The sequence below is a fragment of the Mesorhizobium sp. M0968 genome, from assembly GCF_040319065.1.
Lineage (GTDB): Bacteria > Pseudomonadota > Alphaproteobacteria > Rhizobiales > Rhizobiaceae > Mesorhizobium.
The window spans coordinates 57,672-115,342 of the sequence record NZ_JAMYNL010000013.1; the positions used below are offsets into that span (position 1 = coordinate 57,672).

Annotated in this window: 48 protein-coding genes, 5 pseudogenes and 1 other annotated feature (2 of these 54 cut by a window edge); of the genes and pseudogenes, 20 read left to right on the forward strand and 33 right to left on the reverse strand. The window is 60.2% G+C overall.

Features of this window, described 5'->3' with window-relative positions; translation table 11 throughout:
* Together NKH67_RS21395 and NKH67_RS21400 are read right to left on the reverse strand one after the other, a co-directional pair.
* On the reverse strand, positions 1-1,203 hold the 5' portion of the coding sequence (locus NKH67_RS21395) for a class II fumarate hydratase (protein WP_352502359.1). 195 nt of this gene lie to the left of the window's left edge; only the first 1,203 of its 1,398 coding nucleotides appear in the window; its start codon is at positions 1,201-1,203; its stop codon lies beyond the left edge, outside the window.
* Positions 1,204-1,267: 64 nt separating this feature from the next.
* Positions 1,268-2,230 carry an enoyl-CoA hydratase/isomerase family protein gene (locus tag NKH67_RS21400; RefSeq protein ID WP_352502313.1) on the reverse strand — a complete coding sequence of 321 codons (963 nt, stop codon included), beginning with the start codon at positions 2,228-2,230 and terminating at the stop codon, positions 1,268-1,270.
* A 270-nt stretch (positions 2,231-2,500) separates the two neighbouring features.
* On the opposite strand from NKH67_RS21400, the pseudogene NKH67_RS21405 reads away from it, so the two are divergent.
* A pseudogene (locus NKH67_RS21405) lies at positions 2,501-2,861 on the forward strand (hypothetical protein); the annotation flags it as partial.
* Positions 2,770-2,884 (forward strand) — a sequence feature (AL1L pseudoknot). It overlaps the preceding pseudogene by 92 nt.
* 69 nt (positions 2,885-2,953) lie before the next feature.
* On the opposite strand, the gene NKH67_RS21410 reads toward NKH67_RS21405, so the two are convergent.
* The 3 genes from NKH67_RS21410 to NKH67_RS21420 all read right to left on the reverse strand — a co-directional run bounded on the left by NKH67_RS21410 (position 2,954) and on the right by NKH67_RS21420 (position 6,461).
* Positions 2,954-3,568 carry a response regulator transcription factor gene (locus NKH67_RS21410; protein WP_352502312.1) on the reverse strand — a complete coding sequence of 205 codons (615 nt, stop codon included), beginning with the start codon at positions 3,566-3,568 and terminating at the stop codon, positions 2,954-2,956.
* A 92-nt stretch (positions 3,569-3,660) separates the two neighbouring features.
* Positions 3,661-4,035, reverse strand: a complete 375-nt coding sequence (locus NKH67_RS21415; protein WP_352502311.1) for a response regulator — start codon at positions 4,033-4,035, stop codon at positions 3,661-3,663.
* Positions 4,032-6,461: a PAS domain-containing protein gene (locus tag NKH67_RS21420; protein ID WP_352502310.1), complete on the reverse strand. Its 2,430-nt coding sequence runs from the start codon at positions 6,459-6,461 to the stop codon at positions 4,032-4,034. The genes NKH67_RS21415 and NKH67_RS21420 overlap by 4 nt, the downstream gene beginning before the upstream one ends.
* A gap of 851 nt (positions 6,462-7,312) precedes the next feature.
* Between NKH67_RS21420 and NKH67_RS21425 the strand changes: the two genes are divergently transcribed.
* From NKH67_RS21425 to NKH67_RS21435, 3 genes and pseudogenes are all read left to right on the forward strand, one after another.
* A complete protein-coding gene (locus tag NKH67_RS21425) occupies positions 7,313-7,909 on the forward strand; it encodes a redoxin domain-containing protein (RefSeq protein ID WP_352502309.1) in 597 nt (198 codons plus the stop codon).
* 94 nt (positions 7,910-8,003) lie between these two features.
* Positions 8,004-8,385: pseudogene (locus NKH67_RS21430) on the forward strand (nuclear transport factor 2 family protein).
* 18 nt (positions 8,386-8,403) lie between these two features.
* Positions 8,404-9,018, forward strand: a complete 615-nt coding sequence (locus NKH67_RS21435; protein WP_352502308.1) for a DNA-3-methyladenine glycosylase — start codon at positions 8,404-8,406, stop codon at positions 9,016-9,018.
* Between the two features lie 298 nt (positions 9,019-9,316).
* Here NKH67_RS21435 and NKH67_RS21440 read toward each other — a convergent pair whose 3' ends face one another.
* The 3 genes from NKH67_RS21440 to NKH67_RS21450 form a co-directional block, all read right to left on the reverse strand.
* The gene (locus NKH67_RS21440) at positions 9,317-9,682 is read right to left on the reverse strand and encodes a response regulator transcription factor (protein WP_352502307.1); all 366 of its coding nucleotides are present in this window, start codon (positions 9,680-9,682) and stop codon (positions 9,317-9,319) included.
* Positions 9,679-12,498 carry a PAS domain-containing protein gene (locus NKH67_RS21445; RefSeq protein WP_352502306.1) on the reverse strand — a complete coding sequence of 940 codons (2,820 nt, stop codon included), beginning with the start codon at positions 12,496-12,498 and terminating at the stop codon, positions 9,679-9,681. Before NKH67_RS21445 ends, NKH67_RS21440 begins: the two co-directional genes overlap by 4 nt.
* A gap of 1,360 nt (positions 12,499-13,858) precedes the next feature.
* A complete protein-coding gene (locus NKH67_RS21450; RefSeq protein ID WP_352502305.1) occupies positions 13,859-15,157 on the reverse strand; it encodes an epoxide hydrolase family protein in 1,299 nt (432 codons plus the stop codon).
* Between the two features lie 246 nt (positions 15,158-15,403).
* Here NKH67_RS21450 and NKH67_RS21455 point away from each other — a divergent pair, with 246 nt between their 5' ends.
* Together NKH67_RS21455 and NKH67_RS21460 are read left to right on the forward strand one after the other, a co-directional pair.
* Positions 15,404-16,426: an alpha/beta fold hydrolase gene (locus NKH67_RS21455; RefSeq protein ID WP_352502304.1), complete on the forward strand. Its 1,023-nt coding sequence runs from the start codon at positions 15,404-15,406 to the stop codon at positions 16,424-16,426.
* A gap of 429 nt (positions 16,427-16,855) precedes the next feature.
* Entirely contained in the window at positions 16,856-17,098 is a 243-nt protein-coding gene (locus NKH67_RS21460; protein ID WP_352502303.1) for a DUF982 domain-containing protein, read from the forward strand.
* Positions 17,099-17,169: 71 nt separating this feature from the next.
* Here NKH67_RS21460 and NKH67_RS21465 read toward each other — a convergent pair whose 3' ends face one another.
* Positions 17,170-17,310 carry a hypothetical protein gene (locus NKH67_RS21465; RefSeq protein ID WP_502893789.1) on the reverse strand — a complete coding sequence of 47 codons (141 nt, stop codon included), beginning with the start codon at positions 17,308-17,310 and terminating at the stop codon, positions 17,170-17,172.
* A gap of 93 nt (positions 17,311-17,403) precedes the next feature.
* On the opposite strand from NKH67_RS21465, the pseudogene NKH67_RS21470 reads away from it, so the two are divergent.
* Positions 17,404-17,935 (forward strand): annotated as a pseudogene (locus NKH67_RS21470) (SOS response-associated peptidase family protein).
* Between the two features lie 26 nt (positions 17,936-17,961).
* Here the strand turns inward: NKH67_RS21470 and ligD are convergent.
* The 7 genes from ligD to NKH67_RS21505 form a co-directional block, all read right to left on the reverse strand.
* Entirely contained in the window at positions 17,962-18,969 is a 1,008-nt protein-coding gene (gene ligD / locus NKH67_RS21475; protein ID WP_352502302.1) for a non-homologous end-joining DNA ligase, read from the reverse strand.
* Positions 18,970-19,024: 55 nt separating this feature from the next.
* A complete protein-coding gene (locus NKH67_RS21480; protein WP_352502301.1) occupies positions 19,025-22,285 on the reverse strand; it encodes an error-prone DNA polymerase in 3,261 nt (1,086 codons plus the stop codon).
* Positions 22,282-23,805, reverse strand: a complete 1,524-nt coding sequence (locus NKH67_RS21485) for a Y-family DNA polymerase (RefSeq protein ID WP_352502300.1) — start codon at positions 23,803-23,805, stop codon at positions 22,282-22,284. Before NKH67_RS21485 ends, NKH67_RS21480 begins: the two co-directional genes overlap by 4 nt.
* On the reverse strand, positions 23,720-24,478 hold the full coding sequence (locus NKH67_RS21490; RefSeq protein ID WP_352502299.1) for an ImuA family protein: 759 nt from the start codon (positions 24,476-24,478) through the stop codon (positions 23,720-23,722). Before NKH67_RS21490 ends, NKH67_RS21485 begins: the two co-directional genes overlap by 86 nt.
* Positions 24,479-24,863: 385 nt before the next feature.
* Positions 24,864-26,597, reverse strand: a complete 1,734-nt coding sequence (gene poxB, locus NKH67_RS21495; RefSeq protein ID WP_352502298.1) for a ubiquinone-dependent pyruvate dehydrogenase — start codon at positions 26,595-26,597, stop codon at positions 24,864-24,866.
* Positions 26,598-26,700: 103 nt separating this feature from the next.
* The gene (locus tag NKH67_RS21500) at positions 26,701-27,198 is read right to left on the reverse strand and encodes a Dps family protein (protein ID WP_352502297.1); all 498 of its coding nucleotides are present in this window, start codon (positions 27,196-27,198) and stop codon (positions 26,701-26,703) included.
* 46 nt (positions 27,199-27,244) lie between these two features.
* Entirely contained in the window at positions 27,245-28,294 is a 1,050-nt protein-coding gene (locus tag NKH67_RS21505; RefSeq protein WP_352502296.1) for a cupin domain-containing protein, read from the reverse strand.
* Positions 28,295-28,476: 182 nt separating this feature from the next.
* On the opposite strand from NKH67_RS21505, the gene NKH67_RS21510 reads away from it, so the two are divergent.
* The 4 genes from NKH67_RS21510 (at position 28,477) to NKH67_RS21525 (ending at position 31,820) form a co-directional block, all read left to right on the forward strand.
* Positions 28,477-29,181 carry a YoaK family protein gene (locus tag NKH67_RS21510; RefSeq protein WP_352502295.1) on the forward strand — a complete coding sequence of 235 codons (705 nt, stop codon included), beginning with the start codon at positions 28,477-28,479 and terminating at the stop codon, positions 29,179-29,181.
* On the forward strand, positions 29,090-30,730 hold the full coding sequence (locus NKH67_RS21515; RefSeq protein WP_353031795.1) for a sensor histidine kinase: 1,641 nt from the start codon (positions 29,090-29,092) through the stop codon (positions 30,728-30,730). The genes NKH67_RS21510 and NKH67_RS21515 overlap by 92 nt, the downstream gene beginning before the upstream one ends.
* Positions 30,727-31,344 (forward strand): response regulator transcription factor, encoded by a 618-nt coding sequence (locus NKH67_RS21520; RefSeq protein ID WP_352502293.1) that lies wholly within the window; start codon positions 30,727-30,729, stop codon positions 31,342-31,344. Before NKH67_RS21515 ends, NKH67_RS21520 begins: the two co-directional genes overlap by 4 nt.
* Before the next feature lie 107 nt (positions 31,345-31,451).
* A complete protein-coding gene (locus NKH67_RS21525; RefSeq protein ID WP_352502292.1) occupies positions 31,452-31,820 on the forward strand; it encodes a response regulator transcription factor in 369 nt (122 codons plus the stop codon).
* Positions 31,821-31,906: 86 nt separating this feature from the next.
* Here NKH67_RS21525 and NKH67_RS21530 read toward each other — a convergent pair whose 3' ends face one another.
* From NKH67_RS21530 to NKH67_RS21555, 6 genes and pseudogenes are all read right to left on the reverse strand, one after another.
* Entirely contained in the window at positions 31,907-32,470 is a 564-nt protein-coding gene (locus tag NKH67_RS21530) for an HdeD family acid-resistance protein (RefSeq protein ID WP_352502291.1), read from the reverse strand.
* A gap of 281 nt (positions 32,471-32,751) precedes the next feature.
* Positions 32,752-34,425, reverse strand: a complete 1,674-nt coding sequence (locus tag NKH67_RS21535) for an FAD-dependent oxidoreductase (protein WP_352502290.1) — start codon at positions 34,423-34,425, stop codon at positions 32,752-32,754.
* A gap of 24 nt (positions 34,426-34,449) precedes the next feature.
* Positions 34,450-34,755 carry a UBP-type zinc finger domain-containing protein gene (locus tag NKH67_RS21540; RefSeq protein ID WP_352502289.1) on the reverse strand — a complete coding sequence of 102 codons (306 nt, stop codon included), beginning with the start codon at positions 34,753-34,755 and terminating at the stop codon, positions 34,450-34,452.
* A gap of 64 nt (positions 34,756-34,819) precedes the next feature.
* Positions 34,820-35,641 (reverse strand): alpha/beta fold hydrolase, encoded by an 822-nt coding sequence (locus tag NKH67_RS21545; RefSeq protein WP_352502288.1) that lies wholly within the window; start codon positions 35,639-35,641, stop codon positions 34,820-34,822.
* Positions 35,642-35,788: 147 nt separating this feature from the next.
* Positions 35,789-36,565, reverse strand: a complete 777-nt coding sequence (istB, locus tag NKH67_RS21550; RefSeq protein ID WP_352502358.1) for an IS21-like element helper ATPase IstB — start codon at positions 36,563-36,565, stop codon at positions 35,789-35,791.
* Between the two features lie 25 nt (positions 36,566-36,590).
* Positions 36,591-36,767, reverse strand: a pseudogene (locus NKH67_RS21555) (IS21 family transposase); the annotation flags it as partial.
* Between NKH67_RS21555 and NKH67_RS21560 the strand changes: the two are divergent.
* The 5 genes and pseudogenes from NKH67_RS21560 to NKH67_RS21580 form a co-directional block, all read left to right on the forward strand.
* Positions 36,758-36,898 (forward strand): annotated as a pseudogene (locus NKH67_RS21560) (aminoglycoside phosphotransferase); the annotation flags it as partial. The pseudogenes NKH67_RS21555 and NKH67_RS21560 sit on opposite strands and share 10 nt — an antisense overlap.
* Positions 36,899-37,025: 127 nt before the next feature.
* The gene (locus tag NKH67_RS21565; protein WP_352502363.1) at positions 37,026-37,346 is read left to right on the forward strand and encodes a hypothetical protein; all 321 of its coding nucleotides are present in this window, start codon (positions 37,026-37,028) and stop codon (positions 37,344-37,346) included.
* 254 nt (positions 37,347-37,600) lie between these two features.
* On the forward strand, positions 37,601-38,413 hold the full coding sequence (locus NKH67_RS21570; protein ID WP_352502287.1) for a helix-turn-helix domain-containing protein: 813 nt from the start codon (positions 37,601-37,603) through the stop codon (positions 38,411-38,413).
* Between the two features lie 147 nt (positions 38,414-38,560).
* A complete protein-coding gene (locus tag NKH67_RS21575) occupies positions 38,561-39,460 on the forward strand; it encodes a sugar phosphate isomerase/epimerase family protein (RefSeq protein ID WP_352502286.1) in 900 nt (299 codons plus the stop codon).
* 170 nt (positions 39,461-39,630) lie between these two features.
* A complete protein-coding gene (locus tag NKH67_RS21580) occupies positions 39,631-40,563 on the forward strand; it encodes a Gfo/Idh/MocA family protein (RefSeq protein ID WP_353031799.1) in 933 nt (310 codons plus the stop codon).
* Positions 40,564-40,805: 242 nt separating this feature from the next.
* Here NKH67_RS21580 and NKH67_RS21585 read toward each other — a convergent pair whose 3' ends face one another.
* From NKH67_RS21585 to NKH67_RS21620, 8 genes are all read right to left on the reverse strand, one after another.
* Complete coding sequence (locus NKH67_RS21585) at positions 40,806-41,351, reverse strand: VOC family protein (protein WP_352502284.1); 546 nt, start codon at positions 41,349-41,351, stop codon at positions 40,806-40,808.
* Between the two features lie 89 nt (positions 41,352-41,440).
* Positions 41,441-43,027, reverse strand: a complete 1,587-nt coding sequence (locus tag NKH67_RS21590) for a GMC family oxidoreductase (protein ID WP_352502283.1) — start codon at positions 43,025-43,027, stop codon at positions 41,441-41,443.
* Positions 43,028-43,080: 53 nt separating this feature from the next.
* A complete protein-coding gene (hisD, locus tag NKH67_RS21595) occupies positions 43,081-44,397 on the reverse strand; it encodes a histidinol dehydrogenase (RefSeq protein ID WP_352502282.1) in 1,317 nt (438 codons plus the stop codon).
* A gap of 70 nt (positions 44,398-44,467) precedes the next feature.
* The gene (locus tag NKH67_RS21600) at positions 44,468-45,748 is read right to left on the reverse strand and encodes an ABC transporter substrate-binding protein (RefSeq protein ID WP_353031801.1); all 1,281 of its coding nucleotides are present in this window, start codon (positions 45,746-45,748) and stop codon (positions 44,468-44,470) included.
* A gap of 115 nt (positions 45,749-45,863) precedes the next feature.
* Positions 45,864-47,027 carry an ABC transporter ATP-binding protein gene (locus NKH67_RS21605; RefSeq protein WP_352502280.1) on the reverse strand — a complete coding sequence of 388 codons (1,164 nt, stop codon included), beginning with the start codon at positions 47,025-47,027 and terminating at the stop codon, positions 45,864-45,866.
* 4 nt (positions 47,028-47,031) lie between these two features.
* Positions 47,032-47,937, reverse strand: a complete 906-nt coding sequence (locus NKH67_RS21610; RefSeq protein WP_352502279.1) for a carbohydrate ABC transporter permease — start codon at positions 47,935-47,937, stop codon at positions 47,032-47,034.
* A complete protein-coding gene (locus NKH67_RS21615) occupies positions 47,915-48,790 on the reverse strand; it encodes a carbohydrate ABC transporter permease (RefSeq protein ID WP_352502278.1) in 876 nt (291 codons plus the stop codon). The genes NKH67_RS21610 and NKH67_RS21615 overlap by 23 nt, the downstream gene beginning before the upstream one ends.
* Before the next feature lie 99 nt (positions 48,791-48,889).
* A complete protein-coding gene (locus NKH67_RS21620) occupies positions 48,890-50,686 on the reverse strand; it encodes a thiamine pyrophosphate-binding protein (protein ID WP_352502277.1) in 1,797 nt (598 codons plus the stop codon).
* Between the two features lie 530 nt (positions 50,687-51,216).
* Here NKH67_RS21620 and NKH67_RS21625 point away from each other — a divergent pair.
* Together NKH67_RS21625 and NKH67_RS21630 are read left to right on the forward strand one after the other, a co-directional pair.
* The gene (locus tag NKH67_RS21625) at positions 51,217-51,825 is read left to right on the forward strand and encodes a hypothetical protein (RefSeq protein ID WP_352502276.1); all 609 of its coding nucleotides are present in this window, start codon (positions 51,217-51,219) and stop codon (positions 51,823-51,825) included.
* The gene (locus NKH67_RS21630; RefSeq protein ID WP_352502275.1) at positions 51,803-51,934 is read left to right on the forward strand and encodes a hypothetical protein; all 132 of its coding nucleotides are present in this window, start codon (positions 51,803-51,805) and stop codon (positions 51,932-51,934) included. The genes NKH67_RS21625 and NKH67_RS21630 overlap by 23 nt, the downstream gene beginning before the upstream one ends.
* A gap of 453 nt (positions 51,935-52,387) precedes the next feature.
* On the opposite strand, the gene NKH67_RS21635 is transcribed toward NKH67_RS21630, so the two are convergent.
* The 3 genes from NKH67_RS21635 to NKH67_RS21645 all read right to left on the reverse strand — a co-directional run bounded on the left by NKH67_RS21635 (position 52,388) and on the right by NKH67_RS21645 (position 55,977).
* Entirely contained in the window at positions 52,388-53,386 is a 999-nt protein-coding gene (locus NKH67_RS21635) for an ABC transporter permease (protein WP_352502357.1), read from the reverse strand.
* 49 nt (positions 53,387-53,435) lie between these two features.
* Positions 53,436-54,974: a sugar ABC transporter ATP-binding protein gene (locus NKH67_RS21640; protein WP_352502274.1), complete on the reverse strand. Its 1,539-nt coding sequence runs from the start codon at positions 54,972-54,974 to the stop codon at positions 53,436-53,438.
* Between the two features lie 73 nt (positions 54,975-55,047).
* Positions 55,048-55,977, reverse strand: coding sequence for a sugar ABC transporter substrate-binding protein (locus NKH67_RS21645; RefSeq protein ID WP_352502273.1), 930 nt, complete (start codon positions 55,975-55,977; stop codon positions 55,048-55,050).
* A gap of 465 nt (positions 55,978-56,442) precedes the next feature.
* On the opposite strand from NKH67_RS21645, the gene NKH67_RS21650 reads away from it, so the two are divergent.
* Entirely contained in the window at positions 56,443-57,558 is a 1,116-nt protein-coding gene (locus NKH67_RS21650) for a LacI family DNA-binding transcriptional regulator (RefSeq protein WP_352502356.1), read from the forward strand.
* An 83-nt stretch (positions 57,559-57,641) separates the two neighbouring features.
* On the forward strand, positions 57,642-57,671 hold the 5' portion of the coding sequence (locus NKH67_RS21655) for a hydantoinase/oxoprolinase family protein (protein ID WP_352718720.1). Its footprint extends 2,073 nt past the window's final position; the window shows 30 of its 2,103 coding nt (coding positions 1-30); its start codon is at positions 57,642-57,644; its stop codon lies beyond the right edge, outside the window.

Consider the following 57,671-nt stretch of genomic DNA (forward strand, 5'->3'; position numbering starts at 1 on the left):
TTCGCTCACATACTGGGCAATCTTCTTCTTATTGGGCTGCGTACCCTCGACCAAGAACCTACGGAAATTCGTGCAGCTGTCCATCGTAATCGTGATCGAATGGGCGATGTTATGGATGATCAGCGGCTTGTAGACGTTCATCTCAAGATAACCGCTAGCCCCTCCGAACCCGACCGCGACGTCATTGGCCATTACTTGTACGGCCACCATGGTGAGCGCTTCGGCCTGGGTGGGATTCACCTTGCCGGGCATGATGGAGGAGCCCGGCTCATTCGCAGGTATTACGAGTTCGGCAAAGCCAGCTCGTGGTCCGCACGACATGAGACGGACGTCGTTGCCGATCTTATACAAAGAGGTTGCCAGCGTGCGCATCGTACCAGAAAACTGCACGAGCGCATCGTGCGAACCCTGAACGGTGAACTTGTTGGGCGCGGTTACAAACGGAAGCTCGGTTAGCTTGGCGATTTCAGCCGCCGCAGCTTCTGCGAAACCTGGTGTGGAGTTGATTCCCGTGCCTACTGCCGTCCCGCCAAGAGCAAGGCGATAGACCCCGCCAAGGGAAGCCTCAAGCCGATCAAGGTCGTCGGCCAGCATTCCGGCATATCCCGACCATTCCTGACCGAGAGTCAGCGGCGTCGCATCCTGCATGTGGGTGCGGCCGATCTTGACAATATCCTTCCATTCCTCCGACTTGGAAAGAATGGCTTCATAAAGATGCCTGACCGCCGGGATCAGGCGCCGCTTTGCATTGGTCGATGTCGCGATGTACATCGCGGAGGGAAATGAATCATTCGACGACTGCGCCATATTGACATGGTCATTCGGATGGACTGGCGTCTTGCTCCCAAGGGCCGTCCCGACGAGCTGGCAGCATCGATTGGAAATGACCTCATTGACGTTCATATTGAATTGGGTACCGCTGCCAGTCATCCAGACATGAAGCGGAAACATGTCTTGATGCTGTCCGCCAAGAATCTCGTCACATGCCTGCACGATCAGTCGATGGATCTGATCATTGAGCCGCCCGCCCGCGCGGTTTGCATTGGCAGCACCTTTCTTCAATACGGCATAAGCTGCGATCATTTCGCGCGGGATCAAATCCTTCCCTATGGAAAAATGATCGAGAGACCTTTGCGTCTGGGCTCCCCAGAGTTTGTCGGCTGGGACATCTATCTCGCCCAGGCTATCGATCTCCTTACGCATTTGGGTCACGGTCGGCTCTCCTCATAACGCATGAGGTTGCTCCATCGAATTCCGGCTTCGAACACTATTCTCGATATCTGGCTGTGTATCGCTCCAGGTTCTTCTCGACGTCGCCGGGCTGCTGCAAACCTTCATCGACAAGGTCCTTCACACGCGCCTGCGCTGCAGGTCGTTGCACAGAAGTGATGAATGCGTCCCAACCCGGCTGCATTTCCGAATCCGGGGGCAAACTAGCCTGATTGATGAGCCTCTTGGCGTCAGCGATCGCCTGCCCATCGAACGAAGCGATGCGCTTCGCCAAGGCGTCGACAAATCCGTCCAATTCTGAGTCGGGCAGCGCTCGGTTTACATAACCGTAGCGTTCGGCAAGTTCGCCATCAAAACCCTCGGCACCTATCAACATTTCAATAGCGCGGCCGCGACCAATTAAACGGGGCAGCCGAGCCATTGGGCCGCCGCCTGGGACGAAACCGGCGCCGACTTCAAATTGCGACAGAACCGCCTTCTCCCGACTTGCAAAACGCATGTCCGCCGCGAGCGCAAGCTCGCTGCCGATGCCACTCGCCCGTCCACGAATTGAAACAATCGTCGCTGCCCTCAGGCGGCTGAGTCGCACCATGACGTCAGGTACGGGATGCATGCCCGTTGGCCCCGGCTTCATCCCGGTGGAATCATTAAGGGGACTCAGCAAGTCGTAGTGAGCGATGAAATAGCCTGGCACCGCGCTGTCGAACACTACAACCTTGACCCTCGCATCCGCTTCAATCTGGCCAACAATGTTTGCAAGCTCGCGAACTTCGGACGGACCAACGATATTGAGCGGCGGATTGTTGAAAGTGACTTCCCAGTAGGCCTCACTCTTGCGTGTCAGACGGATCTTCTCCGTCGTTGTACTCCCTTTCGCTGCAACTGCTGCGTTAGCAACACTGGGCACCTTTGATTCCTCTCCGAAGACGTGCGCAGACCCTTGCAGGACCGCAACAACGGAAGAGAGCAACGCCCACTTTTGAAGTTTGTAATGTTTCATAACCACCTTAACCTCGTTAAACGTTTAAACCCGCATTATCCCCCATGGTTAAATCGCAGTACACGCGCCGAAAAACCGCCAATCACCACATTTTTCTCACCATCCTCTAATTGGAATCGTTGTTTGCCTCGTAGACAGCAGTAAGTGGTCGAAGATTGCGAGCAGGGCGATAGTACGATGGTGTCGTCAATACCTTGGGATTGATGGGGCTTCCCACCGCGCGATGGCGTTTGAATTGAACCGCCCCCGCTTGATCGGAGGCTCCAACTCCTGAGAAGGTGGGGCCATGACAAGCAATACGACCAACAGTTCTCTGCCGAGGATCACGAAGGCGAGCATGCCTCGCAGTGGCGGCGGTCTCGTCGATCGCCGCCAAGATCGGCTGCACGGCGCAGACGCTGCATGAGTTGGTGAAGAAGGCCGAGCCCGATAGTGGCGTGCGAGCCGGTGTGCCTACGGATGTGGCGACGAAACTCAAGGCTTTGGAACGCGAGAACCGCGAGCGTCGCCAAGGGCAACGAGATCCTTCGCAAGGCTTCCGCGTATTTTGCCCAGGCGGAGCTCGACCGCCGGTTCAAGCCATGATCACGTTCATCCACGATCACCGCGAGGCGCTGGCGTCGAGCCGATCTGAAATGTGCTGCCGATCGCCCTCATGCGAAACGGCCTCCGGAAAACCCGGGGCGGTTCAATTCGATACGCCGGGCGCGGGAAGGGCCACTACTAGGCGATGCCGAGCCGGGCCGCCATGTTCACCAGCTCGGCCAGCGATCGGGCCTGCATCTTGCGCATAGCCTGGCCACGATGTGCCTTGACTGTGATTTCGCTGATGCCAAGCTCAAAGCCGACCTGCTTATTCAAAAGACCACGCACGACCAGTGTCATAACCTCTTGCTCGCGTCGGCTGAGCGATGAATAGCGATCCCTAAGGGTGTGCAAATCAGAGTCCAGAGCAAGCGCGGTCTTGCTTTTTTCTAATGCCAGCTTGATCGCACCCAAAAGTTCCTCGTCGTCGAATGGTTTGGTTAGAAACTCGACAGCCCCAGCCTTCATCGCTTTAACCGTCATCGGTACGTCCCCGTAGCCGGTTATGAAGATGATGGGCATGTCGGTACGATCAACGGAAATGAGGCTCTGCAGGTCAAGCCCACTCAGATCAGGAAGGTTCACGTCGAGGATCAGACAGTTCGCAACCAGCGAACGTGACCGATCGAGGAACGCCTTTGCTGAGGCGAACGTCTCTGGTCGCCAGCCGACAGAGCAGATGAGTAGTTCCAACGATTCGCGTACCGAAACGTCGTCGTCTACGATGAATACGACAGGTGTTTCGTCCGACATGGATGATGATCTCGCCGCACCGTCTCGTTGAACCGCTAGATAAGAGTACATCGCAATTATCCTCCTGAGATGGCATTAACAATCCACCAGGTTCAAGGATCACGGAGCGCCAAACCGAGGGCGTCCTGAAGGACCTGATCGCTGAACGGCTTGAACAAACACTCCACTGCACCCCGGTCGATGAGACCCTGCCGAATCGTGCTATCCCTTTGCGCGGTGATATAGACGATCGGAATCATCTTTCTGCGACGCGCCAGCTCGACTTGCAGCTCTGGTCCCGTCATGCCAGGCATGGCAACATCGAGAATGAGGCACTTGGTCTTATCGACGGCATCAGACGCGAGGAACTCCTTCCCTGAAGAGAATGTCTTCACGCTAAAGCCGAACTCCTGCAGCAAATCTGGCAAGGACTCGCGTACCGATTTATCGTCATCGACCACCGACACGAGTGCATGCGTAAGTTTCATCTAACCCCCACTGGTGTTTGGCATCGCCGATCTCGGAGACCCGTGCTTAGATTCGCATCCTCTGCCGAGCGATACTTGGAGTACTCGGGTACGGAAAACCTAAACGTAGCACCCGGGCCGTCATTCGCTGTCGCCCACAGGCGCCCGCAATGGTTGTCGATAATGGAGCGGCTGACGGACAAGCCTATCCCCATGCCTTCGTTCTTGGTTGTGTAGAAAGCCTCGAAGAGCCGCTCCGGACCATCGGCGCCGAACCCCGTGCCTGCATCTTCCACCGAGAGACGCACACCATCATCTTCGTCGTGTTCAGTTTTGATGACCAACCGCCTGGGCCGATCATCGACCCCACTCATCGCATCCGCCGCATTTCGCACCAGGTTCATAATCACTTGTTGAAGTTGGACGCGGTCGCCGGCGACGAGCGGAAGCCCCTCAGAAAGTTGAGGGTGTAGAACCACGCGACCTCTCTGAAGGTCACCCGCCGACAATGCTATTACCTCGCGTGCAGCCTCGTTCAGATCTACCGCCTCGATCGTAGGGGCTCGTTTGCTGAAGAGCCCACGTAATCGCGCGATCACATCGGCGGCAAGGTTGCCGTCGCGTATGGTGCGATGTGCCGTCTCGCGTGCGCCGTCAACATTTGGCGGGTCGGCGGCCAACATCCGAAGGCAGGTACTGGCGTTCGTGATGATGCCCGACAGCGGCTGATTGACTTCATGAGCTATGGAGGCGGTCAGCGCTCCGAGGCTCGAAACCCTGGTGACATGTGCGAGTTCAGTTCGAGCCTTGCCAAGCGCTTCCTCCGCCTGCCGGCGCTCTGTGACGTCCTGAACTGCGGTAAGGCATTCCACCCGGCCATCCTGATGACGGATAACCCGGCCGAATGTGCGTAGATACTTGACCCTGTTATCCAACATTCGTAGCCGAATCTCATAGCCCAGATAACCCTCACCTGAGCGAACCCGGGCCATTTGCGCAGTTAGGGATGGAATATCGTCGGCGTGGATTCGCTCACGGATCTGCTCAAGCGTCACTGGGGAATTCGGGTCGAATTCAAAGATACGATAAAGTTCTTCGGAAAATGCGATATCGTCTGTGTCCACGCGCCATGAGAAGGCCCCGGTGGAACTCAGACGTTGAGCTTCCGAGAGCAAAGTTTTGGTCTGCCTAAGCGCGGCTTCGACCAGGGAACGCTCGATAGCGATGCTGGCGATCTGTGTGGCGTGCGCGATGAGATCCTGGTGGTGCGGCGATGGGGTCGCTGGCTTTCGTTGAACGATGCAAAAGGTGGCTAGCACCCGCCCTTCGCTGGAACAGACCGGCGTGCTCCAAACCGACCTATATCCGTGCTGCAGAACATGGGCCCGAACAGGCGAGGTATACCAGCGTGGATCTGATTCGATGTCCACCGCGACCACCTGTATGTTTTGAAAAGCCGCTATGCCGCACGGCAACAACTCGCCGCTGACAGGCATCCCCGCTATCGGGTCGCTGTAGGCAGACGGCAGAGAAGGAGCCACGGCATATTCAAATGTGGAGCTGATCCAATCGATCATGTGAACGTCACAAAAGCAATCAGGCGCAGCCCTTTCAATAAATTCGCACAACGCGCTTAGAACGTCGCGGAGCAAACTGCCTGATACGATCATCTCCAGCAGCTGTTTTTCGCCCGCGAGGAAAGCTTCCGCCCGTTTCCGACCCTCAATGTCGTGGTTCATACCGTACCAGCGGATCACTTTACCGGCTTGGTCATGGAGTGGCACGCGACGGGCAATCTGCCAGCGATACGTACCATCGACCGCTCGCACTCGGTACTCAAGTTCGAACGGTTCTCCAGTCGCGAGACATGTGCGCCATTTGCTCTCTTCGAGTTCAATGTCATCCGGGTGGATTGCGCCCCTCCAACCACCATTCGCCACATCCTCAGCAGAGAGCCCCGTGTACTCGCGCCCCCGCTTGTTGATAGAAATTCCTGCTCCATCGGCGCCATACGCGGCAACCAGCGCCGGTATTCCGTCGATAGTCCGTTGTAGCTCGCCCTCAGCTTCGACGGCCTTGTCCCCAGCCCGCTTCCGCTCATCGATGTCAGTGTTCACCCCATACCATTTGACGATGTTTCCAGACTCGTCTCGCAATGGATTAGCGCGCACAAGAAACCACCGATAACTTCCATCAAATCGGCGCAATCTCGCTTCGGTCTCCCCGGCATTACCCGAGGCTATGATTGTCTGCCATGTGGCGATCAGGCCATCCAGGTCGTCAGCATGGACCGCAACCGTCCACCCCCAGCCCCTCGCCTGCTCGCTGGAAAGACCGGTGTAGTCTAGATAGTGCTGACTCACAAACTCAGTCGGGCCGTCAGGCCGAGCTGACCACGCCATCGCAGGAATGCTATCGATGATGAGTTTGAAATTGTGGCTTGTCACGAGGGCTTCCTCGCTTTTGCACAATGCTTCTTCTGTTCTGCGACGGTCACGTGAAAGGCCCCATCGTCGTCGTTGACGAAAGCACACGCATGACGCTCTTCCCCGAGTTCAGATCCCAACGAAGGAAACGGGTGCGGTTTTCTTCATGACCGTTGTCGCCTACTACCCCCACCGGCACACCATGGCCCCGGACAACACAAACGTCTATTATCCCTTGGTGTTGATTTTTGTTGGCGGTGATCGAAATGCCCGATGGAAAAACCAAACGCCCTCAAGGCAATGAAAGCCATTGTCTGCGATCGACGATCGCCCGATAAGGGCGACTTTCTGGTCCTCCACCGCTTGTGGCCAAATATTGAAGCTACCTTCAGCCTACAACCTTCTTGATCCAACTCGACAGATGCTGCATCGGCCAAGACGGATGTGTGGGGAGACCCTCCGAGCTGGTGGCTCGAGAATGGCCACTCCTCTTCGACAGTGCCACCGGTTACCTGCCAATAACCTGACCCTCGCTGGTGAGCGGAGCACCCCTCCCACCGCATAAACTCTACCTTGGGACATTAGTGGAAGAGCGGCTGTCCAAGCTGCACCAATGGAAGGAGGTCACCCGTCCACATTGACACCAACGCAAGGCTTTGGGCCGACTGCGGGCAGCCGGTATTGGATGATAATATCGCCGAGACCATGGTATCGAGCCGGGATTGAGAGGCTTGCCTAGTTGCGACCGCCGTTACCATCCAATGGTATTGGAACACTATCGTATAAATAGATTTAAGGCCCCTCCTGCGTTTGTATCGCTTTCCTGGTCAGATTGCCGGCTTGAATTTATGACCTAATCAATGAGGGATAAAATGCGGTCCGATATCGTTCCCGGGTCTGTTTTTCCGAACTATGAACTCTCGGATCATGCTGCCACACGGCAAACACTTTCCGAGTTGCAGGGACGAGACCCCCTGGTCCTCGTTCTCGGTAGGGGTGGGTATTGTCCCAGGGACCGCCGGCAGGCTGAAGGGCTTGTCCAGCTACACCGTGAGATGGAAGTTGGTTATTGCCGGCTTGTCACCATTACGACGGACAATCTTCTGGAGACGAACGAGTATCGTTCTGGCGTAGGCGCCCATTGGCCTTTTCTCTCGGACCCGCGGCGCGTTGTGCAGCAGGACCTCGATATCGCCGAGTACACGGATCCCTCCCACAACCCCATGATCCCTCACGTTATCGTCATGGAGCCGGGCCTTATCGTCTACAAGGTATACAATGGTTATTGGTTTTTCGGGCGACCCACCGTGGAGGAACTGCGGCAGGACATGCGAGCGGTGACCATGAAATGCCGGCCGGACTGGGACATCACGGCGCCGGAACTCAGGGCTGCGTGGCAGATGGGTCGTAAGGAGCTTTTTTATCCCTATGGAGAGACGCTTGCTCGAACACTCCGGGAACAGGAATGAAGAAGATTGTCGGTGCGCGAAAACGGGCTGGCGATGTGACAAGCTTTGGCTGCTATGCGAGGTTTTTGCCTCAGGGGGGCTAAGGAGATTTACAGTGGAAGATCGGGAGATACGAGCGGCTGTGGATCGCCATTGGGGCGTGTCTCCGATGCGAATGATTTCGAGGGGGAGCACCAGATTTATCGGGAGGACGCGGTGCTCGACTATCCGCGATCGGGCGAGCGCGTGCGTGGGCTGCGCAACACTCAGCCATCTCGTGCCGGGCAGCCAAACCGGAAGCGCTTCACGGTGCGACGGATTATGGGCGCAGGCGACCTCTGGGTCACTGAGTATGCCCTGGCCTATAACGGGCGGCCGTCCTACCCAGTGAGCATCATGGAGTTTCTCGATGAGGAAGTGGCCCGAGAGGCGCAGTATTCGGCGATCCATTTGAGCCGAGGCGGTCGCGCGCGCAATGGGTCAAGCGTACACCCTGAAACCTGGCCGCGATAAGGATGGTCCGCCCGCTCGCTCGCGCGGAACTGCCGAATGATACGCCCGCCCTCGCGCGTTATCTCGTTGGGAAGGTGGTGGTGCGTGAATTGCCGGAAGGCGTCGCCAGCGGTCGCATTGTCGAGACCGAGGCCTATGTCGTCGGCGACGCCGCCGGGCATGGCTACCGGGGGATGACCCCGCGCAATCGTTCGCTGTTTCTCGAGCGCGGACACGCGTATGTCTATCTCGCCTACGGTGTCTCGTACATGCTGAATGTCTCGAGCGAGCTGCAAGGGATCGGAACCGGCGTGCTGATCAGGGCTTTTGAGCCGCTCGAAGGCGTGGGGATCATGCGGCTCAATCGCGGCATCGAGCGCCTGCGCGACCTGGCGCGAGGACCGGGAAGGCTCTCTGCTGCGCTGCGGATTGATCGTTCGCTCGACGGACTCGATCTTTGCCGGAAGGGCCCTCTATGGCTCGGACGCGATGACCACGGCCTGGCATGCGATGACCCCGACGCCGGTGAAATCGGGGAGAGCATCAGGATCGGCATTTCGAAGGATGCGAACCGCCTGCAGCGCTTTTATGTCAGGGAGAGTCCGTTCGTCAGCGGCCCACGAGCGCTCAGGGGATAAGAGCCAGCCGCCCCTCCTGCTTCCTGAAAGAAAAGCCGGGTCCGAAACTCCGATGGCCCGAAGGCGATCCCTCTCACTGCATGAAATCCTCGGCGGCATACAATGCTTCAGTGTTACCCCGCCGCGTAGGATCAGTCATCGCGAAGCTCAGGAATGAAGCGCAGAGCGAAATGTCCGCGGCCATTCTCCGCGTCAAAGATCGTGACCGAACCGCGAAGACTCGCGAGGGTTTCGGGAGGTGCTGTGGGCAGCGGGTAGAGCACGGTCCGAGGGCGACGTGCGCACCATCCTGAACCCGCTAGTGGAGAACAGCGTTGAGCGCATCAAGCAGCGCAGTATCAGTAAACGGTTTTAGAAGACATTCGGTTGTTCCGCTCTGACGCAGACGGTGACAAATCCGATCATCGCCATGTGCTGTGATAAAAACGATCGGAATCTGCCGACCTTGGAGCGATAGCTCGCGTTGGAGCTCGATGCCGGACATACCAGGCATTGCGATGTCAAGGACCAAACAATTGGTTTGATCGACCCGTTTAGAAGCCAAGAATTCCTCTGCCGAGGAGAATGCCTCGGCTTCATGGCCAAAGACACCGATTAGATCCGGCAGAGACTCGCGAATGGACTCATCGTCGTCGACAACAGCGATATATGCTCGTCGTATCATTGTGGATTTCCAGTACTATCCGCCGAATTCGGCGGGACGTGCTTAGAATTATCGACTGATGTTCCCGCAATCAGAGAAGGAACGGAGAAGTAGAATGCGGAGCCAAGGCCGTCGTTACGCTCAGCCCAAACACGCCCCTGATGATTCTCGATTATGGTTTTGCTAACCGACAAGCCGATGCCCATTCCGTTGGTTTTGGTCGTATAGAACGAGCCGAAGAGCTTCTCGGCCACAGCGGGATCGAAACCGCTGCCGGCGTCCTTGACCGAAACCCTAACATGGCCCGTTCGTTCCAGCTCAGTTGAGACCAACAATTCTCTCGGCCGATCCATCACTTCATCCATTGCCTCGGCGCCATTCAGTATGAAGTTAAGGACTACTTGCTGTAGCTGGACGCGGTCACCTATTACGTGCGGTAGATTTTGAGCAAAGTTGACGCGAAGGCTTACATTGCGTTTGTGTAATTCGTTCGATGACAATGCAACTACCTCTTGTGCGGCGGTATTCAGGTCCACGACCTCAGAAATCGTGGTTCTTTTGGTGAAGAGGGCGCGTAGCCGAGAAATTACCTCCGATGCACGCTGAGCATCTCTGATTGTTCTCGTTGCAGTTTCACGAGCTCCGTCGACATTCGGCGGTTCGGCAGTCAGCATGCGCAGGGCCGTACCGGCGTTCGTCATGATGCCAGCCAAAGGCTGATTTAGCTCGTGGGCAATCGATGCTGTAAGCTGACTCATGGTCATCACCCGCGTCATGTGAGCGAGCGCCGCCTGGGTCTCGCGGAGTTCGTCTTGCGCCTCTTTCCAATCATGCATGTCGACACATACGCCGTGCCACTTGAGGATTCGCCCTTCTTCATCACGCAGCGGTAGACCGGTGGTTAGACACCAGCGAAACGAACGGTCGGCAGCGTGGACGAGGCGCGCTTCGACCTGATAAGGCGTGCCGGTCGCGACACTCCTGGACCACGCGCGCGTAGCTTGAGCGAGATCATCCGGATGAACGAGACTTCTCCAACCGTCGCCCGTGATTTTGCCGGCAGCCACTCCGGTATAGTCGAGCAAACGCGTGTTGCAGTAGTCAATCGCCCCGTCAGGTTTGGCGCTCCATAGCATCTGAGGAATGGTCTCCGTGAGATGACGCAGATTCCATTCGCTGGCGCGCAACTTCTGCTCTGCACGCTTCAATTCCTCGATATCTATCGTAACTCCGAACCACTTGACGGCCCCCGCTTCATCACGAAGCGGATTTGCCCGAAATAAAAACCAACGGTACTCCCCGTCGAAACGACGAAAGCGGGCTTGTACTTCACCAGCACGCCCCGAAACTAACAAGTCCTTCCAGACACCGGCGCTTGCCTCACGATCGTCCTGATGAACCACGGCTGACCAGGGCCAGTCCTGCATCTGGTCCCGCCCAATTCCGAGATATTCGAGATAGCCGCTATTGAGGAAATCGGTGCTACCATCCGCACCAGCCGACCAAACGTAGACCGGAATCGTATCGATGATTTGTGCGAGGGTCCGCTCGCTTGCTGCAATAGCCGATTCGGCCGCCTTTCGATCATGGATATCGATGCAACTGCCGTACCATCGCAGGATTTGACCGAAGTCGTCATGGAGCGGCAACGCATTGGTCAAGACCCAGCGATAGCTGCCGTCGGCAGCATGGAACGTTCGCACTTCGACCTGATAGGGCGCCCCATTCTCAATGCAAGCAAGCCAGACTTTCCTGGCCCGTTCGACATCGTCGGCGTGTAGCATTTTGATCCAACCACCGCCGATGATTTCATCGACCGAGAACCCGGTGTAATCCAACAAACGCGCATTGCAGTAGTCAATGGATCCATCCGGCGTAGCGCTCCACAGCATCTGAGGGATGGTTTCGGTTAGCTGGCGAAGGTTCCACTCACCGGCACGCAGCGCTTCCTCGACCTTTTTGCGATCTTCGATGTCGATGTTGACGCCAAACCATTTGACGACTCCGCCAGCCTCGTCGTGCAGAGGATTTGTGCGAAACAGAAACCAGCGGTACTCCCCGTCGAAGCGCTTGAGCCGAGCCTCCGCTTCACCTGCCTGACGTGAAGCCAACATCGCATGCCAACTCGCAATCAACCCCTCTAGATCCTCCGGATGAACTGCCTTCACCCAGCCCGCCCCAAGCGCCTCGTCGAGCGTAAGCCCAACGTAGTCGAGGTAGTGCTGGTTGAAGAAATCGGCCGAGCCATCGATCCGGGCCGACCACGCTAGAGCCGGAATCGTGTTTACGAATTGCGCGAGATTACGCTCGTTTGCAGCGAGCGCTTGCTCTGCATGGGCAAAGCGTTTCTGTTCGCTAAGTTGTGAAGCCGCTTGCAAGCCGATCGTCGCCTGGGCAGCCGCGACACTCAGGAGAACTGTCTCGGTCTCGCGCGGGAAATCCTCCCGCCGCGATCCTGTCACCAGCAGCCCGAACTCTCCAAGCACGCCGAGGCGCATAGGCAGGATCGTAAGAACACTGCCGCCAGCCGTAAGTCGTTGCGGCGCCCCCGCGGTCATCAAGGGTGCGAGCATCGCCCCGAAATCCTCCGCTGTGGCCACGCTTCGCGCCCATTGTGATAGCCGCGTTATCTTGAGTGGCGGGTCGTCGCTCGCATCCTTCAAGTGCAAGTGGGCGAAGTCGAGATCCAGCATGCCGAAAACCAGGTCAAGTAATTGACCGGCGATCAGGGATGGCTCGCGACCAACCCATTTGCTGGGCAGCGCCATAACGCTGCCCAGATCGCTGAGACAGCGCTGAAGCCGTTTATTCTCGGCGAGGAGAACGTCGGTATGCATGATCAGCTTGCAGTTCGTTGCGAGAGCGCTTTGTCAGTTCGGCGTTGAAACGGTCCTTGAAGAGACTCTTGCGTGGTGGCGAACAAAGGATTTTGCTAAAGGAGAGCAAACTGACCGACCTACGGGTCGGCGCCGGCAGTTGTGCGAGGGTTCAAGTCGTCAATGCGCTCCACTGATAATTGCATGAAAACGCGATACCCTTGGTCCTGACGTTGAAGAATCACAAACGCCAGGCACTCGATCCAGTTGAACGCCCCGAACCAGCATAGGCTGCGCTGACGTAGCCACCTAACTCCCCAAGCGCGGGACTTTGATGCCCCAATAGCTAACGCTGCCCCCTCCCATTCCGAAAATCCATAGCACCTTGGTATTGGTCTGGTTTTTTTCCGTCGGTGGTTGGGCAAAAGCTCGATCAAAAGGATGCGGAACATTCGCGTCCTCTCTCCCCTTCTTTAGAGATGATTTCGTTGAGACGCAGCATTTCAAGCGTCACTCGGAGTCATGCAATTGCGAAATATGGCAACCTTCGAAAACCCGACCGAGGAGGTCAAGCACCTTCAGCGATCGATGGGAGATCCTGTCAACCTCGCGGCGCTTCCTGCCATGTGGATTGGTGGCGACTGGCTGCTTGTGACGGAACCGTTGCTGGACGCATTGTTCGGCATGCTCCGTGTCAATTTCGTCTGCGTACTTCTCATGACGGCAGTGGCGGCATCAGCAACCTGGTCAGCCTCGCACATTCGCTGGGCGAGACCCTTCAGCCCGGCGAGACTGGCACGGCCTTGTCCGGGGCGCTCGGAGGGCTTGTTTTGCAACGGCCGAGCTTGCTCAAGCAAACGAAGCACTGCGGAGGGACAGCGGGCCGCAGGGGCGGTTCGCGACGCTGAGCTTGCTTGGCGGTTCGGTCATCGGCGGCATCCCGCCTCCACTGCGACATGGTCGCCCACGGGAGGGTGGAAACCGTCAACCGCCAGATTGTCGAATACACTGGCTGCGAACTGGACGAGACGGAATTCAAACGACCAATGCCACAGCCCTCGGCATCGGGCTCTCCATTAGCCGCTCAATCGCTGAGCACCACAAAAGCACATCTGGGCGAGCCCAAATACCGGCCCGGGAGCTAGCTTCTCATTTGCCATCCCTTACACCTCGAACAAATCCGCAGCAGCTGAAACCGCTGCACACGCAAAGCGCGGCTACCTAGTCACACCTTGAGGGGCGCCGATGACCAACCGTCCGCTGTGGCGATCATCGACAATGGCGTCATGAAGGACACGCGACCGCCCGCCTTTACGAGCACGGCGGGCCGCCGCGCACACCCCCTTACCTGGGCCGGGGGCCAGATCTGCACTGGAACTGGTCAGGCGCTATGGAACGACCCGAACGCGGCCCGAAGCTCGTTTGCGAAAACCTTCGGCTGTTCCCAGGCCGCGAAATGACCGCCTTTCGGGAGCCGGTTGTAGTAAATCAGCTTGGGATAGGCCTTCTCGGCCCAGCTGCGCGGCGCCGTGTAGATCTCGTCGGGGAATGCACTCACGGCGGTCGGGAGCGGCACGCCTTTCGGCGCGAAGAAGGCAAGTTTGCTTTCCCAGTAGAGGCGCGCCGACGAGACCGCAGTGTTGGTCAGCCAGTAGAGCGCGATGTTGTCGACAATATCTTCCTTGGACAGACCCTCGGATTTTCCGTCGAAGACGCGGGCGATCAGGTCGTAGCTGCGTGCATCGTGGTCGAGCATCCAGGCTGCCAGGCCGACAGGTGAATCCGCCAGCGCGTACAGCGTCTGCGGACGGTTTGCCATCTCCTGGGCGTAGGCCAGCCCATGCTTCCAAAAGAAATCGAGCTGATCCCAGGCATAGCGTTCGTCAGCCGACAGCCCGGACGGCGCGGGGCCGCCCGACGCCAGCGCACTGGACACCTCATCCGGTAAGGTGGCCGGCATGTTCGTGTGGATGGCGATCAGGCCCGGCGGCGTCTGCAAGGCCATCTGCTCGGTGACGGCATTCCCCCAATCACCGCCCTGCGCCACATACCGCGTGTATCCCAGGCGGGTCATCAGCTCGCCCCAGGCCCGCGCGATCCGGATTGGATCCCAGCCGGCCGCAGTCGGCTTCCCAGAGAAGCCGTGTCCTGGCAGTGACGGGATGACAAGATCAAAGGCCTCGGCGGCGCTCCCCCCGTGGGCCGTCGGATCGGTCAGGGGAGCGATGATCTTCAGCTGCTCGATGATCGAGCCGGGCCATCCATGGGTGACGATGGCTGGCAGCGCGTTCGCATGCTTCGAGCGAATATGGATGAAGTGAATATCCAGCCCGTCGATCTCGGTCACGAACTGCGGCAAGCCGTTCAGGTAGGCCTCGCATTTGCGCCAGTCGTATTCGGTCCGCCAATAATGCACGAGCGCCTGCATCGTCGCGAGCCGAACCCCTTGGGTGGCGTCTTTCACCGTCTCGCGTTCGGGCCAGCGCGCCGCTTTGAGACGCCGCTGGAGGTCGTCGAGATCCGCGTCCGCAACGTGGATACGGAACGGACGGATGGCGGCAGATCTGCCCCTCGTCGAAACGGTCTCGGCGAAACCTGGGGAGGTGATCATTGCAATAGCCCCCGCAGCGGATGCTGCGAGGACTTCCCGGCGGGTGGACATCGAAGATATTGGTGACATCTGTACCTCCTCTTGACTTGGTCAAAGCTGCTCGCGACGAGCCAGCATCAATCCATGAGGCCAGTAAGTTCCGGTCGGCTCTATTGGACGTTGGTATCGCCGATACCTTGGTATGCCTCCGTGAACTCATCTCCCGGCAGCGCCGAGGTCCGCCACGAGACCTCGGGGCCGTCCTCGTCGGTACAAAGGTATCGGCGATACCTCGGTCCAATGGAGCCGGACTTCAGAGCCGAGGACAATGCATGAATGAACAAGGATGGACTTTTCTCGGTTGGCGGATCCCGTCGCGATGTCTTGTTGGCCAGCCTTAGCGCAGCGGTTGCAGCCGGACTGACCGTCACTGGTGCGGCTCGGACTACCCGAAAGCAAGACCTTCCCACCTCCCAATCAAACAAAGGAACGAAAACGATGAGCACAATCACAACCAAGGACGGCACCGAACTTTATTACAAGGACTGGGGCAAGGGCCCGGTTGTGACGTTCTCGCACGGCTGGCCGCTGAATTCCGACGCCTGGGACGGCCAAATGCTGTTCCTCGCGCGAAACGGTTTCCGTGTGGTTGCGCACGACCGACGCGGCCATGGGCGGTCGAGCCAAGCCTCGTCCGGCAACGATATGAACGGCTATGCCGACGATCTCGCAGCCGTGATCGAGGCGCTGGACCTTCAGGACGCCACGTTGGTCGGACATTCGACCGGTGGAGGCGAGGTCGCTCGCTATATCGGACGGCACGGGACCGAGCGGGTCGCCAAGGCTGTTCTTATCGCCGCCGTTCCGCCGATCATGCTCAAGACCGAGGCCAATCCGGAAGGACTGCCGATCGAGGTGTTCGACGGCATTCGCGCTGGCCTCGTCAAGGACCGATCGCAATACTACAAGGATCTGGCAGTCGCATTCTACGGCGCCAACCGGGAGGGCACGAACGTCTCGCAGGGTATGCTCGACCAGTTCTGGCTCTGGAGCATGCAGGCCGGCCTGCTCAACGCCTACGAAAGCGTCAAGGCATTCTCGGAGACGGACTTCTCCCAGGATCTGAAGAAATTCGACGTGCCGACGCTGGTTCTGCACGGGGAAGACGATCAGATCGTCCCGGTCGAGGATTCGGCGCGGAAGTCGGCGAAGTTGATCAAGGGCGCGAAGAACATCTACTACCCGGGCGCGCCTCACGGCATTACAGCCACGCACCAGGATCAGATCAACGCCGACCTGCTCGCCTTCATCACAAATCAGGATCGCGCGTCGTCAGCAATTCCGTGGAGGAGCCAATGACCATCCTTGGCAACCTTTCGCGGATCTTGAACCGCGTGTCAGGCGGCGCACGCGGCCAAACGTTGTGCGCTCGCATAGCCGAGCGGTCGCCTGAATGCTGGTTCTGTCAGCTTATGTCACGGATCGTAGAGCCGAACCATTGCGCCATCGAGCTGGCGCGCTGGCGTAGGCGCGGAACATACGTTGCGGCACGGCTGCCGTACGGGTAGCCACGGCCGCCAATGACAACGTATGGGGCCTATGCGGTAACTGGGGAGGCAGTGCTTGTGCACCAGTGGTCATCGACCCAGGGAACCTGTCATCGTTTAAGGAAAGGGCTTTTCTGGGTCTTGACGTCGCTGGCCGTAGCTGAGGCCATACACTATGAATTGACCCAACGTCATGACACGCAAACAACGGTATTGAAGTCGGAACGGAGAAGGTAATTGCATGTCGAGCAGGTTCGTCCGGCCCGTGGTGGTGCAAATTGGCCGGCATGACCGTGAGCGAGTCATATTCGATGTGAACGACGCAGCCACGATCCTGCTGCGAAGTGTCCCTCATCCGACGGAGAGGCGAAAACTGGCTATGGATGCATGTCTTCAGGTTCTGCGAGGTGAAGCCCAGACGCCGGTTGCGAGACGGGCCTTCGTTGCAGCGGCGTTAGAAGCCAAAATCCTACGCAGCGACTGAGGTCCAAATGATATTAGATCATAGTGACAGCGGCGGATGGCTGGCGAGATCACGAAGGTCGGGTTTTTGCTTCAAAATGCAAGCGCCGCCTGTTGCGAAACCACGAACGTGCCGGCAGGCAACGGCCGAAGCAGCTCTTCTTCCAAGCCGGCCCTGTCGAGCCAAGCCATCCGCTGATCGCGCCGCAGCACCGCCATCTGCCGGTCGAACACGATCGCGGTGCAATGCGATCGGACGGAGGACCGATGTGCAATGACTATCGATTGACGGTGGATGTCGCTTCGATCGTGGACGACTTCGCCGACCTGAAGATCAAAATCCGCTTCGGCGAAGGAGCGCCGAACCTCGAGGCGCGAGAGGACATCAAGATCACGGACGTGGCGCCGATCATCAGGACGATCGAGGGCGTCCGAGGCGAAGACGATATGATGCAACGTCGCTGGAGCTGGCCCGGACCGAACAAGCGGCTGGTCTATAATTTCCGTTCGGAGGGCCCGAGAATTCACGTCCGGTCGCTGCCTGATCGTGGCGGACGGCTTTTACGAATTCACCGATCCGGAAGACCCCAAGAAGAAGCGCAAGGACAAGTGGCTCTTCACAAAGAGGGAGGAGCCGATCTTCTGCATCGCCGGCATCTGGCGTGAAACGCCTGAGGTCGGCGAGGCATTCACCATGCTGACGATGGAGCCACGACCCGACATCGCGCCCTACCACGACCGGGAGATCGTAATCCTCGATCGCGGCGCGTGGGCGGATTGGCTCGACCCTTCGGTGCCGGCCAAGTCGCTGATCAAGCCCCTTTCACCCGGCACGCTGCAGGTGAAGCAAGTCGGATGAATGAACCGGTCGGCGACCGATGCCGATCAGGGATGGGGCACGGAACGCACCACCTGCCGGGCTGGCTTATCCTGCCGCTCACCTTGATACGAAACCTGACGCAGGAGATTGTCTTCCGTCCAGGTGAGATAGGCGACCTCGACCACCATTTCAGGCCTGACCCAATGCACGCGCGACAGCTCAAGCGGCGAGCCGAACCGGCTCTCGCGGGGCGGTGGGGCGTCGAGGGGCATTCGAGCTGCCTGAAGTGGTTCAAGCCGGCCAGCCAATCGCTTGAGCTCTGCAACCGTGATGCCCGTGCCGGCGCGGCCCGCGTACATCAGACGACCATCATCGGTGTAGTAGCCGAGAAGCAGCGAGCCGATATGCGGGCGGCTTCCCGTCGGATCGGTCCAGCCGACGACGATGAATTCCTCTCTGTTGAGACACTTTGACTTGACCCATAGGCCGCGATTACCGGATGCATAGGCGCTGTCGATCCGCTTTGAGATAGCGCCCTCGAGTGCAAGCCGGCAGGCGTGCTTGCGGAACGCAGGCCCGTCGCCGATCACGTGACCGCTGAAGTGCAGGCCGGGCATGTCGTTCGAAAACAGGCCTTCCAGCCGCGCCTTGCGATCTATCAGCGGCAGCTTCGCAATGCTTTCTCCGTTGAGAAACAGAAGATCGAAAGCAAAGAAGGCAAGATCGCCCGTGCGGCCCTCGTCCATAGCGGCTTGCAGACGGCTGAAGGAGGTGACACCGTCGGCCCGAACGGCGCACAGCTCCCCGTCGACATATGCGTCTTTCACCGGGAGCGCGCGCAGGGCCGCTATCGTCGCTCGATATCGATGCGACCAATCGAGGCCGGTGCGGGTAAGCAAGCGGATGTCGCTGCCGTCGATCCGTGCGTGCATGCGGTATCCGTCGTACTTGATTTCGTGAAGCCAATCGGGGCCGTTGGGCGCTTCGTCGACCAGGCGCGTGAGCTGAGGCTCGATCCATTTCGGCGGATGCGTTTTATTCGGCTTTGTGGGATTCACCGTCTTGCGCGCCAATTGAGATAAAGCGTCGTCATGCGGGCGAGACTACCACATGATAACCGCTGCAGCTCTATCGGAAATCCCGCGTCTTCACCTTGATGCGGTCGATGTGCTCGTAGGGATCGACGATATCGCGCGTTTTCGGCATGCCGCGCGGATCGATGCCCGATCCGCCATGATGGGCCTCGTCACCGCGGCCGTGTGGCAATGGAAATGGCGTGTCGCGGTTTCCGACGCTGGCGAGTTCGGCCGAAAGATCGGTCAACTCGTGGGCAACGAGATGCACCACCTCCCCTTCCCGCTGGATGCGGCCGCTCACGCCGAGCATGGCCGACGAAAGAAGCACGCGCCGGAATTTCTCGAACACCTTGACCCAGACAACGACGTTGGCGGCGCCGGTCTCATCCTCCATGGTGAGGAACATGACGCCTTTGGCCGAGCCCGGCCTTTGCCGCACCAGCACCAGGCCAGCGGCCTCGAGCCATCGTTTGTCCCTCGCCTGCATGGCTTCCTGGCAAGTCACGATGCGACGCCGGCGTAGATCGGCGCGTAGAAACGACACCGGATGGCTGCGCAAGGTCAGCCCGACATGACCGTAATCCTCGACAACCTCGCGCCCGGCCGTCATCGGTCTGAGCGTGATGACAGGCTCGTGGATTTCAGGCACCGTTTTCTGTTCACGGGACGTGGCGGCCGCGAACAGCGGCAAAGGTTCATCGCGCAGCGCCTTAATCGCCCAGAGCGCATCGCGGCGGGCAAGGTTCAGATCCGGCAGAAAGGCGTCGGCCTCGGCGAGCTGGACAAGTGAAGCCGCCGGCACGCCGGCGCGGCGCCAGAGATCGTCAACCGAGACGAAGGGCTCATCGGCCCGCGCAGCAATGATCGCCGCCCCGTCATCATTGGCGAGACCCTTCACCATGCGCAGACCGAGGCGGACAGCGAAGCGATCTTCGGCATCGGTCGGCTCCAGCGTGCAATCCCAGCGGCTTGCATTGACGCAGACCGGACGCACCTCGACGCCATGATCGCGAGCATCACGCACGATCTGGGCCGGCAGATAGAAGCCCATCGGCTGCGAATTCAGCAACGCGGCACAGAAGACATCCGGATGCCAGCACTTCATCCAGGATGAGGCGTAGGCGATCAGCGCGAAGGAAGCGGCGTGGCTTTCGGGGAAGCCGTAGCTGCCGAACCCTTCGAGTTGCGAGAAGGTCTTTTCGGCAAACTCCGGGGTGTAGCCGTTGGCGATCATCCCGTTGATCAGCTTGTCGCGGAATTTCGAGACGCCGCCAGTGTGCTTGAAGGTGGCCATGGCGCGCCGCAGCTGGTCGGCCTCGCCGGCTGAAAAGCCGGCGCAGACCATCGAGACCTGCATCGCCTGCTCCTGAAACAGCGGCACGCCGAGCGTCTTGCCGAGCACGCGCTCGAGCTCCGGCGTCGGAAACGTCACCTCTTCCGTTCCGTCGCGCCGGCGAAGATAGGGATGGACCATGTCGCCCTGGATCGGCCCCGGACGGACGATAGCGACCTCAATGACCAGGTCGTAGAAAGTGCGGGGCTTCATGCGCGGCAGCATCGACATCTGCGCGCGCGACTCGATCTGAAACACGCCAAGCGTATCGGCCTTGCGGATCATCGCATAGGTGAGCGGATCCTCAGCCGGGATCGTCGCCAGGTCGAGGGCGATGCCCTTGTGCTCGGACAGGAGATCGAATGACTTCTTCATGCAGGTAAGCATGCCCAGGGCCAGGACATCCACCTTCATGAATTTGAGGGCGTCGATATCGTCCTTGTCCCATTCCACCACCTGGCGGTCCTTCATCGCCGCCGGCTCGATCGGCACGAGGTCGTCAAGCCGATCATGGGTCAGGACAAAGCCGCCAGGATGCTGCGAGAGGTGGCGAGGCGTGCCGGCAAGTTGCGCCGCGAGTTCGAGGGTCAGGCGCAGCCGCCGATCGCCGAGATTGAGATTGAGCTCGCCGGCGCGCTGCTCATCCACTGCTTCGCCATGGCCCCAGACCTGCGAGGACAGAAGTTTGGTCATGTCCTCGGGCAGGCCGAGCGCCTTGCCGACATCACGGACAGCACCCTTGGTGCGATAGCGGATGACGGTGGAGCAAAGTGCTGCGTGATCGCGCCCGTAGGTTTCATAAACCCACTGCATGACGATCTCGCGCCGTTCATGCTCGAAATCGACATCGATGTCGGGCGGCTCGCGCCGCTCCTGCGAAACGAAGCGCTCGAACAGAAGGTTGTTGCGTTCCGGATCGATGGAGGTGATGCCAAGCACATAGCAGACGGCGGAATTGGCGGCCGAGCCGCGGCCCTGGCAGAGGATGTCCCGGCTGCGGGCGAAGCGGACGATCGAGTTGACGGTCAGGAAGTACGGCGCATATTTGAGCGTCTCGATCAGCCGCAGCTCGTGCTTCAGGATCTTGATCACCTTGTCGGGCAAGCCCTCGGGGTAACGGCGGGCTGCACCTTCCCAGGTCAGTTTTTCCAGCGCCTGCTGGGCGGTGAGACCCGGCATCGTTTTTTCCTCGGGGTATTGATAGGCGAGCTCGTCGAGCGAGAACCGGCAGCGGCCGGCGATTTCGGCGGTGCACGCCAGCGCCTCGGGGTAACGGCTGAACAGCCGCGCCATTTCATCGCCCGGTTTGAGATAGCGGTCGGCATGACGTTCGCGCCGGAAGCCGGCGTCGTCGATGGTGACGTTATGGCGAATGCAGGTGACGACATCCTGCATCATGCGGCGGGCCGGCTCGTGGAAAAGCACGTCATTGGTAACGACGGTTCGCACCCCCATCGCGGCCGCCAGGTTGGCCAGCTCGTAAAGCCGGAGCTGGTCGTTCGGGCGCCTGCGCAAGGTGAGCGCCAGATAGGCGCGATCGCCGAAGATCTCGCGCAGCCGCCGCAAACGAACGGCACAAATATCATCGGCGTGGTCCGGCACCAGGATCGCGATCAGACCTTCGCCATAGGCGACGACATCATCCCATTCGAGATGACACTTGGCTTTGCCGGCCCTGCCCTTCCCGAGCGTCAGCAAGCGACAGAGCCTCGAGTAAGCCGGTCGGTCGGTCGGATAGACCAGGACCGACATGCCGTCGGCGAGATCGAGACGGCAGCCGACGATCAGCCGCACGCCTGTCGCCTTCGCCGCTTCGTGGGCGCGCACGATGCCGGCAAGCGAATTGCGATCGACGACTGCCAGCGCTTCGATGCCGAGCAGTGCCGCCTGCGCAAACAGCTCTTCGCAGGATGATGCTCCACGCAGGAACGAGAAATGCGAGGTCACCTGCAACTCGGCATATCGGGTTCCGACAGTCATCCGAAGATTCCGTGCATGAACCACTTGTGCGATCCGGTCGTGGCATCCTCTCCGTCGCCGGCACGGAAGACCCAGTAGCGTTCGCCGTTCTCATCCTCGACCTGGAAGTAGTCCCGCACCGCAGCCAGCTCCGCGTCGCGCTTCCACCATTCCCCGAAGACGCGTTCTGGGCCGTCCGCCCGTTTCACGCGCCGGCGAACGCCGCGCCAGGTGAAGGTCACGGGCGGATGGTCCGGGAGAAGCGCCACTGTTTCGATCGGCTCGGGCCGCGGCAGCAACCGCGATGGGCGCGGCCAATGGCCGGGCCAGCCCTCGCCGGTATCAGGCGCCATTGGGGCAATGCGTTGAACCGACCGTTCGGGAACGTCGCTCTGCACCGGGGCGAAGCGATAGAGCCGGTCCTCGCCGACACGGTTGGCGAGAACGTCGATCACATCCGAAACGTCTGGCTCCGGCGCCTCGGCGAGCGTGGAAATCATCTGCTTGGCCCGCAGCGGCTCGGCAACGGTCGCGGCAAGCCGCATAAGCTCGATGCCGAACCCTGAATCGATCGTTTCTATTTTATCTGTGAGAAGCCGGGTCAAGCGCTTCGTATCGCGAACCGGCATTGCCGTGCCGACGCGGATCGCCTCGATCCGATTATCGACGCGGAAGAACAGAAGGTCGAGCCGGCGCGCGCCAAGCCCTCGCGTCTCGAGTGCGGCGCAAAGCTCGGCCACCAGCTTGCCCGTATAGCGCGCGATCGTCTCTGCCGCGCCGATCGGTTCGGCAAAATTGCGGCGCACTTCGACGATTTCCTGCGGTCGGATCGGCTCTATCGGTTCACTCACCCGCCCGAACGCCTGGTCGAGGCGGCGACCGGGTTCCGGTCCGAAACGCAAGGCGAGCGACGCGCGTGGCGTAGCGGCGAGGTCCGCAATCGTCTCGAAGCCGAGCCGACGCAGACCATCGATCGTCACGGCGGGTAGGCGAAGCGCCGCGATCGGCAAAGGCAGGATCGCCTGTGCGATCTCACCGGATGGAACCACAAGGATCTGCCGCGTGCCGAAGCGCGCCAGCGCGTGGGCTGCACCCCATCTATCAGCGACCGCGGCACGCGCGGCTAGACCGGAGCCGCCAAGTCGCTCCACCATATCGGTGAGCATTGCCGCCTCGCCGCCATGCAGATGGTCGGCGCCGGTCGTGTCGATCACGAGACCGTCCGGCGGATCGGCGGCGACGATCGGCGCATAGCGACGTAGCGCCCACAGCGCCAACCGCTCGAGCGCCATGGCGTCGTCATCGGGCTCGGCATCATGGACGATCAGGCCCGGGACCAGCGCCTGCGCCTTGCTCGCCGGAATGCCGATGCGCAGGCCCGCTGCGTGGGCTGCAGCATCAGCGGCAAGCACGACACGGCGGCGCCCGTCACGGCCGATGAGGACGAGCGGCGTCTCAGGCGGAGGCGCGGCGTCGCCCGATTTCCTTCTGAAGCGGTCTGTCGGCCACATCGGAAGGAAGAGCGATACGACCCTTGGCATCGCAAGCCTCCACTATGAAATCTGCACTCTCTCCTGCACGGCATCGGATCAGTTCAACGTGCCAGCGCGCCCGTCCAATCCCCGGCACCGGCAATGGTGTCGACGGCAGGACCGACACCCGCCAGCGTGTCTCGGCGGCGGTTGGCTGCCCAAAATCCGTTGCCTCCGTCTGCCGACGCCAGCGGCGAATGGCGATGCCGATGGCGCCGGAGCTTTCGGCGGCAAGCTGAAGCCGCCGTGAGGCCGTCATCGAAAGCCGGGCAATCTCGGCAACGACAGCGCCAAAACCTCCGCGAAGACCCTCTTCGAAACAGGCGAGAATGGATTTTTCGTCGCCGGCTTCGACATAGATTACCCGCCCTGGAGGAAGACCGGCCTGTTCGATTGCCGGCGCAAAAAGATCGGGCCGGGTAACGCACCACAGCACCTTGCCGACCGTGCGCGCGGCAATACCGGCAGCGAAGAGTGCAGCGGCCGCGCCATCGACGGCGCCATTGCCACCGCCTGCGACCTCGTGCAGACCGCCAAAAGCCAGTCCCCCTCCCGGCAGAACCCTGTCGATCGCGGCCACTCCGAACGGCAAAACCGTACGCGCGCGCGCATTTCCACCTTCGAGACGCGCGATTCGTTCTCGAAGCTCGGAAATGACAGCAGGGGGCGCCGATACACTCATCTGACCCTTGAAACGCGGAAAGCCCGTGATATGTTCTACATTTGTTCTCGTCTTGGTTAAGAGTCAACCGGGATGATGTCGTGCCCCCTGCGGAAGGAGGCATTCGATGCTCTCGGATAGTCCAGAGCGCGGGCCATCGGGCCATATACTTCAATGCGAAAATGCGAGTTCCAATTTTGGAGTTTTGGGCGCCGCGGAGTGTCCGAAAATTGTAGCATATTTCGGACATGCCGATAGTTGAGTCTGATACCGATCTTCGCTCGCGCCTGCTTGCCTGTAGCTTCCAAATACCCACAGGGCGAGGCAAAAAGACCTCGGGGTGATTAAGGACGAAGCCCATGTCCGATAGGCCCGCAGCGGACTTCTCTTCAGAAGAGGTCATTTCCTAGCGGGGCAGCAGATTGGTCGCGGCGAGATCGATCACCTCATCGCCGCGACCGCTCATCACGGCGCGGATCATCCACAGGCCGAAGCCCTTCATTTCGGCGCTGGTGATCGTGGGCGGCATGGACAGCTCCTGTGTGGCGCTGACGACATCAAGCAGGGCCGGTCCGTCATGGGCCAGAATGTCGGCGACTGCACCGGGCAACTCGCCCGAATCCTCGACGCGGATGGCATGGATGCCCATGGCCCGTGCCATGGCGGCAAAGTCGGGATTATCCAGCGACACACCGGTTTCGAGAAACCCGCCCGCTTTCATTTCCATGGCGACAAAGCCCAGTACGCCATTGTTGAGGATGATGATCTTGACCGGCAGATTCTGCTGGCGCAGCGTGATCAGGTCGCCCATCAGCATCGAGAAGCCACCGTCGCCGGCGAGCGCGACCACCTGGCGGCCGGGCTGCGCCGCCTGGATGCCGATGGCTTGCGGCATGGCATTGGCCATCGAACCATGTGCCAGCGAACCTACCAGCCGGCGCCGGCCATTCATCTCGAGATAGCGGGCCACCCAGATGGTGGGCGTGCCGACATCGAAGGTGAACACGGCATCCTCGGCTGCCAGGTCACTGACCACCTTGGTCAGATATTGCGGATGGATCGGCCCGCGCCCTGCGGTGCCCGCGGCCAGATCATCGAGCCCCTTGCGTGAAGCGGCGTAGCGCTTGAGCGATTTATCCAGATGGGCCCGGTCTGTGCGCGCCGGCACATGGGGCAAGAGCGCGGCAATCGTCAGCCCCACATCGCCGACCACGCCGACGTCGAGACGTACCCGGCGCCCCAGGTTCTCGGGTCGAATATCGACCTGGGCTATTTTGCATGTAGACGGCAGGAATTGCTTGTAGGGGAAGTCGGTCCCCAGCATGACCAGCAGGTCGCAGTCGTGCATGGCCTCATAGCCCGAGGCAAAGCCGATGAACCCGGTCATTCCCACGTCATGGGGATTGTCGTATTCGACATATTCCTTGCCGCCCAGGGCATGGACGATTGGCGCTTTCAGGGCCTCGGCCAGCGCCATCAGCGGCGCATGGGCGCCGGCACAACCGCGACCGCCGAACAGTGTCACCTTGCGCGCCTCGCCGATCAGTTGCGCCAGCGCCTCGATGTCGGCATCGGCCGGGTAAACCTGGGGCAGAGACGGCAGCAGACTTTGCCGGCTGGCGACAGCGCGAGGCGGGGCGTCGCGCAGGGCGACGTCGCCGGGAATGACCACGACGGCAACGCCGCGCATGCCCACGGCAGCGCGAATGGCATTTTCGAGCACATATGGCAGCTGGCTCGGATCAGACACCAGTTCGCAATAGTGGCTGCATTCGGCGAAAAGGTTCTGCGGATGTGTTTCCTGGAAATACCCGCTACCGATTTCAGCGGTCGGAATCTGCGCCGCGATCGCGAGAACCGGCGTGCGGCTGCGATGGGCATCAAACAGACCATTGATCAGATGCAGATTGCCCGGGCCGCATGACCCCGCACACACTGCGAGTTCCCCGGTAACCTGGGACTCCCCTGCGGAGGCAAAGGCGGCAACCTCTTCATGCCGAACGTGGATCCATTCGATCTCGTCATGGGTCCGCAAGGCATCGGTAAACCCGTTCAGACTGTCGCCAACCACGCCATAGATCCGTTTCACGCCGGCGGCGGCCAGTGTCTCGACCATCAGTTCAGCAACATTCCTGCTCATGGCAAATCGTTCCGGCTCGGTGGCCGCGCATAGCGGCGGCGTGGTGAAAGGTCAGGCTCTCAAGGGGCAGTGGCGCCGGACTGGCCGGCACCACCGTGCAAACTCAGGCGCGACGGTTGGATTCGTAGAGGAACCACACGCGGCGCTCGGTTTCGTCGATCCAAACTTCGATCAGGCTGGTGGTCGCAACATCCTTGTACTCATCGGCAGCACCGTGGCAGGCCCGCAGGATCACGAGCAGCTGCTGGTTGTCGCTGGCCAGTTCGGCCAGCATGTCGCCGGGGGTAACGAAGGCGGCATCATTGTCGGCAATACGCTGTGTGCGGGCAATCTGGCCGATCGAACGCAGGGTGGTGCCACCGAGCTTGCGGGCCCGCTCAGCGATCACATCGGTCATGGCAAAGATTTGGTCGCCCTGCTCGTCGAGCATTAGGTGATAATCGCGGAAATGTGGCCCAGACATATGCCAATGGAAGTTCTTGGTCTTGAGATAGAGCGCGAACGTATCGGCCAGCAGGCCCGTCAGGGCGGCCGAAATATCATGGCTGGCGCCATTGCCCAGGTCGGTGGGGGTAAGCAGGGGTGCGGTCAGGTTGCTCATGTTGAATTCCTTCTGGTTGGGTAGGCGTTTGAAAGGGGAACGGCGGCTAGATCACGGGGTCGATGGGATTGGTGCGCGGCACGAGGAGCGGGTCGATCTCGGTGTAGGGAAAATGCGGCAACTGGTCTTCCGCAATGCCAAAGGACTGCGCCAGCACGCTGCGCGGAAACACATTGATCAGCGACCGGTAGCCGACGTCCCCGGGCGATACCTGGTCAAAGAAGATCAGGGCGTGGAACGTGCCCGCTCCGATGTTTTCGATGTGGTGGGGATAGGCCGGCGGGATGAAATACACGTCGCCCTGCGTCACCGTGTAGGTATCGATCTTTCCATCCGGATCCAGAATGGTCATGCGGGCGGTGCCCGCCGCGACATAACCCATTTCGGCGGTCTCAGGATGCCAGTGCGGCTCGCGCGCGCCCCGATCGGTTATCCGTACCGAGAACATGGCAATGTCGCGCAGCGCTGGCCAGAGGGCGGCCTTGGTCGTGTGGGCGGTGCCGGCCGGGAAATCGATCTGCGGCGGCGTGGCCTCAACGCTATACTTGTAAGCATTGACATGGCGCGCCTGGCCCTCGACCAGGGTGTGGCCCTGCACAGCAACGATCTCAAGGTCAGCCTGCTGGCGATCAAAGTCCTCGAAGGCAGCGCTGGGCAGGTCATAGGTATTGCCCAGAACCGCATTGCTCATGGCGCCGAAGGCGGCCTTTAGGCCGAAGTCTTCGGGATGTTCATGGGAAAAAGCGAGGACGAACTCGGCAGGTTCGCTGCCGATGTTTTCGATACTGTGCATCGCCCCGCTGGGCACGAAGAACATCTCGCCCTGGCCAACCACAAAACTCTCACGCTGGGCGTGGTTGGCGGCGATGGTGATGAGTGCCTCGCCGCGCAGGCAATAACCCAATTCGTGCGCATTGGCGTGCCAGTGCGGCTCGCGCACCCCGTTTGGAGCCAGGCGCAACCCACGGATCGACAGGCCTCGCATGATCGGCAAATCGCCTGCATCTACATGGGTTATCGAACCCATCGGGCCGTCGAACCGGGACTGGCCCGATAGTGTTGCAACGTGGCGGCTGGTGCTCTTGGTCATGGTCATCGTCTCATCCCCTGCTGGTTTCAAACCCGATGGCCACAAATTACGGCGGCCCCACTCAGCGCACTATCGGACGCTGGTTTGGCCGGCTCATACGTGCGTATAGGGCGACGGCTTGCGGTCGCTGCGGCTAGGTTCTGGCCAGCTATTTCCGAGCGGGGCGCTGCGCGCCCAGGAGCATGTTGATGCTGACCAACAACGACGCCAGCCCTGCGCAACGCAGCGACACGGGACTATCGGTGATGCTGGCGCTCGTCGCCGGCTATGTCGATGTCTGCACCTTTCTGGCATTCGCGGGCTTCTTCGTCGCCCAGGTGACAGGCAGCTACGTCGTGGCTGGATCAGGCCTGTTCGGCGACGGTGACGGTCTGGGCGTCAAGGTGCTCGCCATCCCCGTTTTCCTCCTCGCTGGCATGGTGACCACCGCCATCGTTCGACTATTCGGACCGTGTCAGCACCTGGCGATGGTCGGCTCGCTCGGCCTTGAGGCCGCGCTCCTGTGCGGCCTCACCATTGCGAGCCTGCACGACGGCGCGGACCCCATCACGGCCGGGCCGGCCCTGTTTGGTCTGGCGGCGATGGGCATCCAGAGCGCGACCGTGCGGCTGCTGCTCCCTAGCTCGGCCTCTACCAATGTCATGACCAGCAATACCACCCAGATGGCGATTGAGCTTGTCGACAGCTGCCGCAGCCGCCGGCCCACAGTCAGGCTGCTGCAGACCGGCAGTGTGATGCTGGGGTTTCTCGCCGGCATCATCGCAGGCGCTCTCGCCCATCGCGTCGCTGGTCTCGCCTGCCTTGGCCTTGCGGCGCTGGCGCTCTGCGCGCTGGTGGCCCGCGAAATTCTTGTGGTCACCGCAAAAACGCGTCCCCACGCCGGAAGCCTATGATATGTCTCGGCCATATGTTCCGGCTGGGGGCACCATGTCACGCTATGCCTTTCTCGCGGCTATCGTTCTGGCCACAGGCATCTTCATCTTCGATACGCTGACACCGCTCAATATCGCCGTCGCCGTGCTCTATGTGGCCGTCGTCCTGCTGTCGCTCAACTTCACCAACCGGCGCGGTACCCTGCTGGTCGGAGCCGGCTGCATGGGCCTGACCATCCTCAGCTTTGCCATTACCCACAGTGCCGATTTCGAGGCCGGCGCCACAGCACGTGGGCTGTTCAGCCTGGCGGCCATCGGCGTCACAACCTTTCTGGCGCTGCGGCTGGCCTCGACCATCACGGTGATCGCCGACAGCGAACAGCGCTATCGCTCGATCTTCCGGGCGGCCGGCGTGGCCATTCTCGAGATGGACTTTTCGCCCCTCAAGGCGCGACTGGAGGCCCTGCGGGCCGAAGGCTTCACCAGCGTCGCGGCCATCGCGCGCGAAAGGCCCGATCTAGTTGGCGAGGTCACTGGCCTGATGCGGCTGATCAATGCCAACGACCGGACGCTGACTATGTTCCGCGCCCCCACCCTGGCAGTATTTGCCCAGCGCCTGCCGTCGCTGATTCCGCCCGAGATAGCGCCATCGACCTGGCGACTTCTCGAGGCCATCTGGTCGGAACAATCCAGTTTCGAGACCGAAAGCGTGTTCGATACCGTCGACGGCAAGCGGCTCAATGTTCTGTATACCGTGGCCATGCCAACAGACCGTCCGGCGCTCGACAGGGTATTGGTCAGCTTCATGGACGTCACAGCCAGGCATCAGGCCGAGAACGATCTGCACCAGGCGCAGGCCGAGCTGGCGCACGTGTCGCGCGTGGCGACCCTGGGCGAACTGACCGTTTCGATTGCCCATGAGGTGAACCAGCCGCTGGCGGGCGTGGTGACCAATGGCGAAGCCGGACTGCGCTGGCTGCGGCGGCCCGAGCCTGATCTTGCCGAGGTTTCCGCCGCCATCGAACGCATGATCGCCGATGCGCGCCGCGCCAGCGAAGTGATCAAGCGTCTGCGCGCGCTCGCCAGCAAAGCCGTGCCACAGGCCGCGCCGGTCGATGTCAACGAGCTGGTGCACGACACGCTGGGAGTGGTGCAGCGCGAGATCGCCGGCCACCAGGTCAGCCTCAAGTTGGCCTTGGCGGACGGGTTGCCACCGGCGTTGGGCGATCGCGTGCAATTGCAGCAGGTGCTGATCAACCTGATCGTCAACGCCATCCAGGCCATGGCCGCGACAGGCACCACCCAGCGCGATCTGACCATCCGTTCGAGACCCACGGACACTGGATTGTCCGTTGAAATCACCGACACCGGCCCGGGGTTCAGCAGCGATGCCGCCGCAAAGCTCTTCACGCCCTTTTTCACCACCAAGGACGAAGGCATGGGCATGGGCTTGCCGATCTGCCGCTCGATCGTGGAGGCCCATGGCGGCAACCTGCGGGCCCACTTGCTTGCAGAGGGCGGCGCTGCGTTCGAGTTCAATCTACCTGCACATACGGAGACACAACTATGACGGCTGTCGCACCCACGGTCTTCGTCGTTGATGATGACGCCTCGCTCCGCGATGCCCTCGATAGCCTGTTCCGCTCGGTGGGCATGCGGGTAGAGCAGTTTGCCTCGCCAAACGACTTCCTGGCACGGGGCCCGGTCATCTCGGAAAGCTGCCTGGTGCTCGATATCCGCCTGCCCGGCGTCAGTGGCCTCGAGTTCCAGACCCAACTGGCCCAGATGGGCAACGCCATCCCTATCGTGTTCATGACCGGCCATGGCGACGTTCCCATGTCGGTCAAGGCAATGAAAGCGGGCGCCCTCGACTTCCTGACCAAGCCCTTCCGCGATCAGGACATGCTCGATGCAGTTTCGGCGGCCCTAGCGCTTGATCGTGAGCGCCGTGCCGGCGATGCCCAACTGGCCTCCCTCCGGGCGCGCCACGCCACCCTCACCCCGCGCGAGCGCGAGGTGATGGATCTGGTCACCACCGGCCTGATGAACAAGCAGGTCGCCGGCGAACTGGGCGTCAGCGAGATTACCGTCAAGATCCACCGGGGTCATGTCATGGAAAAGATGGCCGCGCGTTCGCTTGCCGAGCTGGTCAAGATGGGCGAGGCCCTGCGCCCGTCAGGGTAGCGCCGACGACACACACTAAACCTGTGTATGATTGAATTGGTGCCCCGGTGGGCGCATTTGGATGGCATTAGCGCAGCGCGCTCCAGTATGCTGCGCGAGGAATTTCAATGTCACACGTCAAGACCATTGCCATTGTCGACGATGACCCTTCGGTGCGTCAGGCAACATCCAGCCTGATCCGCTCGCTGGGCATGCACGCCACCACCTTTGCCTCGGCAGAGGACTATCTTGCCGCGCTCGGCACGTCCGATGTCAACTGCCTGATAACTGATGTCCAGATGGATGGGATCGGCGGCGTGGAACTATCCCAGATCCTGCGCGACCGGGGCAATGCAACGCCTGTCATCTTCATAACGGCCTTCCCCGACGAGCGTATCCGCGAACGGGTCATGGCCGCCGGCGCCATTGGCTTCCTGGGCAAGCCCTTCGAGGGCCAGATGCTGATCGACTGCATCGAAACCGCCCTTGCGGCGTGAGGTCGGCTTCCCTCTGACGCGTGTTCCACTGCAAAAATGGCCGCCCGACATGGGGCGACCCTTTCTGCGATACTGGCAGCACTTGCCTAGCGCTGGCGCAGCGCCCAGGCCATGCCCAGCGCGCTGAGCCCTTGGAAGATCAGGTCCACACTCAGGATGGCGCCCAGAAGCCACAGGCTGACCCCGGGCCATGCCAGAAGGACCGCCAGACCAGCCAAGGCGGTCACCGTTCCCATGGCAGCGAGCGACCAGGAAGGACTGCCTTTGTGTTCAAGCGCGGCCGAGCCGATGCGGGATGCGCCGCCAATCACCAGCAACACGCCGATCAGCAACGTCAACCCGGCACTGGCCAGCAGCGGGTTGGTAAATGCCAAAACGCCCGCGACGGTGTAGAGCACGCCGCCAAACGTCCAAAGGATCTTGGCCTGCCAGCCCGGGGCGGTGAAGGCAAAGCCCACCTGCGCAAGACCGGCAATGATCATCATTGCGGCAATATAGATGATCGAAAAGACGGTTGCGAGCATCAGGCTTGCGCTGGCCAGCAGACCGGCGACGAGCAGGGCCAAGCCCAGCGTAGCCAACCAGATCCGGCCGTTGCGGGGTTTGTCGGAAACAATGCTGCTGGCGGTTGAGGTGGATATGTCGTCCATTTTCATCTCCTGTCTTCAAGGGTTGAAGGGACGGTCTGGTGCAATGCGTACCCGCGATCAGCCCGCGTCGGCGGCGATGAACTCCGCCCCGACATACCGTCCTCTCGATGACTACGAGGATCGCATGGACACCATCGTGGGGTCTGTCATACGTGTAGGCGGCCCGGACGTGTCTTAGTTTGATTGCCCCATACGCAGGTATGGGTCGCCCGCCGTGGCAGGAGGGTCGCCCGGCCGCAAGGCCTGCCGAGCATCGGTTAGGCCGGACGGCTTTTGACCCATCAAGGGGCAGAAGAGCGGGCAGCCAGCGCGGCATGGATCTGGGCGATTACGGCAGCCCCTTCGCCGACCGCCGCAGCAATGCGCTTGGTGGAGCCTGCCCGCACGTCGCCTATGGCAAACACGCCCGACATGGAGGTCTCCAGCGGCAAACGACCGGCCGGCGGCGGGATGGCAGCCATACCCGCACCCGTCACAATGAACCCGTGGCTGTCCGTTTCGACACAGCCGTCCATCCAGCTAGTGTTGGGATCGGCGCCGATGAACAGGAACAGGTGTCGCAGCGCCAGCCTGCTGTCCTGCGCACTCTCCCGATGGCGCAGGACCACTGCATCGAGCCCGGCGACCTCATCGCCCTCCAGCGCCGACACCTCGGAGCTGGCATGCAGCACCACATTGGGCAGCGATGCGATGCGGTCGATCAGATAGCGCGACATGGTGGCCGTCAGATCGGGCCGGCGGATCACCAGATGCAGCTTTTTCACCCGCGGCGCCAGAAAGGCCACAGCCTGGCCAGCGGAATTGCCGCCGCCAACCAGCGCAATCTCCTCGCCCTCGCACAGCCTGGCTTCAATGGGGGACGCCCAGTAGGCGATGCCGCGCCCCTCAAAGGTCTTGAGATTGGCAAGCGGTGGATGGCGATAGCGCGCCCCGGAGGCCACCACCGTGGTCCGGGCCCGGATGACCTGCCCGTCAGACAACGTCAGGGCGGTCAGGCGCTCATCCGTCAGAGACTTCAGGGCGGTCACCGACTGCGCCAGCGCTATTTTCGTGCCAAATTTGAGCGCCTGGCTGAAGGCGCGCCCGGCCAGCGCCTGGCCGGAAATGCCACTGGGAAAGCCGAGATAGTTTTCGATTCGGGCCGATGCGCCGGCCTGCCCACCAATGGCATTGGCCTCCAGCACGACTACGCTGAGCCCTTCTGACGCGGCATAGACCGCCGCCGCCAGTCCCGAGGGACCAGCACCGATGATGGCTGTGTCATAGACGACGTCCGTGTCGATGGTCGGCGATATGCCGATGCAATGCGCCAGCGCAGCGTCGTCCGGACAGCGCAGCGTGCTGCCGTCAGCGCAGACCACCAGCGGCAGAGTGGCCCCGCCGGGCTGCATCTGCGCAACGAAGGTCCGAGCCCTCTCATCAACTGATACGTCCAGCACGACATGGGGAAAGCCGTTGCGGGCCAGAAAGCCACGCAGGCGCACCATGTCCGGACTATTGGGAACACCGATGAGGATCGGTCCCCCGCTGCCGGCGTCGATCAGCGCAGCCCGCCGAAGCATGAACGCACGCATCACCATTTCGCCAATATCGGCCGAACCGATCACCAGCGCCCGCACCTGCGCCGCCGTCAATAGCACCGCCTGACACCCCTGCGCACCGGCGCGGCCGCCGGCCAGCGTCGGCTGCCCCGTCAGCTGGTTGATTTCCCCGCTGAACTGCCCGGGGCCAAGCGTCTGGATCAGGCGCTCATCGTCGAGGCCCGCATGGGAAAAAATGTCCATCGTGCCGGCGACGATGAACCAAGCAGGCGCGTCTGTCGCGCCCACTGCATAGGCCAGGGCACCTGGCGTCAATGTTGCAGGGGCACCGCCGCTCCGCCGCTCGACCACAGCGAGTTGATCAGCCGTCAGGGTGGGAAAGCGTCGATCCTCAGTGGTCTCGCTGGTAGCCATGGCCCAAACCCTCTTGGCAATAATTCAGTAGTAGCGGGGGATTGGCCCCAGCTGCGGCGTCTGGGAAGGCAGATCGATCATCATCTCGTCGACATAGCACCAGCCCCAGCCCTCGGGCGGATCATAGCCTTCGATGATCGGGTGACCGGTATGGTGGAAATGGGCGGTGGCATGGCGTCCGGGCGACTGATCGCAGCAACCGATATGGCCGCAGGTGCGACAGATGCGCAGGTGCAGCCAGCGCTGCCCGGTCCGAAGACACTCCTCGCAGCCGCGGCTACCGGGCGTCACCTCGCGTATGGTCTGTACATGCGTGCAATGGCTGGACATGGGAGTCTCTCCTGGGGCCGAAAGAAAGTGGGCCACACAGCGGCTGCGTGGCCCCGGGCGCTGATCAGGCCCTGATGAAGGCGAGCACGTCAGCATTGAATTTTTCGGCCTCCGTTTCGGCCAGACCATGCGGCGCGCCGGGATAGATCTTGAGCTCGGCGCCCTTGACGATCTTGGCCGTCTTGAGGCCGGCCGCTGCAATCGGCACGATCTGGTCAGCATCGCCGTGCACGACCAGCGTGGGCTTGTCGATCTTCTTGAGGTCCTCGGTGTAGTCGACCTCGGAGAATTCGCGGATGCAGTCATACTCGGCCTTGATGCTGCCCTGCATGCCCAGCCGCCAGAAGGTGTCGCGCAGACCCTGGTTGACCTTGGCGTCTTCCTTGTTGAAGCCGTAGAACGGCATCGACAGGTCCTTGAAGAACTGCGACCGGTCGGTGGCCGTTCCCTTGCGGAGTCCGTCGAACGCCTCAATCGGCGTACCCTCGGGATTGGCTTCGGTCTTGAGCATCAAGGGCGGCACGGCACCAACCAGCACCATCTTGGCGACCCGTGCCGTGCCGTGCCGGCCAACGTAATGGGCGATCTCGCCGCCGCCGGTCGAGTGCCCGACCATGATCATGTCCTTGAGATCGAGCGCCTCGATCAGCTCGGCCAGATCATCGGCATACTGGTCCATGTTGTTGCCGGCCCATGGCTGGCCCGATTTGCCGTGGCCGCGGCGGTCATGGGCGATCACGCGGTAGCCCTGCGAAGCAAAGAACAGCATTTGCGGCGCCCACGCGTCGCCGGCCAGCGGCCAGCCATGCGAGAACAGGATCGGCTGACCCGTGCCCCAGTCGGTGTAGGAAATTGCCGTGCCGTCGGTGACCTGAAAAATGCTCATTTTGCTCTCCACTGTCGCGAACCCGCCGGTGCGGCCGGTTGATAGGGAGAGCATCGGCCAGACGATGATTTGGCACCATTCTACGAGTGGTTCGTGGCATCATACTTGTGTATGCCTGTTGATTTCCGCCGAGAAGTGACCCGCCTCTTAATTGTGTTCTTGGTCAAATGTGGTGGTCAAGGGTCTGGGTTTCTCCTTCGGTTTTGGCGGCGCATGGGCCGAGCTGTTCTTGAAGCGGAAGCTGTCGTTTCCGGTCTCGAGGATGTGGCAATGATGGGTGAGCCGGTCGAGCAGCGCCGTCGTCATCTTGGCATCGCTGAAGACGCTGGCCCATTCACTGAAGCTGAGATTGGTGGTGATGACCACGCTGGTATGCTCGTAAACCCTGCTGAGCAGGTGGAAGAGCAAGGCGCCGCCTGAGGCACTGAACGGCAGGTAGCCGAGCTCATCGAGGATGACCAGATCACAGTGAGCCAGGCGGCCGGCAATCTGACCAGCTCGCCCCTGCATTTTCTCCTGCTCGAGCGCATTGACCAGCTCGATGGTCGAGAAGAAGCGGACGCGTTTCTGATGATGCTCGATGGCCTGCACCCCGATGGCGGTGGCGACATGGGTCTTGCCGGTACCAGGGCCACCGACCAGAACGATGTCATTGGCTTCCTTGAGGAAGTCGCAGCGATGAAGCTGGCGCACCAGGGTCTCATTGATCTCGCTGCTGGAGAAGTCGAAGCCATTGAGGTCGCGATAGGTCGGGAAGCGGGCGGTCTTGAGCTGGTAGGCTGTCGATCGAACCTCACGCTCCGCCGTCTCGGCCTTGAGCAGTTGCGACAGGATCGGGATGGCAGCCTCGAAGGCCGGAGCACCTTGCTCGGTCAACTCGCCTACGGCCTGGGCCATGCCGTGCATCTTAAGGCTCTTGAGCATGATGATGATCGCGCCGGCGGCGGGGTTATGGCGCAAGGCGGGCCTCCGAGGCTTTGCGCAGAGCGTCATAGCGCTCGACATTGACCTTTGGCTCATTGGTCAGCATCAGGGCTTGGGGCGCATCGATGGTCGGCGGCGTGATGGCTTTGCCGTCAACCAGGCGGTGCAGCAGGTTCAACACGTGCGTCTTGGTTGGGACGCCTGGAGCGGCTCACTGGCGGAGTCGCCAATGAGGGTTGGAGCGTGCAAGTCGGTGGGTGGTTTGCAGCCGCCCGCCTTGGCACGCGGAGCGACGCTGATCTGGCTTTGGAGACCGGGCTCCTCCAGCACCTCGGAGTATTAACCCGTTGTGGTGCGCGGGATCGATCCGCGCTTGTCCACTGTCCCGGGACTGAGGACGAGACTCGAGGACTGCGGTTGCTAGCGGCATGCCGAGCCGCAGCTGTTTGTCGCGACCAAGTTGGAGGCATACCGCGGACGCGGCCAAGGCGATCTCATCGCCAGCCGCGATGCCGAGGACATTCTGCTTTTGGTCGACGGGCGGGAGGAGATCGTCGAGGAAATCGCAAACGGCGAGCCGGAGATCCGGGCCTACATCGCCGAACAGGTTACCATGCTGCTCGCTGATCCAAACTTCGACCATTTCCTGGAGGGAAACATTCGCGGACCAGTGGGCCGCACCGACATCGTCTACGACCCGGCTGGTCGCGATCAGCACGCTGGATCTGGATATGCGCTGACAATTCCAGACTGCAGATTATCCGACACTCAAAACGGGTAGATTGCCCCATCACCACCGCCGAGTCCGACGTTGTCGGCGGCGAATGGAATGGCGAGGTCACGGACGACACAGGCTGCGGGAGGCCACACGGGACGTGATACACGACCTCCACTTTTTGTCACACCAACTAACCGTGCGCTATTCAAACTGACGCGACTGCGGTGTAATCTAGCGTCAATTCGCGGCAACCAAGCTTCAAAATAGAGGGCATATCGCTGCCAACGCTCAGCGCAGAGCGCAGCAGGAGAACCGCGATGAACCAGCAGGCGAACCTAGCCGATAATCTTAAAACTCTATGCGAGCAGCACGGCACCGTATCGGAAGCATGCCGAAAGTTGGGCATCAATCGTCAGCAATTCAATAAGTATCTCGCCGGAACTCACGCGCCGTCGCAGAAGAATCTCCGCTTGATCGCGAATTTCTTCGGATTGAGCGTCGATGTCATGACATACAATCCGCATGACTTTCAATCGCTTGTCGAGGGAAACCACTTCCATCTGTTCAAGCGGATACAAAAATCGCCTAAGATGATGATGTTTATCACGGAAATACTGTCCGCGAATGCGACAGACGCGGCAGACTTTCTTGGGGCCTACGAACGCTACCACTACTCCTCGATCTACAAAGGTCAGATACTCAGGTCAATATTTTATCTCTATTCGAAAGACGGGATATTGATGCATAGCTACGTTGAACGGTTCCCGAACCTCGATGGCTCTAATAAGATTGACTATATTTTCAAATACCACGGATTCAGTTTCTATATTTCCAATCGCCTGTTCTCAATCGATTTCGAGACCATCCAACGTAACGAGATGACATTCAGCAATCTCGCCTCAATCGACCGAAATTCGAAGAAGTTCATGTTCGGGGTAACCAGCGGAATCGCGGCGAGCATGGTGCGACAGCCGGTTGCGCAAAAGGTGGCCATGCATTTTGTGGGAGACCGGAAGACTCGGAAAGGCGACCTGCGCCGTGCCACGGTGCTTTCACCGAGCGACGCTTCGATACCCAAGGAAGTGATCACCTATCTTACATCCGGAACGTCGACGATAGACTCCATTTGAGATTGACCGTCACCGCTCAAGCGAAGTGCGTCAGAGTGCTCAAGTGTCATGCCGCCTGCGAAATTGCGCTGAGCGCTGCTTGCGGGTGAAGTCAGCTGCCGTCGATGCCTGTCAGCCGCGCGCGTCCACGCCAGTTGGTGGGTGCAGATGGTAAGCACCATCGCAGACGTGCCGGAGCCGCATATGTCGAGAACCGTCAATTCCTACATGATGCCGTTCTCGAACGTAGCGCATCTGTCTTTAACGGACAAATTCCGGGCGACGCAACTTGCCGGCTTCAAGGAGCTGTCGCTCATGCCGCGTGACGTCGAGAGACTGATCGAGGGCGGCAAACCGGCATCGGACATCGTCGCGGAGGCCGCGGATCATGGTGTGCGCATCACCCGGCTCGACCCGTTGAACACCTGGCCGCGGATCTGGCGCCCGGATAATATGGACGAGGCCTACATCGCCACAGTTAACACGCCACCGGACCAGTTTTTTCGCCTGACCGACGCGCTCGGCTGCACCCATGCGAGCCTGAACGCCACCTTTCCGTTGAATGCAATGTCGACAGACGAGATCACGGAGCACTATGTGGCGATCTGCGCCCGCGCGGCTGCGCATGGCCTGAAGTGTGATCTCGAATTCATCCCGCTGTGGGGCGTTCCAACGCTGGAAATGGCATGGAATGTCGTCCGTGATTCCGGCGCGTCGAATGGCGGGCTGGTGTTCGACGTGTGGCATTTCGTGCGCGGAGGCTCCGACATTGGGCTCCTCAAGACGATCCCCGGCGACATGATCCATTGCGTGCAGGTCAACGATGGCCCTCTGGCGCTGCCGAAGGGGGTGACGATCAAAGACAATTGCTACGACCGCCAGTTTCCTGGCGACGGTGAATTCCCGAATGCCGAAATCCTGCGAATCCTGGCGGACACAGGCGGCCTCAACCAGGTCGGACCCGAGGTGTTTTCGCCTACGCTCACGTCAATGAGCGTCGAGGACGTGGCGCGCAAGTCTGCGGAATCGACACGAAACGTGCTTCTGGCCGCAGGTCTGGCGGTCTGAGCTTGAGAAAAGGCTCGACGGGTTCGACCCGACGCCACGCCCCACTCACTGACTGGACGAGGTGTTTCGTTGAAACGGCAAGAGCGAGCCAATCAGCCTCCAATCTGGCATTCCTTAACAGCGGTGCAAACGATGGCGACGAAAAACTCGGCCATTTGGAAGGAGGATTTGTGACAATTCAAATTTGCGTTGTAGGCCTGGGCAAGATCGCACAGGATCAGCATCTGCCGGTAGCTGCCAAGAACGCTGACTTCAACCTCGCAGCGGTAGTCAGTTCGCGCGGCTCTTACGGAAATGTGAAAACCTTCAAGACTTTTTCGGAACTCGTCGCAAGCGGGATCAAACTCGATGCCGTCACGCTGTGTATGCCTCCGAAACCGCGCTTCGATATCGCACACCGAGCAATCGACGCCGGATTTCATCTTCTTCTCGAGAGGCCGCCGACATCGACAATCGGTGAACTGGAGGCACTGCTGGCCCATGCTGCCGCCCACAAACGCATTGTCTTCACAGCATGGCATTCGCAACACAACGCGGCGGTCGACGAGGCAAAACGCCTCCTTGCTGGTTTGACGGTCCGCCGTCTGCATGTGTCGTGGAAGGAGGACGTCCGCTACTGGCACCCTGGTCAAGAATGGATCTGGGAGCCAGGCGGGTTCGGCGTGTTTGATCCTGGCATCAACGCATTCTCCATCATCTCGAAAATCATGCCGGTTCCGATCCTTGTAGCCGATGCGCTCCTGATGATCCCGTCGAACAAGGCAACACCCATTGCTGCCTCCATTCGCTTCAAGTCGCCCATTGGGATTGACACCGATTTGACCGCCGAACTCGACTGGCAACAAACCGGTGAACCATCCTGGGACATAGACGTCGAAACCAACGAAGGCACGACTCTTCAGCTGAGCAACGGCGGGACGCAACTCCGTGTTAATGGCGAGGTTACTCTCGCCGGTTCATCGTCCCAGGAATACGAAGGCATCTATGCCCATTTCGCCGAGCTGTTGAAGTCCGGGAAATCGGATGTAGATTCAACGCCGCTACAACTGGTCTCCGACTGCTTCATGCTGGGGCGACGGGTCGACGCGGACCCGTTTGTCTGAAGGCGACACTTGCTCGGGTGCGCCCAATCCAAGCCATCTGACTGACTGAATCCGCGATTGGGTCGTGGAGTAGTTTGTGGACAAGTCGGAGGGCACTCGTCGCCGCCCAGTTCTTCTGCGCCCGCCCATCTGCACACACAAATGCGCCCCGCAGCCGGGCTGTCCGGACTACGGAGCGCACTTCGCCTTGTGAGGCAATCGAACCCGATTTGGATCGGGGTGGCGGATAGATAGCGGTGGACCTAGTGGCTAGATTGTGTCGGGTTCCACAGCCGCATTCCTGCATTTGCCTCATAGGCCTTGCCGGATGGATAGCTGATAAGTTCCATTTGAAGGCCCCATGGCGCTTCGAAATAGACCCACGACTCGCCCGCTCCGGGACCGTGTTTTTCGAACTCCGGTTTGTCGTAGACTTTAACCCCATGGCTGCGGAGATGTTCGCTGGCTGCGTTGATATCATCCACATAAAAGCACAGATGATAGCCGCCAATGTCGCTGTTTCGGGGGAATACTGTCTTTTGATCAGGGGCCTCGAAATCGAAAAGTTCAATGTTGCTCCCATTGCCACAGCGCATGAAGACGACCTCTTTCATGTGTGCGCGCGGGTGGATATTCATTTTGTCTTGCATGAAATTCCCGGTGTCGTCCTTCAACGATCCGCCGGAGTAGATGAATTCGCATCCGATGATGTCTCGAAAGAAGGCGATCGCCTCTTGCATGTTCGGCACCACCAAACCGGCGTGATCGATCCCTGCCAGTCCAGGGAGGCCCTTCGTCTGATTGTTCATGTCTGTCTCCTTTTTTGAATCCGAAAGATCAAGTTTCCCGGCGCGCCGCCTTCATGGAATGGTGGCAGAAAGGCGCAGCAACCGGCGTGTCAGGTCAATGAGCGCAAGATAAAGTCCGCCCCTCGTTCCCCGATCATTATTGTCGGAGCATTCGTGTTGCCCGACACCACGGACGGCATCGCTGAAGCGTCGATGACGCGCAGGCCGTCGAGGCCGCGGACGCGTAGTTCCGGATCCAGGACGGCGAGGTCGTCGGTCCCCATTCTGCAGGTGCCGCTGGGATGCAAGGACGACTGCGCATACTGCCGTATGTACTGCTCGTAATCGGCTTTCGTCATAAGTTGCTTGCCCGGCATATGCTCACGTTCGATGTATTTTGAGAGCGCCTTCTGGGACATGATCTCTTGGCCGCGTTGAACTGCCTCGACCAGGCAACCGAGATCGGAAGGCTCGGAAAGATAGTTGGGCACGATATGCGGAGGCTGCGCGGGGTCGGAACTTCGTAGCCCCAACCATCCTCTGGACTTCGGTCGGATGTGGGTCGCGTTCAAGGTGCAGCCGAACCCGCCAGGAACCGGGGCGCCGGATTCTATGCCGCTGCCGCACAGGAATATGTACTGAATATCCGGCCGATCGGTGGATTGGCTCGAGCTCCAGAACGCCCCCGAATCCATGACGTTCGACGTAACCGGCCCGCGTCGGAAAAGCAGATACTCCAGGCCTGCCCAAGACTGCCACAGAGGGCTTTTGTAGCGATCGTAGCTGTAGGGTCCCGACAGTTGATAGGTCATATAGATGTCGACATGATCACAGAGATTTTGTCCGACACCAGGCAAATCGTGCACCACGTCGACACCGCAGGATCGCAAATGCGCCGCGGGACCGACGCCGGAAAGCATCAGCAGGTGGGGTGAGTTGATCGCTCCCGCGGATATGATGACTTCACGATCGGCATAGATAGTCGACGTCCGTTGCCCGTCGGCTATCTCTACCCCTACGGCGCGTCCCTGTTTGAAGACGATGCGCAAGACGCGACAATCTGTTCGCACCTTCAGATTTGATCGCCTCTGCGCCGGCTTCAGAAAGGCAACGGCTGCACTCGAGCGCCGGGCGTTGCGAATTGTCAGCTGATAGAAACCACATCCAGCCTGCTCCCCGGAGTTGAAATCCGCATTGAAGGCAAGGCCAGCCTCCTGACAGGCTTTCAGCCATGAACGGCTCAGCGGGTGGACATAGCAGGGATCCGAGACGCCCAGCGGGCCGCCCTCACCATGAGCTTCGTTGGACAGCCGGTCATTGTCCTCGGAGCGTTTGAAAAACGGCAAGACCTCCTTGTAGGACCAACCCGTGGCCCCTTGCTCCACCCAGCGTTCGTAGTCGTCCGGCGCGCCTCGAATGTAGAGCATGGCATTGACGGAACTGCCTCCACCAAGAACCCTGGGCTGGACCATTGTTTGAGCGCCAAGATGCTTGTCCGCCTCGCAGCGGACCTGCTCAAAGCGCTGCAGCAGATTGCCCTGTGCGGTCTTGTAGTAGGTGACCGGCATATGGATGTAGGGGCTGTTGTCTCGGGGGCCTTGTTCAAGCAAGAGCACCGAAACATCGGGATTCTCGCTGAGCCTGGAAGCCACCACGCAACCGGCAGACCCTCCTCCAACCACGATGAAATCGACCATACTCCCTCCAAACAATAGTAGCGCCACGCGTGAGAACGGATTTCCTCTCCGAATTAGGCGTAGCGCCGGGCGCCGGTCCCATAGGGCAGATTCAAGCCGCCATAGCGCCGAAGACGGATGTTGGCCTGTTCCGCGTGACCAACGAAGCCTTCGAGCATGCACAGACGCGAGCAATAGGCTCCGACTTCCGCGGAAGCAGCGTCAGTGTCGATGCGCTGGAATGTGCAGGTCTTGAGGAACTTGCCCACCCACAGCCCACCGGTGTAGCGCGCCGCAAGCTTCGTAGGCAGCGTGTGGTTGGTGCCGATCACCTTGTCGCCATAGGCGACCGTCGTGCGCGGCCCGAGAAACAGCGCGCCATAGTTGGTGAGATTCTCCTGGAAGTAGCGGTCATCCCTTGTCATCACCTGCACGTGCTCACTGGCGATCCTGTCGGCCACCTGGAGCATTTCCACTGCGTCCTCGCACAGAATGACCTCCCCATGATTGGCCCACGCCTTGGCCGCGACCGCCGCCGTCGGCAGGATGGCCAGCAACCGATCGATCTCGTTGAGCGTGTCTCGAGCGAGTTTTTCGGAATTCGTGATCAGAATCGCCGGGGTATCGACGCCATGTTCGGCCTGGCCAAGCAGATCGGTCGCGCAAAGTTCGCCATCCACGGTTTCGTCGGCGATCAAAAGCGTCTCGGTCGGGCCTGCGAAGAGATCGATGCCGACCCGCCCGAAGAGTTGCCGCTTGGCCTCCGCGACAAAGGCGTTACCGGGGCCTACGATCATATCGACGGAGGCGATCGTCTCGGTGCCGAGGGCCATCGCCGCAACGGCTTGCACGCCACCCAGACAATAAATGACGTCGGCGCCCGCCAGATGCTGTGCGGCCACGATCGCCGGCGCCGGCTTGCCTCGAAAGGGCGGCGCGCAACTGATCACCCGCGGACATCCCGCCACCTTTGCCGTGATGATCGACATATGTGCGGAAGCAAGCAATGGGTAGCGGCCTCCCGGTACGTAGCAGCCAACATTCTCGACCGGTATGTTCTTGTGACCGAGGAAAACGCCCGGCAGCGTTTCGACCTCAAGGTCGAGCAGACACGCCCTTTGTTTCTCCGCAAAATTGCGCACCTGTGCTTGAGCAAAACGGATATCGCTGAGTTCACCCATCGAAAGCTGGGACAGGCAATCCTCGATCTCCTGCTCGCTCAGGCGAAAATCTTCACGGTCCCAGCTGTCGAATTTCGCCGAGAGCGCCCGCACCGCCGCGTCACCATGCTCTGCGACGTCGGTGATGATCGCCTCGACCGTCGCGCGCAGTTCGCCTTCGAACACAGCGGGGCGCAAGTTCTCGTCTGCTCGCTTCAAATGGCGTGCCATGGTCATCTCGTCTTTCCGGTTGGCAGGATGCGACGCCGCCGGCTTTCGCACCGGCGGCGTCCAAGGAGGGTCAGAGGGAATTCAACCCTTCGACAAGCTTGTCGACTGCCTGCTGCGAGGTCATGTCGGGCGTATTTGCGAACTGTGTAATGACGTCCATGTACGGAGCGCGGATGTCGCGCGGCAGCGCATTGTTTTCGACGAACGAGGGAATGAGCGTGCCGTCTTTCATGCCTTCCTCACGGTCAGCAAAGGCCTGCTTGGAGCAGTCATTGAACCTGTCACGCGGTACATCGAGGCGTGCCGGAATAGAGCCACCTTTGAGGTTCAGGTTCTCCTGAACTTCGATCGACATCGCCGCGCTGGCGAGAATCTCCTGCTTCCTCTGCGCTTCGGGATTCGGCTGCTTGAACATGCCAAAGAAGTCGGTGAGAAAGACGTACGTGTGGCCGTGTCCGGGCGCCGCCGTGCAGAGATAGTCAACGCCAGGCTTCATGTTGACGGCGACGAACTCGCCATTTGCCCAGTCACCCTGGAACTGCATTGCGGCTTCGCCCTTGATCACCTTGCCCGTCTCGATCGCCCAGTCGGTGCCGGCGCGGTTGGGGTCGGCATAGGCGAGCACCTTGCGGAAGGTGTCGAACACCTTGACCGTCGTGTCGCTCTTGATGGCTGCGTGGTCGGTCGCCATCACTGCCTTCTTGTAGAAGTCGACGCCGGCCTGGCCGATCAGGATGTCTGTCCAGATTTCGCCCTCCTGCCAGTCGTCACCACCCAGCGCCAGCGGTATTATCCCACCCGCCTTGATCTTCTCGGCAAGCGTCAGGAACTCGTCCCAGCTTTCCGGTACCTTTCCGCCGAACCGGTCGAGAACCTTCTTGTTGATCCAGAGCATGTTCTCGCGCCGCTGGTTGAGCGGCACCGCAACGATCTTTCCATCGACCTTCATGTAGTCGAGCAGAGCGGGAGCGACGAGCTGTTCCCATCCTTCCTTCTCAGCGGTTGCCGACAGATCGCCGAGAGAACCGGCTTGCGCATATTCCAAGACGAACTGACCTGGCATCTGCGATGCGGCGGGCGGATTGCCGGCCGCGAAGCGCGCCTGCAGCGCCTGTGTCATGTTCTTGCCGCCGGCGCCGGCGATCGGCGAGTCCACCCACTTGAGACCCTGCGCGTCGACAGCGTCCTTCAACACCTTCATTGCCGCAGCTTCGCCCGCGGCGGTCCATTGATGGACGACCTCGATTTCGTTTTCGGCGGAGTAGGCCGGTATGCTGATTGCCATTGACGCGATGGCCGCTGCACTCAGCAGAACTGGCCCGAAATATTTCCGCTTCCCCTTGATGCTCATTATGGTTGCTCCTTGTTCGGCAGAGATTGGTGCACGAAGGCTCAGACGCGCCGAAACGTCTGCCGCCTTTTTCATTGTCGGTTGTGGCGTGTTGCCTCGAAGGCCCTGGGTTGATCTACCCGGTCGCGAACCGCGTCACGTCGATCGGTGGCATGCCCGCGTCCTCTCCAGCCTGCTCGATGCGCATGCCTGTGTTGACGTCGAATATCTGGATGCCATCGATATCGACCAGGAAGGTTTCGCGGCCTGCCCTCAGCGCCGATTTCGGATGGCACCGCGCAATGACTTTGTTGCCGCCAAGGGTAAGCGTGACGAAAGTGTCGGAGCCCGTTGGCTCGACAAGGTCGACCACCGCATCGACTTTCTGGGTGTGTTCATGATTTTTCTCGTGCGGCAGAAAGATCGCCTCGGGGCGGATACCCGCAATGACCGCCGTCCCCTCTGGGGCGGCAGATGGATTGGCAGGACCCGAGATCGCAAGGTGGATCGGTTTGTCGCCAGCGCCCACGATTTCAAGCAGCACACGGCCATCCTTTCGACGCATGCGAGCCGGGATCAGGTTCATTGGCGGCGAGCCAATGAACCCCGCGACGTAGGTGTTGGCGGGGCGGCCGTAGATTTCGTCGGGCGAGCCGATCTGCTGTATAACCCCCGATTTCATCACCACGATCTTGGTCGCAAGCGTCATCGCTTCGACCTGGTCGTGCGTCACGTAGACGATTGTCGCCGAGAGACGCTGGTAGAGTTTCTTGATCTCGGCGCGCATTTCGACGCGAAGCTTTGCGTCCAGATTCGATAGCGGCTCGTCAAACAGGAAGATCTTGGGCGAGCGCACGAGCGCGCGGCCCATTGCGACACGCTGCCGCTGACCACCCGACAGTTGACCCGGCTTCCGGTCAAGCAGAGCGCCGATCTGCAGCGTCTCCGCGACACGGGCGATCGCCTTGTCGCGCTCTGGCTTTGCCACGCCGCGCACTTTCATGCCGAAGGCGATATTATCGCGAACCGTCATCGTCGGATAAAGCGCATAGGATTGGAACACCATGGCGATGTCGCGATCCTTTGGCTCAAGTCTGGCGACCGAGCGCCCGTCAATTAGAATGTCGCCGCTGCTGATTGGTTCGAGGCCTGCGATGGCGCCGAGCAGGGTCGACTTGCCGCAACCCGACGGGCCGAGCAATACGAGGAATTCGCCGTCCCTTGCCTCAATGTCGATGTTCTCGAGCACCGGGAGGTTGCCGTAGGACTTGTGAAGACTGCGGATGTTGAGTTGTGCCACGGCCCTACCCCTTTACAGATCCGGCCATCAGACCGCGGACGAAATACTTTCCGGCGAACACATAGACGAGGAGCGTCGGCAACGCGGCGAGCATGGCCGAAGCCATGTCGACGTTGTACGGACGCTCTCCGGTGCTGCTCGAGACGATGTTGTTGAGCGCCACCATGATCGGGACATTTCGTCCCGAGGTGAAAGCCACGCCAAACAGGAAGTCGTTCCAGATGCTGGTGAACTGCCAGATGATCACCACCACCATGATCGGCAGCGACATCGGCAGCATCACGTGGCGAAATGTCTGAAAGAAACCCGCGCCGTCTATCCTGGCGGCCTTGGCGAGATCGCTTGGCACAGAGATGAAGAAGTTCCGGAAAAACATCGTCGTAAACGGCAGACCATAGACGACGTGTGCAAGGATCAGGCCGTTGATCGTGCCGGCGAGGCCGAGTTTGCCGAGTGTTTGAGCAAGCGGAATCAGAATTGCCTGGTAGGGCGCAAAGCAGCCAAACAAGATGATCGCATAGACGATGTTCTGCCCGCGAAAATTGACCTGCGTGAGGGCGTAGCCGTTGAGTGCGCCGATTGCCGTGGGAATGAGCGTTGCCGGAACGACCAGGTAGATGGTGTTGAGAAAGAATGGGCTGAGGCCGGTGCATTCGACTCCCACGCACGCGTTCGACCACGCATCGATCCAGGGCTGAATGGTTGGGTGGCGCGGGATGCCGACCAAAGTGCCGAGACGTATCTCCTCCATCGATTTCAACGACGTGGTGATCATCACGAACAATGGCCCGACAAAGAACAGAACGAAGATGAGAAGGGTGAAGTAGACCGCGGCCCATCCCAGGACTCGTGCGACATCGATACGCGCCGCCGAACGCGGCACCGGGCTAGCGAGCGTTGCGGCGTTCATGGCGTATTTCCGAATAGAGGTAAGGGACAATGATGGCGATCACCGTCATTGTGATCATCACCGCGCTTGCGGCGCCTTGAGCGAGCTGGCCACGTCCAAAAGTGTATTGGTACATGAAGGTCGTCGGCAGATCGCTGGAGAACCCCGGACCGCCATTCGTCAGAGACACGATGAGGTCGAACGAGCGTAGCGCCTGGTAGAGCAGGATGACGATGACGCTGAAGAAGACCGGGCGCAGCATCGGCAGAACGATCGACCAGTAGATTCTCGGCAGGCCAGCGCCGTCGATGCGAGCTGCCTTGAAGAGCTCCGCGTCGACACCTCTCAGGCCCGCCAGGAAAATCGCCATGACGAAACCACAGGACTGCCAGAAGGCGGCAAGCACTATGGTGTAGATGGCCATCTTCGGGTCGATCAGCCAGTCGAACTTGAAATCGACATAGCCCATATCGCGCACCAGTTTCTGGATGCCGAGGCCAGGGTTGAGTATCCATTTCCAGGCGATGCCGGTGACGATGAAGGAGATCGCCATCGGGTAGAGGTATATGCTGCGGATGACGTTCTCGAGCCGCACTTTCTGGTCAAGGAAGATCGCAAGCACCAGGCCGGCAACAAGTGAAAGGCCGATGAAGAGCGATGCGAAGATCCAAAGATTGTCGACCGCGATCTGCCAGCGATCAGCCTTCCACAATTTTGCGTATTGCTCGATGCCGACGAAATCGTACTTGGGGAAGAAGCGCGACGAGGTCAGGGAAACGACTACCGTCCACAGGATGTAGCCGTAGACGACCAGCAACGTGACCAGCAAAGTCGGCAGCAACACCAGCCAGGATTTCGAGGGCCAGCCGGTCAAAATTTCTGTGATCGTTGCTCGGGGGCTATTCGTCGTCACGTGGCTCTTGCGCCTCTCAGCTTTGGTGGCGGTATTGTCGCTGCTGCCCTGACCATGCGGTCAAAGATGCTGCTCTTGCGCACGTTCTCGCCAATAGTCGTCCTGACCTTCGTCGTGATAGGCGGGGATCGGGAAGTCCCACCAGCCTGGGACGAAAGCGCCTGCCGCATCGCGCGCCGTCGGCACTTCAACGAGCGCTGGGCCGCAGCAGGAAAATGCAGCTTCGAGGGCCGGCTTCAGCTTGTCGGCGCTCTCGACGCGCCAGGAGTCGATGCCGAAGCTCTTGGCAATTTCAGCGAATTGCGGCGAGTAGGCGCCGCCATTGCCCATATTGAATTCGCTGGCGACATGGCGGCCGAGGATCTTGCGCTGTCCGCCGCGGATCGACATGTAGCCGGAATTGTTTTGTACGACGATGACGATCGGGATGTTGTGCATCGCTGCCACCGCCATCTCTTGCATCGACATCATGAAGTCGCCGTCACCGAGGATGACGCAGACCTTTTGGTCCGGGCAGGCGAGCTTGGCGCCGAGGGCAGCAGGCAGCGCCCAACCCATCGAGGAGTAGCTGCCGGAGGTGATGTGCGTGCGTGGCTCGTAAACCGGATAGGTCTGTTTGACGACGCCTTGCGTGTTGCCTGAGCCGACCAGAAGAATGTCCTCGCGACCCATGATTTCGCGAAGTTCCTTCAGCGGACGCTGCGTCGTGAAAGGGAACTGGTTGCTGTCGCGACGTACGGCGAGCTGCGTTTCCCAATCGGCCTTCTCACGAGCGACCGCATTGTGGAATGCTTCCCGCCGGGCAAGCGTCTTCTTTGACTGCTCGGACGAAATGGCATCGATGATATCGGCAAGCGCCATCTTGGCGTCGGCGACAAGCCCGACCGCAGTCGGGTAATTCTTGCCGATCTCCTGATGGTCGATGTCGATGTGGACAAGCTTCGCCGGCGGGATCGAGAAACTGACGCCTTTGCGCCAGCTGGACGCGGACCAATCGGTGAAGCGGCAGCCGACGGAAACAACGAGGTCCGCCCCGGCAGCGATATTGTTGCCGGCCGAAGTTCCCGTCTGGCCTACCGCTCCTGCGAAAAGCACATGATCTTCCGGGAAGGCACTCTTGCCGTTCCAGGTCGTGACAACCACGGCGCCGGTCTTTTCGGCCAACTTCCTCACTTCCGGTGCTGCTTCCGCCGTGATGGCACCGCCGCCAACCACGATCACCGGACGCTCTGCCGCAAGCAACGCCGCGGCGGCAGCCTCGACTGCCCGCTGGTCAGGTCGGGCGCGGCCCATCGCCATCCTGAGATCTAGGTCGTGGATGTCCACCTCGGCTGCCTGCGACTGGATATCCATCGGCACTTCGACATGCACCGGACCCGGACGACCGCTGAGCATGGCGTTGAAGGCGCGATGCATGATGAAGGGCAATTCATCGACGCGACCAGCTTCGAAAGATCGTTTGACGGCGCCGCTGGCGATCTGCGGGAAGAAATTGGTGCGGTGGCGATCGAGCTCCTGCATGACCCCGTGGCCGCGCATATGCGTCGCCGGCCCGCCGGTGAAGAGCGGCACCGCCGTTGAGTCGGCGTAGGCTGTCGCCAGGCCGATGATGGTGTTAGCGGCACCGGGTCCAATCGAAGTCATCGCCGCCATCGGCTTGCCCGAGGCGCGCCAGTATCCATCGGCCATGTGGACGGCGCATTGCTCATGCATCACCTGGATGACCGGGATTTCGCTGCCCTTCTGCAGGAAGGCATCGAGCATCGCCCAGCATCCATGCCCCGGGATGGCTGCCACGTATTTGATGCCATACTTCTTCAATGCGGTCGCGATGACCTGGCCGCCAGTAAGCTTCATGTCTGCAGAACTCCCCTCGTCAGCGGTCGGCGGTCGCACGTCTTCGTGCGCCGGCATGCATTTGCTCCGCTCTTTTCTGGCTTGCCTCCGGTATGCACGACCACTCCTCTGGGAGGTCGGTCCGGATCGGCTGATTCTCCTGCGATATGACTTCGCCGACAGCCAACTCGCAATTTCTCAATGATGTCTAATGTGACGCAAGCTGAAGCTGCCAGTGCGTAAAATGCTGTCAGCTTATGCTGCCGCCCGTTCTGCGATGGCGCCGGGCTTGCGAAGCGAAACCAAATCGGCCGTTGAAATTTCGGCGCCAGACCCTCTGCCCGCTGTTGGATCGACGGCTCGACCATTGCCGCTGACAGGGCAATGCCAGCCAGTGACGCAGGCATTGCGTCAGATCGCGCTGATCGAAGGGCGTCTGCGAAATTGCTGAAGCCCGCCCTTTCTGTCCTTTTGATCGTCAGTCGATGTGACATGGCGACAGCGGTCGCAGGACGGCATCGCCCTACGGTCGCGATGGGTGGAGGAACGATATGAGTGTTCATCGGGGCACCGGCCTGCTGCAGCATCGATCTCTGAATTTCGCGGACGATTTCGTCGCCGCCGATTTCTTCGAAAATGGCGCCGGCCTGCACGTCGAAAGCAGCATCGTCGTCAACCTGTCGAGCGACCGGCTGATCATCGACGATGCGATCAAGACTTCAATTGCGCCGTGGCGTTCGGCTATGCTGTCGAAAGCGACGATCGAACAGAGCGGCCGGATCGCTGTCCTGAAAGTTTGCAAGACAGTCGACCTGGGCGGCGTCATGTTCCGCGGCTGGGACTGGCTCGGCAACCGCATCCGGTCTTTCCCGCGCCAGACCCCGCTCTTCATCTCGCCGCAGGACACGATCGGCGAAGTCGAGCTCGACCCGCTGTTCTTTACAGGCGAGGTCGCCGTGGAACGGCAAATGCAGCGCTTCGTGCTCAAACTGAACCTCTGGTGGTCACCTGCTGAAACCGACTGCTTCATTCACGACAAACCATCCCTTCCTGGAGATCCACACGCAGATATTCGGAACCGGCCGCATGCAGAAATTCCGGGAGAACGACCAGGCGACGCTTTATCAAGATGTCCTCATGGCGCCGGGCTTTACCCATGAGGCGTTTTGCCGGGTCAGCGGAACGAACCAGTGGAAATATCCATGGCATCGCTATTTCGCCGACACCGATGCGGTTTGGTTGGCCATCGAACTGCACCCGATCGGCTGAGTTGATCGTTGCGTGGTGAGCGACTGTGGCGGGTTTTGCCGTAAGCTCGAACCGTCCAGTCAATGGTAGAAAATGTCCAACCGCGTCAGATCGTTCACTGACTCGGCAATGGCCCGCAGGATCGCCCCGCGCCTCCCCGACGCTCTGGCGGCGGCCCCTTTTGTAAGATCCGACGCACGGCCCGCCCCATGTTTGTCAACAAGGCGACGAGCAAAGTCGTGAACCCTGGCCAGATATCGCCACCTTTGAGATACGCATTCGGCGAGTGCGCCGAAGTCAAAATGCTGCAATGTCAAGCTGTGCAGTGCTCTTATTTGCATTTTCGATCTCCATCGATGGAATTTTCAGAATTGACCTGAAGTCTTCTTGCGCTTGCGGAAACATTCCTGCCTTTGTGATTTTTATCTGGCGGCTTTTATTGTTTTGGAGTAGGCGCCCGCGAGCGGGCTCGATCTAGGAGCGTTTCTGCCGATTCCGGTAGACATCAATGGTCACGGCCGTGACGATGATCAGGCCCTTGACGATTTCCTGGTAGTAGGCGTCGACCCGCAGAAACGTGAAGCCTGACGACATCACGCCCAGGATCACCACGCCGATTACGGTGCCCCCTATCCGGCCCACCCCGCCGGCAAGCGACGTTCCGCCGATCACGGCTGCGGCAATCGCATCGAGCTCATACATGTATCCCATGCCGGACTGAGCCGTCTGCGCGCGCGCCGCGGTGACGATGCCGGCGAGACCGGCAAGCATTCCGGCGATCGCGTAGACCTTAACCAGATGCCTTTCGACATCTATGCCGGAGACCCGCGCTGCCTGGACGTTCGCGCCGATGGCATAGGTGTACTTGCCGTAGCGGGTGTAGCGAAGCGCAACATGGAAGATTATGGCGACGACTATGAAGACGAACACCGGCCATGCAGCCGAGCCAATGGCGGTGAATTGATCGGTCAGCCCCGAAATGGGCTGGCCTTTTGTATACCATTTCGAAATGCCCCGAGCTGAAACCATCATGCCGAGCGTTGCGATGAACGGCGGGATCCGGGCATAGGCGACAAAAACACCGTTGGTTATGCCTGCAATCAAACCGACCAGGACACCAACGCCGATCGGGACGATGGCCGGCAGATCGGTCAACGAAGGATAAAGCGCTTTCGACCATTCCGCGGATTGGGCGAACCCAGCCGCCAGCATCGCACTTGCCGCCACGACGGACCCCGAAGAAAGGTCGATGCCGCCGGTGATGATGACCTGCGTCACGCCGATTGCGATAATCCCGACCACGGACACCTGGAGGATGGTGATCGTGAGGCGCTGCGGATTCCAGACGAAACTCTGCCCGATCAACAGCCAGCCGCACACCTCGCAGAGGACAACGATCCCCACCAGGACCAGGAAGATATTGAGCTCCTGAGGTTTTCGCCAACCGCCAAGGCCGCCACGGTACTCAGGCATGGCGGCGGCTGTTGTGTCTTTTCCCATCGTACAGTTCCTCTTTCCTCGCCTACTTCGAAGCGAGTTCCATTATTTTGACCTGCGTCGCCTCATCGCGGTCCAGAACGCCGGTGATCTTGCCTTCATGCATCACCATGATGCGGTCACTCATTCCGAGGATCTCCGGCATCTCCGAGGAAATCAGAATGACGCCGGCGCCCGCGCTGGCGAGCGCTGAGACCAGAGCGTGGATCTCGGCCTTGGCGGCAACGTCGATGCCGCGTGTCGGCTCGTCGAGGATGAGGATGCCCGGTCTGGTCAAAAGCCAGCGTCCGATCAGCACCTTCTGCTGGTTGCCGCCGGAGAGATTTTCGACCGTGGTGTGGATACCTGAGCTTTTGACGCGCAACGTCCTGCTCATCTCGCGGCATGCCGCGGCAATCGCCTTGCCGTGCACGAAACCGGCATTGACGAATTGGCTTTGAAGAGCGGCAATCTGCATGTTCTCGAGAATGTCCAGGACGAGAAAACAGCCGCTTTGTTTTCTGTCTTCTGTCAGGAAGGCCATTCCGTTGGCGATCGCATCGCGTGGCGATCTCAGATCGACGCGTTGCCCCCTTATCCGTATCTCGCCGCTGGTGGCGGGTGTCACCCCGAAGATGGTTTCGGCAACATTGGACCGCCCCGACCCAATCAGACCGGCGAGGCCCAATATCTCGCCCGCCCGCAGATCGAAAGAGACGCCCGAGAAGACGCCGCGCAAAGTCAGGTCCCGAACCGAAAGCAAGACATCATCGGTCGGCACGTTCTCTTTCGGAAACAGCGTCGAGATGTCTCTGCCGACCATCATGTGGATGATCTCGTCCCGGCTGGTGGCTGCTGCCGCATGGGTGCCGATATATTTGCCGTCACGAAAAACGGAGATCTCGTCCGATATTTCGAAGATCTCGTGCATCTTGTGCGAGATGTAGACGATGCCGATGCCCTGCTTTCTCAAATCCCCGATTATCTCGAAGAGATGGGCCGACTCGCGCTCTGTCAGTGCCGAGGTGGGCTCATCCATGATCAGGACACGCGAGCGATAGGAAACCGCCTTGGCGATTTCCACCATCTGCCTGCTGGCAATCGACAGATGGCGAACTTCCGCCTCAGGATCCAGGCTGATCTTCAGCTCCGCGAGAAGATCGCGCGATAGGCGATTCATGCGCCGATGATCGACGATCCCAAATCGATTGCGTGGCTCTCGGCCGATCCAGATGTTCTCCGCGACCGTCATCGAGGGCATCAGGTTCAATTCCTGATGGATCATCCCGACACCCTGTGTCAGCGCGTCGAGCGGGGTCTTGAACTGGGCGGAAATGCCGTCGAGGAAGATTTCTCCTGCATCGGGTTGGTATATCCCCGCCAGGATTTTCATCAGCGTGGATTTGCCGGCGCCGTTCTCGCCCATCAGCGCATGGACGGTACCCCGCCTGAGTTGAAAGCTCACGTCGTCGAGAGCCACCACGCCCGGAAACGACTTGCTGATTCCGGTCACGCTCAGCAGGCAGGGCTGACGCTTGTCCTCAAGACCAGGTGGGATTGGCGTAGCGGCGACTGTGGTCTGCATCGAAGTCGTCCCAAATCCAGATCGAACGGAACAGTCCGCGCGCCGATCAATGACCGGCGCGCGATGCTGGCGGTCAGTTCCTTTTCAGGTACTTGTCCATATTGTCCTTGGTGACGAGTTCGAGCGTGGTGAAGACCTTCTTGTCGGTCTTCTCGCCTCGGGCCAGCTTCAGAACCGTGTCGAGCGCGCCTTTTCCCTGGCTGATCGCGTCCTGGAAAACGGTCACCTTGAGGTCGCCTGACTTCATGGCTGTCAAGGCGTCCTGCGTTGCATCGATGCCGGCAACGACGTAGTCGCCGGTTGATTCGCCACTTGCCTTGATGGCCTGAAGCGCACCCAGCGCCATCTCGTCGTTGTTTGCGATGACGGCATTGAAGTTGAGACCCGCCGACAGCCAGTTTGTGGTCAGGTCGAGCGCCTGCGTGCGTGACCAGGTGGCCGTCTGCTCTTCGACGATCTCGATGCCCTTGCAGTCATCGGACTTGAAGACCTCGTGCACCGCCTCGGTGCGGCCACGCGCAACCAGGGTTCCGAGTTCGCCCATCAGAATGACGGCTTTGCCCTTGCCGCCCAGCAGGCGACACACCTCTTTCGCCTCCAGGCTGCCTGCCTGGATCTGGTCAGAGCCGACGAAAGCCTGCTTCTCCGGCAGCTGATCGACGTTGGAAGGCTGATTGTTGGCGAAGACCAGGGGAATTCCGGCCTTGTCGGCGGTCTTGGACATTGCGACGCCGGCATCGGCCTCTACCGGGATCACGATCATGCCGTCGACCTTGGCGGCAATGAAGTTTTCGATCTGGCTTTGCTGCCGGGCGATATCGCCCTGCGCATCCTCGATCAGCAACGTCACGTTCCCAAGGTCTTTGGCGTGCGCCTCCAGGCCACTGCGAAGAATCGCGAGAAAATTGTCGTCGAACCGCTGCATGCTGAAGCCGATTGTTTCGGCCTGAGCAGGGACGCCGAGCAACGTTAGACATGCGGCGGCCAGCAAAAACTTTTTCATGTTCCGTCTCCGTCGGTTTTTTGATGATGGAAAGCTTTGTATTGCCGACTTCGCCCCGGTACCCGTCGGACTAGCGGCAGCATCACAAGAAAACGATCGTGCAAGTTTCAGGCGTGGCGTTGCCCCAAGCGAGACGTGTTCAGCGCCGTTAAGCCTGCTGCGAAGCTCTTCGGCTTGCTACAGTTGGTAAAACGATACACCTGCTTTTTTTCACCTGTCAACTCCCCTTTTGACGTGTTTGCCTTCATCAGAGTCGAACTGTCTCGCCAAAACCCGGGATGTCGACGACATGATAGGCGACATCGCCAGATCGGCGATCGATTGACAGGGAGAATTTTTAGTGTACCGTTTTACCAACTTGCTCGACCGCACAACGGCGGAGTTGGACTCGCGACCATCGAAGTTTTGTTCTCCTGCGGGAGTTGTAGAATGAGGGTCTCTGGGACCTTGGGAGATTTGAACGACATGCCGCCGAAAAGTGGATCGCCCACAGATGCCGCGGACCGCGCCACCATTCAGGACGTCGCGAAAGCGGCGAGCGTATCCGTGAGCAGCGTCTCGAACTACATGAACAATCGATTCCACCGGCTCGGGACGGAGACCAGGACGCGCATTGCGACGGCAATTGCTGAGCTTGATTTCCGACCGAACCAGGCAGCGCGCCAATTAAAGACCGGTAAGGCCCGTGTAATCGCCCTTGTCGTGCCGAGCATCGTTAATCCCTTCAACGGGCAGATGGTGTTCTCGATCGAGCAGGCCGCAGTGAAGGCGGGTTACCGGGTTCACCTGTGCAACACCATGCGCGATCCGAAGCTCGAGAAGGAGTTTCTCGACAATCTGGCCGCCGTAGGCGTTGCGGACCTCATCACGATCGCGCCCCTGAACACCAGGCGGGGTTATTACTCGGCCTGGAGCGACCTCTCGATCGTGGCCGTGGACGCCAACAGGCTCGATTTGAAGCTTGCTCGGCTCGATACGGTCAATCTCGATCACGAGGCTGCAATCGGGATTGCCGTGGAACATCTGTTTGCTCTCGGTCATCGGCGGATTGCGTATGTCACGGATCCCCTCATCACCCACAGCCGGGTGATGAGGTTGTCCGGCTTCAAGAAAGCGATGAGAGATCACGAGCTCGATGACAGCCAGGCAGTGGTGCTCGAGCGTCACCAGAGCGCACTTGATGTCGCAGACGCCCAGATGGTCGAGGTCGGTCGCGATGCCGCTTCCGATGTGGCGGCGCTGTCGCCCAGGCCCACAGCCATTATCGCGTTCAATGACATGGTCGCGCTGGGGTTGCTTGCGACTTTCCGTTCCGCCGGCATTGCCGTCCCAAAGGACATGTCGATTATTGGCGTGGACGATGCCTGGATCAGCCAGCTCTCATTTCCCGCACTGACGACCATACGTCAGCCTATCGAGGCGATGGCCAGCGCAGCCGTCGAGCGTGTTCTCAAACCGAATGCGGCGCCGGCCAACGCCGGCTCCGACACGGTCTTCCTGCCCGAACTCGTCATTCGAGACACATGTGCGCCGCCACAGGAAGATGCCGCCACGCGTGTCGGCAAACGACACTTGGAATAGCAGTCCCAAACAGCGCCCTTCTTCCAACAACCCCAGAATATCCGGCCGGATGCGTCCGCGCCGGCACGAAAGAGGCTTGCCTTATGGATACCCACGCCACCGAGATCAAACCC

What these genes read in the sequence shown, in the direction of transcription:
- NKH67_RS21400 (WP_352502313.1), bottom strand. Translation starts at nt 2,230, where the DNA reads ATGAAACATTACAAACTTCAAAAGTGGGCGTTGCTCTCTTCCGTTGTT.
- NKH67_RS21410 (WP_352502312.1), bottom strand. Translation starts at nt 3,568, where the DNA reads ATGTCGGACGAAACACCTGTCGTATTCATCGTAGACGACGACGTTTCG.
- NKH67_RS21415 (WP_352502311.1), bottom strand. Translation starts at nt 4,035, where the DNA reads ATGAAACTTACGCATGCACTCGTGTCGGTGGTCGATGACGATAAATCG.
- NKH67_RS21425 (WP_352502309.1), top strand. Translation starts at nt 7,313, where the DNA reads ATGCGGTCCGATATCGTTCCCGGGTCTGTTTTTCCGAACTATGAACTC.
- NKH67_RS21435 (WP_352502308.1), top strand. Translation starts at nt 8,404, where the DNA reads ATGGTCCGCCCGCTCGCTCGCGCGGAACTGCCGAATGATACGCCCGCC.
- NKH67_RS21440 (WP_352502307.1), bottom strand. Translation starts at nt 9,682, where the DNA reads ATGATACGACGAGCATATATCGCTGTTGTCGACGACGATGAGTCCATT.
- NKH67_RS21445 (WP_352502306.1), bottom strand. Translation starts at nt 12,498, where the DNA reads ATGCATACCGACGTTCTCCTCGCCGAGAATAAACGGCTTCAGCGCTGT.
- NKH67_RS21450 (WP_352502305.1), bottom strand. Translation starts at nt 15,157, where the DNA reads ATGTCACCAATATCTTCGATGTCCACCCGCCGGGAAGTCCTCGCAGCA.
- NKH67_RS21455 (WP_352502304.1), top strand. Translation starts at nt 15,404, where the DNA reads ATGAACAAGGATGGACTTTTCTCGGTTGGCGGATCCCGTCGCGATGTC.
- NKH67_RS21460 (WP_352502303.1), top strand. Translation starts at nt 16,856, where the DNA reads ATGTCGAGCAGGTTCGTCCGGCCCGTGGTGGTGCAAATTGGCCGGCAT.
- NKH67_RS21480 (WP_352502301.1), bottom strand. Translation starts at nt 22,285, where the DNA reads ATGACTGTCGGAACCCGATATGCCGAGTTGCAGGTGACCTCGCATTTC.
- NKH67_RS21485 (WP_352502300.1), bottom strand. Translation starts at nt 23,805, where the DNA reads ATGCCAAGGGTCGTATCGCTCTTCCTTCCGATGTGGCCGACAGACCGC.
- NKH67_RS21490 (WP_352502299.1), bottom strand. Translation starts at nt 24,478, where the DNA reads ATGAGTGTATCGGCGCCCCCTGCTGTCATTTCCGAGCTTCGAGAACGA.
- poxB (WP_352502298.1), bottom strand. Translation starts at nt 26,597, where the DNA reads ATGAGCAGGAATGTTGCTGAACTGATGGTCGAGACACTGGCCGCCGCC.
- NKH67_RS21500 (WP_352502297.1), bottom strand. Translation starts at nt 27,198, where the DNA reads ATGAGCAACCTGACCGCACCCCTGCTTACCCCCACCGACCTGGGCAAT.
- NKH67_RS21505 (WP_352502296.1), bottom strand. Translation starts at nt 28,294, where the DNA reads ATGACCATGACCAAGAGCACCAGCCGCCACGTTGCAACACTATCGGGC.
- NKH67_RS21510 (WP_352502295.1), top strand. Translation starts at nt 28,477, where the DNA reads ATGCTGACCAACAACGACGCCAGCCCTGCGCAACGCAGCGACACGGGA.
- NKH67_RS21520 (WP_352502293.1), top strand. Translation starts at nt 30,727, where the DNA reads ATGACGGCTGTCGCACCCACGGTCTTCGTCGTTGATGATGACGCCTCG.
- NKH67_RS21525 (WP_352502292.1), top strand. Translation starts at nt 31,452, where the DNA reads ATGTCACACGTCAAGACCATTGCCATTGTCGACGATGACCCTTCGGTG.
- NKH67_RS21530 (WP_352502291.1), bottom strand. Translation starts at nt 32,470, where the DNA reads ATGGACGACATATCCACCTCAACCGCCAGCAGCATTGTTTCCGACAAA.
- NKH67_RS21535 (WP_352502290.1), bottom strand. Translation starts at nt 34,425, where the DNA reads ATGGCTACCAGCGAGACCACTGAGGATCGACGCTTTCCCACCCTGACG.
- NKH67_RS21540 (WP_352502289.1), bottom strand. Translation starts at nt 34,755, where the DNA reads ATGTCCAGCCATTGCACGCATGTACAGACCATACGCGAGGTGACGCCC.
- NKH67_RS21545 (WP_352502288.1), bottom strand. Translation starts at nt 35,641, where the DNA reads ATGAGCATTTTTCAGGTCACCGACGGCACGGCAATTTCCTACACCGAC.
- istB (WP_352502358.1), bottom strand. Translation starts at nt 36,565, where the DNA reads ATGCTCAAGAGCCTTAAGATGCACGGCATGGCCCAGGCCGTAGGCGAG.
- NKH67_RS21570 (WP_352502287.1), top strand. Translation starts at nt 37,601, where the DNA reads ATGAACCAGCAGGCGAACCTAGCCGATAATCTTAAAACTCTATGCGAG.
- NKH67_RS21575 (WP_352502286.1), top strand. Translation starts at nt 38,561, where the DNA reads ATGGTAAGCACCATCGCAGACGTGCCGGAGCCGCATATGTCGAGAACC.
- NKH67_RS21585 (WP_352502284.1), bottom strand. Translation starts at nt 41,351, where the DNA reads ATGAACAATCAGACGAAGGGCCTCCCTGGACTGGCAGGGATCGATCAC.
- NKH67_RS21590 (WP_352502283.1), bottom strand. Translation starts at nt 43,027, where the DNA reads ATGGTCGATTTCATCGTGGTTGGAGGAGGGTCTGCCGGTTGCGTGGTG.
- hisD (WP_352502282.1), bottom strand. Translation starts at nt 44,397, where the DNA reads ATGGCACGCCATTTGAAGCGAGCAGACGAGAACTTGCGCCCCGCTGTG.
- NKH67_RS21600 (WP_353031801.1), bottom strand. Translation starts at nt 45,748, where the DNA reads ATGAGCATCAAGGGGAAGCGGAAATATTTCGGGCCAGTTCTGCTGAGT.
- NKH67_RS21610 (WP_352502279.1), bottom strand. Translation starts at nt 47,937, where the DNA reads ATGAACGCCGCAACGCTCGCTAGCCCGGTGCCGCGTTCGGCGGCGCGT.
- NKH67_RS21620 (WP_352502277.1), bottom strand. Translation starts at nt 50,686, where the DNA reads ATGAAGCTTACTGGCGGCCAGGTCATCGCGACCGCATTGAAGAAGTAT.
- NKH67_RS21625 (WP_352502276.1), top strand. Translation starts at nt 51,217, where the DNA reads ATGAGTGTTCATCGGGGCACCGGCCTGCTGCAGCATCGATCTCTGAAT.
- NKH67_RS21630 (WP_352502275.1), top strand. Translation starts at nt 51,803, where the DNA reads ATGGCGCCGGGCTTTACCCATGAGGCGTTTTGCCGGGTCAGCGGAACG.
- NKH67_RS21635 (WP_352502357.1), bottom strand. Translation starts at nt 53,386, where the DNA reads ATGCCTGAGTACCGTGGCGGCCTTGGCGGTTGGCGAAAACCTCAGGAG.
- NKH67_RS21640 (WP_352502274.1), bottom strand. Translation starts at nt 54,974, where the DNA reads ATGCAGACCACAGTCGCCGCTACGCCAATCCCACCTGGTCTTGAGGAC.
- NKH67_RS21645 (WP_352502273.1), bottom strand. Translation starts at nt 55,977, where the DNA reads ATGAAAAAGTTTTTGCTGGCCGCCGCATGTCTAACGTTGCTCGGCGTC.
- NKH67_RS21650 (WP_352502356.1), top strand. Translation starts at nt 56,443, where the DNA reads ATGCCGCCGAAAAGTGGATCGCCCACAGATGCCGCGGACCGCGCCACC.